Here is a 57671-nt window from a genome sequence, read left to right on the forward strand (position 1 = left end):
GGAATAACTCCGCTCGACTTGCATGTATTAGGCACGCCGCCAGCGTTCGTCCTGAGCCAGGATCAAACTCTCCATAATGGTGTTTGACTTGCTCAAAAACATTTTATTGCTTTAGTAATGAAGCCGAAGCTTCATAACTGGCAGTTTCGCTCGTTGTTCAGTTTTCAAAGAACAATCATTTGTCTTTCGTGTCGGCCGTATGTTTCAGCGGCGACTTAGATAATATATCACAGACGCCTATAGCATTGCAAGTACTTTTTTGAATTAAATTCGTTTTTTATTGCAAACGAATATCTACCTATACATTTTTGTTCATTACCCTTTATTTTATTCATCTAACGTAACAAATAAAAACGAGCCTAACACTGCAGTTAATGAGATGTAAACATCCAACATCCATTAGCAGCAGCAAGGCCCGTATGTTTTGATTCTTTATTTTGATTCTTTATTTCAGTACTTCCTTAATATGAAGCTGCCGTTCGACAGTCAGGTTAACAATGACGCCGCCAATCGACACCCACGGTCTCGTCGGATGCTTGGCATCCGAGAATACAATTTCGCCGATCCGCCCATCGCTAAGCTTCACGACTGTGCCATTATGAAATTGCGTCACCTTATTCACAAAGACCGTCACATAAGCCGGGTCAAGCTTGCCGAATGCATCCTCCTGGATTTGCTCCAACACGAGGTAAGGTGATGCTGCCTTTCGGTAGGCTTTGTTAAGCGTCATTGCATGGAAGATGTCCGCTATACTGACTATTTTGGCATAGGGATGAATTTTAGTCGAATCAATGCCTAGGGGATATCCCGACCCGTCCACCTTCTCATGATGCTGTAAAGCGGCCAGCTTAGCGCCTTCATTAAGTGCTGCGACGTTTTTGAGCAACTGATAGCCTAGTACCGTATGGCGCTTCATCTCTTCCTTTTCTTCGCCCGTTAGCGGGTTAGGCTTGGTCAAGATCTCCTTATCGATACGAATGTTGCCAATATCGTGAAGCAAGCCCCCAAGTGCGATCTGCATCCAATCCTTCTGCGGGAAACCCGTCCACTGCGCAATCAGGTATGAAGTCATAGCCGACGTAATGCTATTATGAAGCAAATAATCACGCTCGTTGAATTGACGAGGCATGAAGGTTAATATTTTGTAGCTTTGAACATGCAGCAGAAGCTTCTCGAGCTGAGACCGTATATCCATGATGGGTAAGCCTTCACCCGTTACATACGATTCAAACACTTTTCTCAATAACGTCAGCAGCTTCTCATACTCATTCTGAAGGGGAGAAGACTCTGCCTGTTCCGTTCGCTCCGCTCGAGGCTCTTCTTGCACTTCCTCTTTCGCCTTCGACGTGACCGTTCCGTTATCTACAGCAACCGACGTTACGAGAAATGCCTGCAAAATCTCAAGTTCCTTCGGCGTAATGATTTTGCCCTTCTGGAACAAAACTCCGCCTAGCGGGGTGAGGACATCTTCTCCGATTTTATCTCCCAGCTTTAACTGGGATACATTTACCGCTGCCATCCATTGTCCCCTCCCCAATGCTTATACTGCATTTGCATGTTATAACCATTTATTCTACTGGTGTCTCGCCGATCTCGTCTTCGCCTTCTTCAAGCGCATCACTCTCTTCGCTGCGAGCGACACGCGTTACGGTTGCCACCGTATCGTCATCGCGCGTATTAATAAGCTTGACGCCCTGCGTATTACGGCCCATCGTCGAGATGCCTTCCATGCTCGTACGGATCAGCGTTCCAAGAGCTGTCATAATCATAAGATCCTCATCGTTCTCAACGACTTTGAGCGATACGATCGGTCCGTTCTTATCGGTTACGTTAAGCGTCTTGATGCCTTTGCCGCCACGGTTCTGACTCCGATAATCGCCAACAGGCGTACGCTTGCCATAACCTTTCGAGGTTACGATCAGTATATCCTTCTCTGGAACGATTACGTCCATATCGATAACGGTATCGTCATCATCGATCTGAATCCCTTTCACGCCCGTTGCGGAACGTCCCATCGAACGGACATCCTGCTCGGAGAAGCGAATGGACATCCCTTGGGCTGTACCCATGATGATCTCCTGATTGCCGTCAGTCAGCTTCACGCCGATCAAATCATCATCCTCGCGAAGCGAGATCGCGATCAAGCCAACGCGGCGGATGTTAATGTAATCGTCGAGCGGCGTTTTCTTAACGACACCCTGTCTAGTGGCGAAGAACAGATAACGATCCGGATCGAAATCTTGAACAGGGATAACGGCGTTAACCGTCTCGCCTTGTTCGATCTGTATCAAGTTAATAATCGGCGTTCCGCGAGCAGTACGGCTGAGATCCGGAATTTCATAAGCCTTAAGCTTATAAACCTTTCCTTTGTTCGTGAAGAACAGCAAGTAATGATGCGTGTTCGAGACGAACAGATGCTCAACGAAGTCATGTTCCTTCGTATCCATGCCGACTACGCCCTTGCCGCCGCGCTTCTGACTGCGATAAGTCGTTACAGGCAGACGTTTAATATAGCCTGTATGGGTAATCGAGATAATGACATCCTCGCGAGGAATTAGGTCCTCGTCCAATATTTCATCATCGCTTGCCGTAATCTCGGTGCGGCGCTCATCGCCGAATCGTTCCTTCACCTCTGCAAGCTCCGTGCTAATAATGTCAAGTACGAGCTGTTCATCGGCAAGAATCGCTTTGAACTCTGCAATCTTGCGCAGCAGCTCCGCGTATTCCGCTTCGATCTTCTCGCGTTCCAAGCCTGTCAGACGCTGCAAACGCATGTCCAGAATTGCTTGTGCTTGCTCTAAGCTAAGAGCGAAGCGCGAGATCAATCCTTCGCGAGCTTCGTCAGTCGTGCGCGAGCTGCGGATCAAGGCAATAACTTCGTCAAGATGGTCCAGCGCAATGCGCAATCCTTCCAAAATATGTGCGCGTGCCTCAGCCTTCTTCAGTTCGAATTCCGTACGACGACGAATGACCTCGATCTGATGCTGGAGGTAGTGATAGAGCATTTCGCGTATATTAAGGGTGCGCGGTTCTCCATTAACGAGCGCCAGCATATTGATACCGAAGTTCGTCTGCAATTGCGTCTGCTTGTATAGATTGTTCAGTACGACGCTTGGATTAACATCGCGGCGCAATTCGATTACTACACGCATGCCGTTACGATCTGACTCGTCGCGAAGATCGGTAATGCCCTCGATCTTCTTCTCGCGGACAAGCTCGGCGATCTTCTCTACAAGTCGCGCTTTAATGACTTGATACGGAAGCTCATGCACGATAATGCGTGCCTTGTTGCCATTTTCTTCAATCGTAGCCCGAGCGCGCATCGTTACCGAGCCGCGGCCCGTCAGATAAGCCTGGCGAATGCCTTGGTAGCCCATCACGAATCCTGCTGTCGGGAAGTCCGGGCCCTTAATATATTCCATCAACTCGACTGGCGTAATATCCGGATTGCGAATCAATGCTTGCACGCCATCGATGACCTCATTCAAGTTATGAGGCGGGATGTTCGTAGCCATGCCAACAGCAATACCGGTAACGCCGTTAACGAGAAGGTTAGGGTAACGAGCAGGCAATACGACAGGCTCTTTCTCTTCACCGTCATAGTTAGGCGCGAAATCAATCGTTTCTTTGTTAATGTCACGCAGCAGCTCCATCGCAATCTTAGACAGTCTTGCCTCGGTATAACGCATCGCTGCCGCAAAATCGCCGTCAATCGAACCGAAGTTGCCGTGTCCGTCAACGAGCATATAACGCATGGAGAAATCTTGTGCCATCCTTACCATCGACTCATATACGGCAGAATCGCCGTGTGGATGATACTTGCCGATAACTTCGCCTACGATTCTGGCCGATTTCTTATGCGGCTTATCCGGGGACATGCCAAGTTCCGACATCGCGTACAAAATACGGCGATGCACCGGCTTCAATCCGTCCCTTACATCGGGAAGCGCACGGCTAACGATGATGCTCATCGCATAATCCATGAATGAATCCCGCATCTCCGTACCGATATCCCGATCCTTGACTGATAATCGTTGTTCTTCCGCCATGATTTACCTCCCTGACGTCATCTATAGCTAGTCCTAATCAACATAACCATTATATTACTTTCACAAATAGAGGGCTGCTAAACCCTATTGGCGCAAATAGAGGGCTAATACCTAGCAGGCTAATGCCATGGATTGAATCCGTCCTCTTAGCGAGCACGAAAATTCCATTCTATTTATTCGGAAAATAGGTGAATTGCCGCTCTCCAGATGCTAAAAACCGCCATAAAATAAACAGACCCAAACTTCATTATACCACTCATTCCAAAGTCTGTCTCCTGCCTCATTGGAAACGGAGAAGCGAATTTACAATCGTCCAACTTCCTCTCCATCGCGTGGAGATCATCGATATCATCTTGTAACAAAATAACCGATTCTGTGAAAGGAGATGCGGACGTTGACCATTCAGCGCGTTAACAGCAAATGGGCCAAAACGCTCGTCTTGCTCAAATCCGACTACTTGCGCCAATATATCCCGCTTACGAAGCTGTTCAGCCGCGAAACCGTCTTCCAAATGCTTAACGAATACGGCATGATCTATGTAAAGCCGATTAACGGCACGTTCGGCAAAGGCGTCATTCGCGTCGAACGGACGATTGCCTCGAACCGCAGCTATAAGTACCAGCAAGGCACGGACATCCATTACTACGCAAGTTTCGGTGATCTCTACAACATGCTGCTGCGCCAGAAGAAGAACCGTAAATACATTGTGCAAAAGGGCATTCATCTGCTCCGTCACCAAAAACGACGCTTCGATATTCGTGTCATGGTTCAAAAAAACTTACACGGCGAGTGGGAAGCGACGGGCATTATCGGACGTCTCGCCCATCCAGCCAAAATCGTTACCAATTATCATAGCGGAGGGACTCCGCTCCCTATCGATACGCTAATGTCCGACCATGCCAGCTCGCATGAATTAGCCATCTACAAAAATAGACTTCAGAAGCTAAGCATTACGATAGCCAGCCAGTTAGCCGCCGCCTACCCGAATTTGAAGGAAATCGGCGTCGATATCGCCATAGACCATAAGCTCCATCCTTGGATTCTGGAGGTCAATACGAGGCCCGATCTTCAAATCTTCCGCAAGCTCTCCGACCAGAACGTGTTTCATAAAATGTACCGCTATGCAATTGCCTATGGTCGCTATAAACGCTAAATAAAAGAAATAAGCAGCCTCCTCGCGGATGGCTGCTTATTCTAAATGCCTGCCAGTCAAATCCGGAATACCAGAAATGCTAGAAGTCTAAGTTCTTCACGTATTTTGCATATTTCTGGATGAAGTCGCGGCGCGGTTCTACATTATCGCCCATCAGGGTATCGAAAACAATATCCGCTTCCATCGCGTCGTCGATCGTTACCTGAAGCATCGTACGGCTCTCGGGATCCATCGTCGTCTCCCAAAGCTGGGTAGCGTTCATCTCTCCCAAACCTTTATAACGCTGGACGTTAACCTTTACGCCTTCACCGAATTCGGCGATGATTTGATCGCGTTCCTTCTCGGTTTGCGCGTAACGAATGACTTTATTCCGCTCAACCTTGAACAGCGGCGGCTGCGCGATGTAGATATAGCCGGCCTCGATAATCTCACGCATATAGCGATAGAAGAACGTCAGCATCAGCGTACGAATATGTGCGCCGTCGACATCGGCGTCGGTCATAATAATGATTTTGTGATAACGAGCTTTCGTCAAATCGAAGTCATCGCTAATCCCCGTACCGAGCGCCGTAATAATAGCCCGAATCTCGGCATTGCCGAGAATCCGATCGAGACGCGCCTTCTCCACGTTCAGGATCTTGCCGCGCAGCGGCAGGATAGCCTGGAAGTGGCGATCTCGGCCTTGCTTAGCGGATCCGCCGGCGGAGTCGCCTTCGACGATGTACAGTTCGCTGATCGAAGCGTCCTTGGATGAACAGTCGGCTAGCTTGCCCGGCAGGGAGCCAACCTCGAGTGCGCTCTTACGACGAGTAAGCTCACGGGCTTTGCGCGCTGCTTCACGCGCACGCGCTGCTTGCAGCCCTTTCTCGACAATCTTGCGCGACACGGAGGGGTTCTCTTCAAGGAACTCTTGCAGCTTCTCGGCGAAGAAAGACTCAACGATACCGCGAACTTCACTGTTGCCAAGCTTCGTCTTTGTCTGTCCTTCGAATTGCGGCTCCGGAATTTTTACCGAAATAATCGCAGTCAGGCCTTCCCGTACGTCATCGCCCGAGAAGTTCGAGTCATTGTCCTTGATCAAGTTCGTCTTTCGCGCGTAATCGTTAATAATACGAGTCAAAGCGCTCTTAAAGCCGGATTCATGCGTGCCGCCCTCATGCGTGTTGATGTTATTGGCGAACGAATAAATATTTTCAGCGTAGCTGTCGTTGTACTGCAGTGCCACTTCAACCTGTATATAATCCTTCGAGCCCTCCACGTAAATCGGTTTCTCGTGAAGCACCTCGCGGTTGCGGTTCAAATATTCAACAAACTCGATAATGCCGCCGTCATTCTTGAACGTATTGGATACGCCCGTACGCTCGTCGGTCAATACGATTTGAATGCCTTTGTTCAAGAAAGCCAGCTCGCGAATACGCGACTGCAGTATCTCGTAATCATAGACGGTCGTCTCCGTGAAGATCTCCGGATCCGGTGTGAACGTCACCTTCGTACCCGTCTCTTCCGTCTCCCCGACGATCTTGACGTCATATTGCGGAGCTCCCTTGCGGTACTCCTGCTGATACACATTGCCGTGAAGTTTAACTTGAACGACTACGAGCTCTGATAATGCATTTACGACCGATACGCCTACGCCGTGCAAGCCGCCGGATACTTTATAGCCTTCGCCGCCAAACTTGCCGCCCGCATGCAATACAGTCATAACAACTTCGAGCGTCGATTTCTTCAGCTTTGCGTTCTCCCCGACGGGAATACCGCGGCCGTTATCTATAACGGTGATGCTATTATTCTCGTGAACGATAACTTCGATTCTGTCACAGTAGCCTGCAAGCGCCTCATCGATACTATTATCGACAACTTCCCAGACAAGATGATGAAGACCTTTGCTGCTTGTAGAGCCAATATACATCCCCGGACGTTTGCGTACTGCCTCTAAGCCCTCCAGGACCTGTATCTGACTCTCGTCATACGTATGTTGTTCCAAAGACATGCAAATTCACTGCTCCTCTCAACTGCTCTTCCTGATCGCCTTACCCGTTCGCCGCAAAATGATGTGCTCGTTTCTTCAACGTAGAGGATGATATAGGCGAATAATAAATTTTCTGCTTCGTCACGACGATTGACTTCGGATCTTCCTCGCCAATCGTTTCGACATCCTTCCGTTTGCGTGCTCCCGCAACGAATTGCTTGGACAACTTGGAGGATTGCTCGATCGAAATATCAAAAATGGCTACCAGTTCCGCAGCCCGGATAATTTTCTCGCCGCCCAAATGGATATACATAACGTCCACCTCTCCTCTAATAGCGCCTTATCTCGTCACTCGGCCCTCTTGCACATGGTAGATGCCGGCATCTTGAAGCTTGGATACATTCACGCTTTCAAGTCCGGTCGTCGTTATAAACGTTTGCACTTTACTCTGAAACGTTTCGATGAGCTGCGTCTGCCGATTTTGGTCGAGCTCGGATAAGACGTCATCCAGAAGCAATAGCGGATATTCACCGATCTCCTCGTTAATGAGCTCGATCTCTGCCAATTTTAAAGATAAGGCCGTCGTTCGCTGCTGTCCTTGCGAGCCATAGGTTTGCGCTTCCTTGCCGTTAATGAAAAACGTCAAATCGTCGCGATGCGGCCCCGCCAAAGTCACGCCTCTGCGAATCTCCTGATCTTTCACCTGTGTTAACTTTATCATAAATTGATCAAATAAAACAGATTCATCTTGCAGCGCGTCGGTATCGAAGGAGGGGCAATATTCGATCGTGAGCTGCTCTGCGCCGCCTGTAATGCCTGAATGGATTTGCTCGGCGAACACTTGCAATTTATGTATAAAGTGTTTCCTTTTTTTCATTATTTTAACACCATGCTCCGCAAGCTGCATATTCCATACATCAAGCATCGTCTGATTAACGCTGCCAGGGCCTGCCGTCTTCAAGTAGTTATTGCGCTGCTGAAGCACTTTGCCGTATTGCTGAAGCGTATGCAAATAACCGGGCTGCACTTGTCCGATTTCCATGTCCAGAAACCGTCTTCGTACCCCCGGCGTACCTTTTACAATTTCAAGATCTTCAGGCGCGAACATAACGACATTCACCGAACCGATGAAGTCGCTTAGCTTGCGCTGCTCCAGCCCGTTGATCCTTGCTTTCTTTCCCTGCTGCGAGAAAGCGAGATCGAGCTTCACCGAGCCGTAGCGCTTGTCCACCTCGCAGCTTAGGCGAGCGGAATCGGCTTCCCAGCCGATCAGCTCCTTGTCCTTCGACGTGCGATGCGATTTGGACAGCGCCAATACGAATATCGCTTCCAGCAAATTCGTCTTGCCTTGGGCGTTAGGCCCGAGAAATATATTTACTTTATTCGGCGTTTGCAGGTCAAGCTGACCGTAATTGCGATAATTTTGCAGTTGTATGCTCGTTAGAAACACGCTTCGCCCTCCCGGTCCGTTGATGCATTAGCTTCTAACAACCGTGAAGACGCCGCATCCTTCCACTTCTACGCGATCGCCGGCATAAAGTTTCCTGCCGCGTCTATTGTCGGCTTCGCCATTAATGTGAACGGCCGTTTCCTGCAGGAAAAACTTCGCTTGTCCACCTGTGGATATACAATCCGCCAGCTTCAGAAACTGTCCAAGCGCGATATATTCGGTCTGAATGGAGATTTCCTTCACCCTAATGTCTCATTCCCTTCTTCGAAATGGTTTCTCTTCTAGCCGGTCGTACGATACGGCAAAATCACGTACATGCTGTACTCATGGTCAAGCGGACGAATAATGATCGGGCTCATCGCGCCCGTGAAGCCGATGAACAATTGCTCGCTGTCGATAACTTTCAGAACATCAAGCATATATTTGGAGTTGAATGCGATCCGCAGCGGCTCGCCATTGAATTGCTTCGCCTCAAGCTGCTCCGTTACGCGGCCGAGCTCGGTTGAGCTGGACGATATTTCGATGCTGCCATCCTCAAGGGTCATCAAACGAACGATGTTCGTTTTTTCTTCCCGGGACATCAAGTAGGCTCGGTCAATCGCGTCCATCACATTTTTTGTATCCAGAACGAGTTCTGTTTTGAATACATGCGGAATAATTTTAGAAGTGTCGGGATATGTCCCGTCCAATATACGCGAATAGAACAGCACGTTGCCAATCTTGAACAGCACTTGATTGTCGGCGACAACGATATCGACGAGCGTATTCTGCTCGGGAACCAGCTTCGACAGCTCAATAAGCGTTTTGGCAGAAATAACGATATTGCTGAATCGGTATTCCGGATTGGTATCGACTTTTGCTGTACGGCTTGCGAGACGATGGCGGTCGGTTGCGACGAACTTAAGCTCGCCCTCAAGCAAATTCCATAATACGCCCGTCAAAATCGGCGTTTGCTCGCTTGTCGATGCCGCAAGCACGGATTGGCGAATCATCGCTTTTAACAGATCGCCCGGCATTTGGAACACTTCGTTTTGTTCGATAGAAGGCAGTACCGGGAATTCTTCCGGATCAAGTCCGACCATTTGAATTTCGGTAGCGCCCGAACGGATGATCGTTTGGTAATGAGCGCTAACCTCGATACTGACTTGGTCCGAAGGAAGCTTCTTAACGATTTCCACAAAAAATTTGGCAGGCAGCACGACGTTGCCCGGTTTATCCACATGTGCAATAACGAATTGATCTCTTTCAACAGGTATGAAGCTTTGGATGGAAATATCGGTGTCGCTTGCTGTCAGCGTTACGCCTTGATGCGTAACTTCAATCTTGATACCGCCGAGAATCGGAATAGTCGGGCGCGAAGACGCTGCTTTGGCAACCTGTTGGATAGCGTCGTTCAATTCATTTTTTGAGATCGTTAATTTCATGGTTACACTCCTAGCGTTCATATAGATTGAGCGTTGCGAAAAATGCGTTTGACCTGTTTTCAAAAGGCGGCGTTAGCCGTCTATATTTGATGATGTTTATTAAAGATTTTTAGTAGACGTAGTAGTAGGGGCACTGAATATGTGGATAACCCTGCGGAAACCCGATAAAGCAAGCCTATCCACATGTGCATAGCGTGTGCATAGGCTTGCTTGGTTGTTCACATATGATTTTTGATCTTTTCGGCTAAATTCTGAATGATCTTCGTCAGGTCCTGATCTACCTTAAGCTGCTGCGTAATTTTCTCATGCGCATGGATGACCGTCGTATGATCGCGTCCGCCGAATGCTTCGCCAATCTTCGGCAAGGAGTAGTCGGTGAGCTCACGGGACAGGTACATCGCAATTTGGCGCGGATAGGCGATGGCTTTCGTCCGCTTACGGGCCTTGAATTCCTCCAGGCGCAGTCCATAAAACTCTCCGACCTTCTGCTGGATGTCCTGAATCGTTATCATTCGCGGCCGGCTCGACGGGATAATATCCTTAAGGGCCTCGGCTGCCAGATGAGACGTTATGTCGGCGTTGATTAAGGACGAATAGGCGACTACGCGGATAAGCGCCCCTTCAAGTTCCCGGATATTCGTATCGATCTGGTTAGCGATATAGACCATGGCTTCGTTCGGGATATCGAGATTTTCGGCTTTCGCCTTCTTGCGAAGAATGGCGATTCGGGTTTCCAAATCCGGCGGCTGAATGTCCGTAATAAGTCCCCATTCGAACCGTGAACGCAGCCTCTCCTCCAAGGTCGGAATTTCCTTAGGCGGACGGTCACTTGAGATGACGATCTGCTTTCTTTCCTCATGCAGCGCGTTGAAGGTATGGAAGAACTCCTCTTGCGTCTGCTCCTTGCCCGCAAGAAATTGAATATCGTCGACGAGCAGTACGTCGATATTGCGGTACTTCGTACGGAAGCTCTCGCCCCGGTTGTCACGAATGGCGTTAATGAACTCGTTCGTGAACTTCTCGGAAGATATATAGAGTACTTTCGTATTCGGGTTATGGTCCATGATGTAGTGGCCGATCGCATGCATTAAGTGCGTCTTGCCAAGGCCGACGCCACCGTATAGGAACAACGGATTGTAGGCCTTGGCCGGCGCTTCGGCGACGGCGAGCGATGCCGCATGGGCGAAGCGGTTGTTGGCTCCGATTACAAATGTATCAAACGTATATTTTGGGTTAAGCATATGGCTATGCGTTTCTTCTTGCGCAGCCGGCGCGTGTACGGCCTTCGGCGGAAACGAAATGATCGGTTCTGCGCTTCGCTGCTCCTCTATTGCGAATCGAACGTCCACCTGCCTGCCCAAAAATTCAAACAGTGTCATTCTTATGAGCTTGGTATAACGATTCTCCAGCCATTCGACAGCAAAGGTTGTCGGGGCGGTTACTTCAAGCATGGAATCATCGACAAAAGAAGCCTTCGTCGCTTTGAACCAGGTGTCAAAGCTCGGTTTGCTTAATTTGGTCTGGATGATTGACAACACTTGCTGCCATAAATCATAGGTATGGCTGTCCACAGACTGTCACTCCTTATTCAACTAGCCTTGGGTAGGCACGGTTAAGCGAAACGTTGTCGAAAATCAGGGATTTATAACGAAAGCATCCACATTATGACGTAGATGAAGAAACTGAGTTATAAATAGGGGATGATTTTGTTCACAATGTTATCCACAGGTTGTTGATAAATATGAGGCTTCTACGATGTAATCCACATCAAAAACATAATTATCATAGCAAAAGATCCCTTATATTTCAACGAGTTCGCTGATTTTATCCACATTCTCAACTGCTTGTGCATAGAAGTTATCTACAACACTACATATTGTTTATATCTTGTTAAGATTTCGACAAAGTTCGTAACCATCCGCAAAAAACTGTGCACATGTTATTAATTTTTTAGAATGTGTCTCAATTCATACGCTTATCCACAATAAAAAATGGATCGGGGTTATTCCTGTATTTTGCAACGGGGAGGCACATTGACTTTTGACCGCTGGCATGGTTTAATTAAAAAGGTGTTTTTTGATACAGAGAAGCAGTTATAACCGACACATGGATATATGTAATATAGGAGGTGCAGAACGATGAGACCTACATTTAAACCGAATGTAAGCAAACGCAGCAAAGTGCACGGCTTCCGCAAACGTATGAGCTCGAAAAACGGACGTAAAGTTTTGGCAGCGCGTCGTCAAAGAGGAAGAAAAGTACTGAGCGCATAAGCAGAAGACCACGTCCGGTGGTCTTCTTTTTTTTGTTTTTACGCTTGAAATATAGGAGAGGATAAGGTTTTCTCTTATACGAACCCTATATTTATCACGAAACCCTTAGCCCTCTATTAGGAGGACTGAGTCGTTTCGTCTTTGGCTATACTTATTAGATGAAGGAAAGAACGGTGGCCATAAGTCGTGCATAGAAAGTTGCGTTTGCGTAACCGCGGAGATTTCAGCCGGATCTATAGAGGCGGCAAATCTTTCGCCAACGGACAATTTGTCGTATATTGGTCTAAGCAACCGGACGCGGATCCATTCCGCCTCGGTGTTTCGGCGAGCAAAAAAATCGGAAATGCGGTCATGCGCAACCGGATGCGGCGAATGGTGAAGGAGATCGTGCGTCATCAGGCCGACCGGATAGCGCCGAAGACGGATCTTATTCTTATTGTCCGAAAACCGGCGACAGCCATGAAGATGAAGGAAATGGAGAAATCGGTGCTTCATGTACTTAAGAAAGCTGGACTTCTGAAGAGCGTAGGCATGCCGCCCGATAAGCGGAATCGAGGGCTTTAAGAAAGCGCATGCACCAGGATGCTGCTTGTTTCTTTGTCCCATAAATTATGGTATAGTCAAGATTGACAAGCCAAGCCAAAAATAGCTGTCGTCGTCCTTTATTCGGCATTGGCTCAGCGCATAACAAAATATAAGCATATAGTTGAAACCCTTTTGCGAGAAAATCAGTATAAGGGGAGTTGACTATTTGTTCTTGTATTCAAAATTTTGCTTCAAAATATAGGAAAGTATAAAAATCATTCGTTATACTATGCCTATATTTCACCGCGAAACGCTGCTTAGCCGCCTGGCTTAAGCCGTTTACGCTTGGGCAATGGCTCTTAGAGAGGAGTTTTCATGTTGTTTCGGAATTCAAAACGCAAATGGCTTCTAGTGCTGGGGCTCGTCCTGGTAATGGGCGTGCTTGCAGGCTGCGGAGCTCCCGCGGACAATAAGATGGTAACGGAAGACCTTCTTGAAGGAAACTTCTGGGAAAGAAACGTTGTATATTACTTTGCACTGACGCTTGATCAGTTCGCCGAATGGTTTGGCGGTCATTACGGATTTGCCATTCTGCTTCTCACGATCATCGTGCGTACATTAATTTTGCCGCTGACGCTTAAGCAATATCGCAGTTCGAAGGCGATGCAGGCGATCCAGCCGCAGATGGCCGAGATCAAGAAGAAGTATAAGGACAACCCGCAAAAGCAACAAGAAGAGACGATGAAGCTGTTCCAGACCCACCAGGTCAATCCGATGGCGGGCTGCTTGCCCTTAATCGTTCAAATGCCGGTGTTCATCGCCTTGTACAATTCCATTTATTACAATAGTGCTATTGGCGAGGATAAGTTTTTGTGGTTCCAGTTGGGCACTAGCGCAAACGAAGGCGGATGGACGTATTATCTGCTTCCATTGCTCGCTGCAGCAACGACATTCGTTCAGTCGAAGATGATGCAGAAGCAACAAACGCAGACGATGCCGGGCATGGGCATGATGCTTACGATCTTCCCTGTATTAATCTTCGTTATGGCGATCAACTTCCCGTCGGCGCTTCCGCTGTACTGGGTATATAGCAATATCTATACAATCGTTCAAAACTACTTCCTGTACGTACGTTCATCTGACAAGGGTAAGGGGGCCCTCGCGAAATGAAGAAAATCGTTGCATCAGGAAAGACGATAGACGATGCTGTGCGTAATGGTTTGACACAATTGCAAGTGACTGAAGACCGCGTGAAGAAGGTTGTGCTTGAACAGCCCACCAAAGGGTTGTTCGGATTGTTTGGCGCAAAGGAAGCGAAAGTTGAGCTTGAATGGATTCCGGATGCGACGGAAGAAGCTGAGAAGTTTCTTTTGGAGGTTGCCGGAACGATGGGGCTGCAAGTGAGCATCGATCGCAAGCAAACGAGAGAAGGTACGAGGCTGGCCGTTGCGGGCAGCGGAGACCTTGGTATGCTGATTGGGCGTCGCGGACAAACGTTGGATGCGTTACAGTACTTGGTTAATATTGTGGCTAATCGTTATTCGGATAGTCATCTTCGGATCGTCCTTGATGCAGAGGATTTTCGCGAGCGCCGGCGCAAGACGCTGGAGGAATTGTCGGAGCGCCTTGCGGGCAGAGTCATTCGGACCAAGAAGGAAGTTGTCCTTGAGCCGATGTCGCCGCATGAACGCAAAGTCATTCATTCGCAATTGCAGAACCATCCACGGGTGAAGACCTATAGCAAGGGCGACGAGCCGAATCGGAGAGTCGTTATTTCGCTTAGGTAATTAAGGAGTGCAGGCAACAAATAGATAAGCGATACGGTATGCAGCAATGGCTCTTTATGGTCATTGCTGTTTTTCCATTTGAGAGGTGCTGACTGAGCAGTGATACATGATACGATTGCGGCTATCTCGACGGCAGTCGGAGAGGGCGGCATTGCGATAATACGAATAAGCGGGCCGGATGCGATAAGCGGAACGGCACGCATTTTTCAGTCCAAAACAAGTTTGAACGAAGCGCAGTCGCATACCGTGAACTATGGTCATATTATTGATCCGACTACGGGCGAGCAGGTGGAAGAGGTGCTCGTGACCGTTATGCGAGGACCTCGTTCCTTTACGGCGGAGGATGTTGTGGAGATCAATGCCCATGGCGGTGTTGTGGCGGTAAAGCAGGTGCTTGACGTTGTGCTGCAGCAAGAGGGTTTCCGGACGGCCGAGCCGGGCGAGTTCACGAAGCGGGCGTTCCTGAATGGACGCATCGATCTGATGCAGGCGGAAGCGGTAATCGATCTGATCCGCTCGAAGTCGGACCGTGCTTTCTCGGTAGCGAGGAAGCAGGCCGAAGGTGCGTTGTCGAAGCAGATTAAGGCGCTAAGGCAGACCGTGATTGAGCTTCTCGCGCATATTGAAGTCAATATCGATTACCCCGAGCATGACGTTGAGGATTTAACGAGCGCTTATATCCGGGAGCAGTGCGGCTCAGCGATCGAGGCGATCGGAAAGTTGTTAAAAACGGCAAACGAAGGCAAAATATTGCGAGAAGGCATTTTAACGGCTATCGTCGGACGACCGAATGTCGGGAAGTCTTCGCTTATGAACGTGCTGACGCAAGAGAACAAGGCGATCGTGACCGACATTCCAGGCACGACTCGAGATGTCATCGAACAATTCGTGACATTGAACGGCATACCTCTTCGACTGCTCGATACGGCTGGCATTCGAGATACGGAGGATGTCGTGGAGAAGATCGGCGTCGAGCGCTCGCGTTCTGCGCTGGCGGAAGCGGAGCTGATCTTGCTCGTTCTTAATTATAATGAGCCCTTGCAGCCGGGCGATCGTGAATTGTTGGAGCAATTAGCTGGTCGTTCTGTCATTGTTATCCTGAATAAGACTGACTTGCCGCATCAATTAGAAATTGAGGTGGTGGAGCAGTTCGTTCCGGCCAACTCGATCGTACGAATGTCGATGCTCGAGGAACGTGGTCTCGACAGATTGGAGCAGGCTATAAGCGATATGTTCTTCGAAGGCCAGCTTGAATCGAATGATCTGACATATGTTAGCAATGTTCGGCATATTTCTTTGCTGAAGCGTGCGAATCAATCGCTTGTCGATGCCATCGAAGCGTCGAATATGGGAATTCCGATAGATGTTATACAAATCGATGTTCGTTCGGCCTGGGAGTCGCTTGGCGAAATTCTTGGCGATGAGGTGGGCGATTCGTTAATCGATCAAATCTTTTCACAGTTCTGTTTAGGGAAGTAGGGATGAATAATGGGTTATGCAGCTGGTGAATTTGACGTTATCGTTATTGGAGCGGGGCATGCGGGCTGCGAGGCGGCGCTTGCCTCGGCACGGATGGGTAGCAATACGCTGCTATTAACGATCAACTTGGATATGGTGGCGTTTATGCCATGCAATCCGTCTATTGGCGGACCTGCCAAAGGGCATGTCGTCCGTGAGATTGACGCATTAGGCGGCGAGATGGGACGCAATATCGATAAAACGTTTATCCAAATGCGGATGCTGAATACGGGCAAAGGGCCGGCTGTACACGCGCTTCGTGCACAAGCGGACAAATTTTCGTACCAGCATACGATGAAGAAGACGATCGAAGAGACCGATAATTTGACGCTCAGACAAGGGATGGCTGAGGAGCTTATCGTCGAAGACGGCAAGATCGTCGGTATTGTTACGAAGACAGGCGCAGAGTATCGTGCACGCGCCGTTATTGTAACGACAGGCACGTATCTGCGCGGCAAAATCATTATGGGCGAGCTTATGTATGAAAGCGGCCCGAACAATCAGCAGCCTTCGGTAAGGCTGTCTGCGAGCCTGAAGGAGCATGGCTTCGAGCTTGTCCGCTTCAAGACAGGTACGCCGCCGCGCGTTCATAAGGATACGATTGATTTCTCGAAGACGGAGATCCAACCAGGCGACGAATCGCCGAAGTTTTTCTCCCATGAGACGGAGTCGTCGGATAACGAGCAATTGCCTTGCTGGCTTACGTACACGTCCGAAGCGACGCACAAGATTATCAACGATAACTTGCACCGTGCCCCGATGTTCTCGGGTGCGATAGAGGGGACAGGACCGCGTTATTGCCCATCCATTGAAGATAAAATTGTCCGGTTTGCCGACAAACCGAAACATCAGATTTTCCTTGAGCCGGAAGGCAAGCATACATCCGAATACTATGTGCAAGGGTTATCCACAAGTATGCCTGAGGATGTACAGCTCGGTATTTTACGATCAATTCCAGGATTAGAAAATGTTGAGATGATGCGTAACGGTTATGCGATCGAATACGATGCGGTTGTGCCAACGCAGCTATGGCCGTCCCTGGAGACAAAGGTCGTTGACGGGTTATTCACAGCTGGACAAATCAACGGAACGTCTGGCTACGAGGAAGCAGCCGGACAAGGCATTATTGCAGGGATCAATGCGGCACGCAAGGTGCAAGGCAAAGAGCCGGTTGTTATTGACCGTTCGCAAGGTTATATCGGCGTTATGATCGATGATCTTGTCACGAAGGGAACGAATGATCCTTATCGATTGCTGACGTCTCGTGCCGAATATCGTCTTCTGCTCCGTCACGATAATGCCGATCTGCGTCTTACGCCGATTGGTTATGAGATCGGGCTTATATCGGAAGAGCGTTACGCCAAGTTCCTTCGTAAAAAAGAATTGGTTGAGATCGAGATTGAACGGTTGAAGACGACGAAGGTGAAGCCGGATGATGTGAACGATATGCTGACGGCCGCCGGTTCGGCGCCAATGACGAACGGTGCGGATGCGTTGTCGCTCTTAAGGCGTCCTGAAATTACGTATGCGATGGTAGAAACGGTTGTTCCTTCCCCGGAATTAGGATTGACGGACGAGATGAAGGAACAAGTCGAGATTCAAATTAAATATGCCGGTTATATTGAGAAGCAGCTGCTTCAAGTAGAGCGTCTTAATAAGATGGAGAAGAAGCGCATTCCGGACGATATCGAATATAGCGAAGTTCATGGGCTTGCCTCCGAGGCGAAGCAGAAGCTTGCTGTCATTCGCCCATTGTCTATTGGGCAAGCATCGCGGATCGCTGGCGTGACGCCGGCGGATATTTCCATCTTGCTTGTATATCTAGAGCATTATAACCGTGTAACAGCGGCGAGAGGATAGTTAAGGTTATGGATCAAACGTTGGAGTGGTTTACTGCGCGTATGGAGGAGAGCGGAATAACGCTCTCTCCACTACAGCTTGAGCAGTTCGGGACATACTTTCGGTTGCTGGTGGAATGGAACGAGAAGATGAATTTGACGGGCATAACGGAAAGGGACGCCGTATACGAAAAGCACTTTTACGATTCGGCGTCCCTTTCTTTTTTTGTAGATATGGACAAGGTCAAGAGGCTAGCCGATATAGGCTCGGGAGCGGGTTTTCCTAGCATACCTCTTAAAATTTGTTTCCCGCACCTGAAAGTGACGATCGTCGATTCGTTAAATAAACGAATTCAATTCCTTAAATTTCTTGTGGAGCAATTAGGCGTTGAAGACGTCGATTGCGTACATGGGCGTGCAGAAGATATTGCAAAGCTACCCGAGCATCGGGATGGTTATGATTTAGTCACAGCGCGTGCGGTTGCAAGATTAAATGTACTGAACGAGTTTTGTTTGCCTTTCGTCCGTAAAAACGGTCTTTTCGCTGCTATGAAAGGCTCGCAATCGGAGGAAGAGGTTCGTGAGGCGGCATTCAGCTTGCGTGAGCTTAGAGCGAAAATTAAAGCTCAGCATCAGCTGCAGCTTCCGAATGAACAATCCGAACGGCATATTGTCATCATCGAGAAGCTCGATGCAACGCCGCGAAAATATCCTAGAAAAGCAGGTACGCCACTTAAACAACCGCTTATCGGGTAAGATTGAACGTGGAATGTTTCACGTGGAACATTCCAATCATCGTATTTTTTTGATCAATATTGATCTGTCTTTAGATACCGTTACTCCTGTAATCGCTCAACATGAACTTTTAGAACATTTATATGGGTTAGAACGGTTGTCAAGCAGGAGATATCTCTCACGAAGTAGAATTAAAGTGTTAAGGATGCAATGAACGTGACAAGAACTTGATCGCCTTGCGTGCGATGGTTCTAAGCGCTTAACATCGCAATAGGAGGAGCACGCTTCACTTATTGTTCAATATAAGACTTTATGTGTTTGTATTTAAAATTAAGCTTATATTACTCTGCGAAATGCTGCTTCATGCCGTTTAAAAGGCAGAATCAGCCATTTACGCTTCGAGCAGATTTCTGCTCGGCGAACGATTAAGCAGGAGCAACCTATCTTGCTGTTAGGCGAGTTTATTGAAAAAACCTTCATTCTATCTCTCTTGCACGTAAATCAATCACTATCCTATTTAATAGGAAGGTTTCGTTGTTCCTCGCGCGTGTCATGTTATGTTAATAATTGGCCGGAGTGGTGGGACGCGCTTGAAGCCCTCTAGTATAACGTTTATAATTATACTTTGCAGGCTATCAATCTATGAAGCTATGTTCTCCTATCTGTGATTGGTTTGGAAATGCATAGATGTAAGATTGATTGGAAGGTTTATCTCATGATCGGGTGGTAATTATCGATATGAAAGAACAATTTTCTCGTTTATTCGGCTTATCCGAGCAGCGCAACGCGCAAGAAGAGATTCGGCAAATTCCAATTCAGGATATCGATGCGAGTCCATTCCAGCCACGTACGATCTTCGATGACGATCGTATTGATGAGCTATGCCAGACCATCAAGACGCATGGCGTTATTCAGCCGATTGTCGTTCGTATGCGTAATGGCAGATATGAGATTATTGCCGGAGAGCGCCGCTGGCGTGCCGTAACGAAGCTAGGGTATGATACGATTCCCGGCATTGTTCGAGAATTCAACGATTCCCAGACGGCTTCTATTGCTTTGATCGAGAATTTGCAGCGTGAGGGTCTTACGGCGATTGAAGAAGCTATTGCTTATCAGAAACTTATTGAACTGCATGAATTAACGCAAGAGAGCTTAGCGCAGCGGCTTGGCAAGAGCCAGTCGACAATTGCCAACAAGCTAAGGTTGTTAGCGCTAAGCGATACGATCAAGCAAGCGTTAGTGGAACGAAAAATTACGGAACGCCATGCACGCGCGCTTCTTTCCTTGGATACAGAAGAGCTGCAGCATAAAGTTTTGGACGAAATATTGACCAAAGATTTGAATGTGAAGCAAACCGAGATTCGTATTGCTTTCTTGAAAGAAGCGACGAAGCTGAAGAAAGCTAAACGTGTATCTTTTACGAAAGATGTTCGTCTTGCTTTGAACACGATTCGTCAATCGATTGAAATGGTGTCAGGATCAGGGCTGCAAATTAAGACTAACGAAAAGGATCATGATGATCATTACGAAATCGTTATCCAAATTCCAAAAAGATAGCAATGATTGTTAACTATATTCGATATAAAATGGTACATATGGCTGCCGGATGCATTTCCATCTGGTAGGAATAAATCATGCACGATGCCGCCCTCGCCGAGGGCGGCGATGCCATTTGTAGCCGTATTTTTTACAATGAAGAGGCACAAGGTTTTTGCTTGTGTATGGTGTATTATAATAGTTTTGCATAAGAGGTGAGACAGTTTTGTCCAAAATAATAGCTATTGCCAATCAGAAGGGCGGTGTCGGTAAGACGACTACGTCCGTTAATCTCGCGGCTTGTCTAGCTTCCTTGGGGAGAAGAGTGCTACTCGTTGATATAGATCCCCAAGGGAACACGACGAGCGGGCTTGGCATCAACAAGGCGGATGTGGCCAATTGTATTTATGATGTGCTTATTAATGAAGTGCATCCTAAGGATGCTATGGTGGAAACGGGTGTCCCCGGGTTGAAGATCATTCCAGCGACGATCCAACTGGCAGGGGCGGAGATTGAATTAGTTCCTACAATATCCCGGGAGCTGCGACTCAAGAAGTCGTTGCATATGGTTAAGGATGAATTCGACTATATTCTCATTGATTGCCCGCCATCGCTTGGTATATTAACGATCAACTCCTTAACAGCGGCTGATTCGGTCCTTATCCCCATCCAATGTGAATATTATGCCCTTGAAGGACTTAGCCAGCTGTTGAATACAGTAAGACTCGTTCAGAAACATCTAAATACGACGCTTCAGATTGAAGGCGTTCTACTTACGATGCTCGATGCAAGAACGAACCTCGGCATTCAAGTCATCGAAGAGGTTAAAAAATATTTTCAGCAAAAAGTTTATCAAACCATCATTCCGCGCAACGTGCGTCTGAGCGAAGCTCCTTCTCACGGGCAAGCGATTATCACCTACGACCCACGATCCAAAGGCGCGGAAGTTTATCTTGAACTCGCGAAGGAAGTGATAACGTATGAGCAAGCGGCTAGGTAGAGGATTAGACGCACTAATACCATCGCTATCGGTCAATGACGATGATAAAGTCATTGATGTGGCGTTAAACCAACTACGCCCCAACCCTTATCAGCCTCGCAAAACATTTGATGAGGATTCGATTCGGGAATTAGCTGAATCCATTAAGCAGCATGGCGTTATTCAGCCGATCATCGTTCGCACCGTATTAAAGGGTTATGAAATCATAGCGGGGGAGAGACGTTTCCGTGCATCTCAGCTATGTGGCAACACTACGGTCCCTGCGGTCGTAAGAAGCTTCTCCGATCAGCAAGTGATGGAGATTGCCCTTATCGAGAATCTCCAGCGCGAGGACTTGAATGCGATCGAGACAGCTATCGCTTATCAAGCATTGATGGACAAGTTCAAATTAACCCAAGAAGAGCTATCCATGAAGGTAGGCAAGTCTCGTTCTCATATTGCGAATTTCGTTCGATTGTTAAGTCTCCCTGCAGAAATCAAAGATAATGTTTCACGTGGAACAATATCGATGGGTCATGCGAGAGCGTTAGTCGGTATTAAGGACGAAGTGATTCAGAGAGAGTTCGCCGATCGCATCATGAAACAAGAGTGGACCGTGCGCGAGTTGGAAGAAGCGATACAGAAGCTTGATGCGAAGCAACCGGAAAATAAAACGAAATCTAGCCAAAAGAAACGCGATCCGTATATCGATCATTTGGAAGAGTCGCTAAGAGACCGTTTTAAGACGACAGTGAAGATTAAGCAGCAGAAGGATAAAGGTAAAATCGAGCTGCAGTACTATAGCAAGCAGGATTTGGAACGACTGTTAGAGCTGCTTCAATATATGGCATAACAAGTGAAACTATGGCATACCCGAGTTGTAATCTTCGATTTGAAAGATTAAACTAAGGTATGCCATTGTTGTGCCATAATATGATTTCGGGTACGTATTTTATATAAGGAAGTGATCGTAGTGGGGAATGGCGAACAGCCGCTCATTTATTTGGACCACGCAGCTACTTCGTGGCCTAAGCCTCCGGAAGTAACGGATGCCGTTGTACAGGCGATGCTTCATGATGCTGCCAATCCCGGGAGAGGCAGTCATGCGATGGCTGTCAGAGCAAGTCGCGTATTGTTCGATACACGTAAACAGCTAGCCAAACTGTTCAATATAAAAAATCCTAATGACATCGCCTTCGCATCCAATACGACGATGGCGCTTAATATGGCGATTAAAGGATGGGTTAAGCCGGGCGATCATGTGATTACGACATCCGTTGAACATAATTCGGTTAGAAGACCGCTATATTACTTGGAGCAAACGATTGGCATTCAAGTGACGTATGTAGAAGGGGACGAACAAGGGAACATTAATATGGATGATGTGGCCGGGGCGATTCAGTCCAATACAACGTTAGTGGTAGCTAATCACAGCTCGAATTTGCTCGGCACGATTACTCCCATTGAAAAGATCGCTGAGTTAACGAAGAGCAAAGGCATAAAGCTGCTGGTAGATGCAGCGCAAAGCGCAGGTATTCTGCCAGTAGACGTTAGAGGAATGGGTATTGACCTGCTGGCATTCCCAGGACATAAAGGCTTACTTGGTCCACAGGGCACAGGAGGCTTATATATCGATCCGGAGGTCGATCTAGTTCCATTGCTGCATGGCGGCACTGGAAGCCAATCTGAGGCGCGTGAGCAGCCTCAGGTAAGGCCTGATAAGTATGAGGCAGGCACACAGAACACGCCTGGCCTAGCTGGGCTTAGAGCAGGCGTGCAGTATGTGTTGAATGAGACCGTACAGAACATCCATAATAAAGAATGGACGCTTGCTCAGCGTATGATGGAGGGGCTGACCACAGTCCCAGGATTGAAGCTGTTAGGTCCGAAGCTGGGTGAGCAACGTACCGGAATCGTCGCTTTTGTCGTTGATGGAATTGACCCGTCCGAGCTGTCATTCATTCTCGATCAGCATTACCGTATTGCGGTAAGGGCTGGCTTTCACTGTACGCCGCTTGCGCATGCATGCGCGGGCACGTCGGCTACAGGTGCAGTTAGAGCCAGTGTTGGATTGTTCACGACAGAAGAAGAAGTTGATGTATTAACTAATGCGATGAGAGAGATAACGAAAAACTACGGCTTGTAAGAATTAATCTGGGGGCGGAAGACACCATGGAAGACTGGACGACAAATCCGATGAATGCCGTAACGGCAGCAGTAGGCCTAATCGTTATTATTCTATTCATCTGGATCGCGTTGCTTGGCAGCAAATTGAAACGGTTAAGAAAGCAATACACAGACGTGATGGGGAATACGGGTATAACGAACTTCGAAGATGTGATTGTACAAATGAAGGAAGGGTTGAACGAGCAAGCACAAACGATTCAACGGTTGCAGACGCAACTCTCTGCAGTAGAGCAAGCGTTGTCGCAGCAGAAGGGTAGAGTTGGCGCACTCCGGTATAACGCTTTCGCTGAAAAAGGTAGCGACCTGAGCTTCTCCATTGCCATTGTAAACGAGAATAATGATGGAGCTGTACTATCGGGCATCCATAGCAGAGAAAATACGTACGTATACGCTAAGCCGATTGAGAAAGGCGAGTCCGCCTATCCGCTTACGCCTGAAGAACGCAAAGCGATTCAAACGGCAAAGTAACAAAAGATGATCGAGCATTCTTGGACTCCTATCACGCTTATAGATGCAAGTGGGAAGTGTAGTCGGAGGCGGCGGTTTGCTCGCGCGTATTGGCAGAAATATGAACGGAATTGGCGACAGCCGTAAATAGGCTAAGCGAAATGATATCGGCCATCTTCATGACGAGATGCAGGCGTGTGTTCTGCAGGACAAAATACTCCATGAAGCCGCCGACATTCACGATACCGGTAATATGCATATCGCCGACAGGAGGGAGGTCTTTATTCACTCCTGCGCCTGGCCGCACGGGACCTGCGCCAACTTGGATAGACCCAACGCTCGATACTTGACCGAGACAGGCGTCAATGCCGATGATGAAGGGCTTGTGGAATTTACGATTGATTTCAAGAAGAGTATCTTCCAGATTCATTGCATGTACGGGCTCTTCCAGCGTCCCGAAAAGGGCAAAGTGAGGGCTTCTGTATTTGGACAAGGAGGTTCCGATAAGCGGCCCTAGCGAATCGCCGGTCGAGCGGTCAGTGCCAACGCACACGATAACAATGGGACGCTTGCCAGCTTGCTCTTCAAGCATCGACGTTAGCCGGTTAACGAGAAGCCCGACTACGTTCGCGGTCGTGTGAGGAACCTTCAAAGGCGTTTCTTTCATAAATGGTAGCTTCATAGAATCCCTCCACTGATTGCCAATATGATACTAGTATATGGATGGGACAACCATTTTATACGTAGGATCACTTAGTAAAGTACGAACTCGAACGATGGAGGTGCGCATGTTAATCGCATTTGACTCCACGCAGCAGGCGCTTCGGGCGGAGATGCTGCTGGAATACGCTGACGTTGAAATTGATATTTGCCCAACACCGAAAGAGATAACGGCCGGCTGCGCGTTATCGATTCATTTTCCAGAAGAGGATATGAATACGGTAAAGGACGTTATCGAACAAGAACATGTAGAAATAAGAGGCATATTCAAGCCGGATTCGGTTGCAGGTTATGTCCAAATAGACATATAGATAGATGTTGATAAGGAAATAAAGGAAACGAAGGGAAAGATCCGATGTCCATACGGGAATTGTATACGAAAGGTGTAGACTGGGTGACGGACGAAAAACTATGGCAAGGCTTTGGTTCTGCGGTGCTTCGAATCATTCTCATTCTGCTTATATGCCGAATAGGAGTATGGATCATTCATAAGACGATTAACCGAGTCGTACTGGAGCGGGAGGCGAAGCGGCCATCAAGCCAAGGCAGGCGGATGACAACGGTCGGCAAGCTGATGAAAAATGTCGCCTCTTACGTTATTTATTTCATAGCGACGATGCTCGTTTTGTCCGAATTCGGTATCGATTTAGGACCATTGCTGGCAGGAGCAGGCGTGCTTGGCCTCGCGATCGGCTTCGGTGCCCAAAGCTTGGTAAAGGATATCATTACGGGTTTCTTCATTGTGCTTGAGGATCAATTCGCCGTTGGCGATGTGATTCAGACCGGGCAGTTCAAAGGCACGGTAGAAGTGATCGGGCTTCGAACGACCCGTATTCAAAGTTGGACGGGAGAGGTACATATTATTCCGAACGGAATGATTAACGAAGTCACGAATTTCTCCATCAATAATACCCTTGCCGTTGTCGATGTAACGGTCGCTTTCGAAGAGGACGTCGATCGCGCGCTTGAAGTCATTCGCAAGACGATGGCCGGTCTGCAGGATGAAAATTTGGTTAATGCGCCGGAGGTACTTGGCGTTCAGATGATTGCCGCATCGGGGGTTACGGTTCGCATCATTGCCGAATGCAAGCCGAATACGCATCCGGTGTTGGCACGCAAGCTGAACATTGAGCTTAAGAAGTCGCTCGATGAGAACGGGATCGAAATCCCTTATCCGAAAATGGTTACCTATCACCGGAATGAAAAGGGAGGCGTGAAGGATGGAGCGTAAGCAGTTTGAGCTCGGCGACATTGTCCAAATGAAGAAGCAGCATCCATGCGGATCCAATGAAATGGAAATTATACGCATGGGAATGGACATACGGATCAAGTGCGTGGGCTGCAAGCATAGCGTGCTCGTGCCAAGGGCGAAATTCGAGAAAAACATGAAAAAGGTGCTTAGATCGAAGGCGCAGGAAGAATAATATGAATTCAATAAAGTATTTTTTAAAATAGTTGTTGCATTAGCCTGTCTCATGTGTTAAGATAATTTTTGTCTCGAACGCGGAGAGGTACCCAAGAGGCCCAAGGGGGCTGACTCGAAATCAGCTAGGCGTGTCAAAGCGTGCGTGGGTTCGAATCCCACCTTCTCCGCCACTTATAACTAACAGTCAAACGGTTCGCACGCGAATCGTTTTTTTTGTGCCTTATTATAGATAAAAGAGAGGGTGCACCGTAAGATGAACGTGCCGAAGCTGCCTTTATCCGATGTTGAACGTAAGCGCCTCAGAGCGCTTAAGATCAAACTGGTACAGATCGCCGATTACAGCCCGGTGGAACTGGCAAGCAGTCTGGACATAACCGAAGACAGGGCGCGTCTGTTAAGCGCATTAGCGTTGTTCCAGCGTGTACCCTCAATTGGTCCTTCATTAGCGCAAAATCTCGTAGAGCTGGGCTTCCGTTCGTTAGAGGACATTCGGGATGGGGGAGAGAGCGGTGAAGAGCTTATCAACCGTCTGGAAAAGCTGCATGGCGTTTGGATGGACCCCTGCGTAGAAGACGTGATGAGGCTGGCCGTTCATCATGCGTACCATCCAGAAAGCGACAAGCAGTGGTGGGACTTTACTTCGGAACGCAAAGCTTATCGAAAGGAGCACGGTTATCCGGCGGATCGTCCTGCTAGAGCCTGGCATGTGATAATTAAGTAAATAAGCAAGAAGAGAGCTCTCGCGAGCTCTCTCCCTGGACGGTGTTTGATGGTTGAGTCGATCAATTCACACTACAAATTACAGAAAGCATGAGCAATCATTCGTCAATCGGTACAAATCAGCTGAAAGCTTCATTACCCTTTTGAGCACAGACATATATATCCGTTTGAACGGTGTACATATGCAAGCTCGAATGCGCGTGTGTTACAGACAGTAGTCTTTGGCACAACCCTCCGCTTCTAAACTGAGTGGACGAAATCCTCTAAAGGCCCTTTCACCAATCGGTTCAACGGAACCACACCTCTCTAATCACCGTCGATAATAATATGACCTGATTTCGGCCTAACTATTCATCGCTTTTACAAAAAATCAACGTCGTCCCATCCGTTTCCATCTGCGCTCATGGTTCGTCGTTTCGGGAAAACGATCCCCTTTGCTTAGCGTGACCTTCTTCGGATTCTGGATACCCATATGATACGAATTGTCCCCGTCCTCAATATAAACGCCATCATTAGGAGCTCTGTCGCCCGGTGAAAATAAAGTCCATTCGCCCATGCTGTTCGCCTCCAGCCTGTAGTAAGTTCATAAGACCAAGCACCGACATACGGCCGCTCGGAGCTTAGTATGAACCGTTAACGACCATCGCATAAGTAGAAGAATACGGCTGGCGACGCGTTCGTTCATAATATTGACGAATTTCAAATCATTGACATTGATAATGAGAATTGTTATCATCTTAAAGGTGGTGGACGTCACCGTAAGTGCGTCCACAAGAAATCATACTTAGGGGGAACTACCTTGGCATTACGAAATAAGAAATTCGTGCTCGTATTGATTAGTTTGATGGTAATGTCGTTATGGCTCGCGGCTTGCGGCGGCAGCGACAATAATAAGAATGCAGGAAACGCGGCAACGAACGCACCGGCAACAGAAGCTCCAGGTGCAACGGATGCGACAGAAGCAGGCGAAGAGAGAACGCTGGTGGACGGACTCGGCAACGAAGTGAAGATTCCTGCGAACCCGCAGCGCATTATCGCTTCTTACCTCGAGGATCATTTGGTTGCTCTAGGCGTTAAGCCCGTAGCGCAATGGCAAGTTCCGAACGGTGTTCAAGATTACCTGCAAGGCGATCTAGCCGGCGTGCCAACGCTGGCGCATGACCTTCCATTCGAAGCGGTAACCGCTTTGGAACCGGACCTTATTATCGTGGGCATGGCTTCAACAGTCGAAGGAAAATACGATCAATATAACAAAATAGCTCCAACATTCGTTCTTGGCGATGAGATCAATAACAACTGGCGCGAAGCTCTGCTCAAAGTGGGCGAAGTATTGGGCAAAGACGCGGAAGCCAAGAAAGCGCTGGAAACGTACGACGCGAAAGCAAAAGAAGCGAAAGAAAAAATCGCGGCAGCAGCACCAGGCGAATCCGCGGCAGCGATCTGGCTGGTAGGGAAAAACTTCTATATGGTAAGCGAAGACTTGTCTACAGGTTCGTTGCTTTATGGTGAACTCGGAATCCCAGTGCCGGAGGTCGTAAAAGAAATCTCCGCTACGGAAGGCGGCAATTGGAAGGCGATCTCGCTCGAGAAGCTGGCCGAGCTGGATGCCGACCACCTTTTCCTCATCAATAGCGACAAGGATTCGGGCTCAGAGGCGCTTAACGCTCCGATCTGGAAAGAGATCCCTGCGGTTAAGAGCGGCAACGTATACGAATATCCTAGCACGTCGAGCTGGCTGTATGGCGGAACAGTCGCCTTCTCCCAAGTGATCGACGACGTATTGGAAAGCATCGTGAAGTAATAGTTAAAGGCCGTACCTGCGCATCTAGCGAGGTACGGCCTTGTAATTTATTGCTGGCAAAGCGGCACTTGTCATGTTGAACTCAATTTGATATAGTATAGAGATGCGAGCCTATGGCTCGTTCCTTGCTCCATTTTATGGGGCCGTTAGTCCAAGAGGAGGTGAAACAATATGCGCAAATATGAAGTGATGTACATCATTCGTCCGGACGTTGAGCAAGAAGCTCTTCAAGCTCTCGTTGATAAATTCAATGGCATCATCTCCAACGGTGGAGAAGTCACGAAAACAGACGTGATCGGAAAACGCCGCCTTGCGTATGAGATCAATAAGCTTCGTGACGGTTACTTTGTACTGGTACATTTCAACGCAACGACTGAAGTTGTGAATGAACTTGACCGCGTCATGAAGATTTCGGATGAAGTTATCCGTACATTGATCGTCAGAGACGTAGCTTAGTCTTAGTCAACGCAAGCGATTGGGAGGTCGGAAACGATGTTGAACCGTGTTATACTGATTGGCAGATTGACGAGAGACCCCGAGCTACGCTATACGCCTGCGGGTGTTGCGGTAACGCAGTTTACGATAGCGGTCGACCGTCCGTTCACGAGCGGGCAAGGCGAGCGCGAAGCGGATTTCATTCCGGTCGTAACTTGGCGGCAGCTTGCCGAGACTTGCGCCAACTACTTGCGCAAAGGCCGCTTAACGGCGGTCGAAGGACGCATTCAAGTGCGGAATTACGAGAATAACGAAGGCAAACGCGTCTACGTGACGGAAGTTATCGCTGATAACGTACGGTTCTTGGAATCCAATAAAGAAGGCGGAGCGCGCGAAGAAGGCGGCAGCGGGTACAGTGCTTCCGGCGGCGGTACAAGCAATAGCGGCGGAGGCGGCTCATATGGCGGAGGCAACTCTTCCAATGGCGGCGGCAATCGTTCCGGTAATAACTCGAATAGCAACAGCCGTGATCCGTTCCAGGATGACGGACGCCCGATTGATATTTCGGAAGATGATTTGCCATTTTAATTTATTGCGAAACGGAGGATATGACTCATGGCTTTCAAGCAAAGAGATAACGGCGGAGACGAGCGTCCAGAACGTAAGTTCAGCGGACGTAAAGGCGGCCGTAACAAACGTCGTAAAGTATGTTTCTTCACTGTGAACAAAATTACTCACATTGACTATAAAGATACTGATTTGCTCAAGAAGTTTATCAGCGAGCGCGGCAAAATCTTGCCACGTCGTGTAACGGGTACAAGCGCGAAATACCAACGCTTGCTTACTGTTGCTGTTAAACGTTCGCGTCAAATCGCATTGCTTCCATACACGACTGAATAGTCGCCTGCGAAGCGAAGAAGAGCCTGCGGAGATTCATCTCCGCAGGCTTTTTCTTGTCTTTAAGCGAATCATCAATCATTATGGCGTTTGCAAAGAAACGATTTTTACATACTCTCTAGGGTTATAGCGCAATGTGGCGTCGTTTACGTCAATGTACGAAAAATCAATCGTTTTTACCGAAAAGGGAGAGGGCTTACTGTAGGTTAGTCTGTCGTGATCCCTGACATATTCATTCAGCTTTGCTCCAATTAAAAGGATGGAGAGAAAGATTATCGCGCAAATTATTATATTACGTATTGGCATAGTGATCACTCCTATGCAAGAAGTAATCCCCTATTCGCCGCTATTTCATTCCTCAACCCACAACCTGCCTTAACGAATTGTTTTGACAGAACAGCTGCAGGACTTATATAATGACAGAAGCGATTATACAACCGCATATAAGGATTTACCGGAGGAGCCTGTCATCAGCGGGCTCTTTTTGCGTTTTTTCATGTTTCATTCGTTTTTGATGTACATGAGGGTGTTTTGGGAAATGCTGTTGGGAGAATATTACGATGGGGAGGATCTGTAGTGACGTTACTGCATGTTGCCATTATTATTCCGTTTTTGTTCGCGGCTGCAAGCCCGATCTTTTATAAGCTGCTGAAAAGAGTGCATACGGGCTGGCTGGTACTGCCGGCGCCGATGGCGTTGTTTATTTATTTCTGTTCGCAAATTCCACCCGTTCGTGGCGGTGAGACCATAGAAGGGGCCGTACCCTGGATTCCGTCGCTCGGTATCGATTTTACCGTTTACTTAGACGGACTGGGACTATTGTTCGCTTTGCTCATATCAGGGATTGGATCGCTGGTTGTGTTGTATTCGATATTCTATCTGTCCAAGACGAAAGAAGCGGTCAATGTTTTCTATGTGTATTTGCTCTTGTTTATGGGCGCTATGCTGGGCGTCGTACTGTCAGACAACATGATCGTGCTGTACGCATTCTGGGAGCTGACGAGCATTTCTTCGTTCCTGCTTATCGCTTTCTGGCATTACCGCGAGAGATCCACATATGGAGCTATGAAATCGTTACTTATTACGGTTATAGGCGGATTAGCCATGCTTGCGGGCTTCATCTTGCTGTACCTCATAACCGGTACGTTCAGCCTGCGAGAAATAATCGGGTTAGATGTCAATCTGACACACGAATCGCTTTTCTTGCCTGCAATGCTGCTGATTCTGTTGGGCGCATTCACCAAATCGGCGCAGTTTCCATTTCATATTTGGCTGCCCGACGCTATGGAGGCGCCAACGCCTGTCAGCGCATATCTCCACTCGGCGACGATGGTCAAGGCCGGCATTTATTTGGTCGCTAGGTTCAGTCCGATCTTCGCGGGAGATAAGCTCTGGTTCTGGCTTGTATCCGCGTTCGGGATTATAACGCTGATCTACGGTTCGTTCCGGGCGATGAAGCAAACGGATCTGAAGTCGCTGCTTGCATTCTCGACGATTAGTCAGCTCGGACTTATTATGACGCTGCTCGGACTTGGATCGGCCTCGGCCTTCTTCTCGGGCGGGGCCGATTCACTCTTCTATACAAAGGCTACAATGGCAGCTATTTTTCACCTGATCAATCATGCCGTATTTAAAGGGGCTTTGTTCATGGTCGCGGGCATCGTCGATCACGAGACGGGGACCCGTGATATTCGCAAACTCGGAGGCCTTATGGCCGTTATGCCGATTACGTTCTCGATCGCATTGATCGGCACGTTCTCGATGGCAGGCCTACCGCCGTTCAACGGCTTTTTGAGCAAAGAGATGTTTTTTACGGCGGTATTGAACATAACGGAGCTAAATCTGTTCAACATGCAAACCGTTGGCGCTCTATTCCCAATCGTCGCGTGGGTTGCAAGCATCTTTACCTACGTCTATAGCATGCTTCTGCTATTCCGGACGTTTACGGGCAAAGCGCAATTCGAGAAGCTTGACAAGAAGCCGCATGAGGCGCCGATCGGCATGCTGATTCCTCCGGTCGTACTGGCCTCACTGGCAGTCATATTCGGATTATTTCCGAACCTGCTGTCCTACTCGCTCATCGAGCCGGCAATGGCGGCTATTCATCCGAGTCTGCTGCATGAAGGAGATACGTTTCTCGTCAAAATCGAGCTATGGCACGGTTGGACGCCAGAGCTGTTCATGACGGCAGGCGTCGTTCTCTTGGGAACGGTCCTCTACAAGCTGCGTCCTCGAATCAAGGTGGCAACTGAACCGTTGTTCACTTTCGTGTCGCTTAATAAAACATATGACGCTGCGCTTAGAGTAAGCGATATTGGCGCAAGCCGATTGACGAGCCGTTATATGACAGGCTCGATTCGCCATTACTTGATTTATATTTTTCTATTTCTGATAGTGACCGTATCGGCAACGATGATGTTCGTCTCCGATATACGGTTCGACTTTAGCGGGCATGCACCGACGACGGTGTACGAGATAATGCTTATTATCGGGCTTGTCGTGTCGGCTCTTGCGATTCCTTTCACGACCTCGCGATTGATGGCGATTATATTGACGGGAACGACGGGTTATATGGTGACCATGTTATTCGTTATCTTCCGCGCGCCGGATCTGGCATTGACGCAAATGATCGTGGAGACGGTATCGGTTGCCTTGTTCCTGCTCTGTTTCTACCATCTGCCGAAGCTGAAGAAGGAGAAAATCCCTCTCAAGCTCAAGCTTCCGAATTTGCTCATCGCTTTGGCGGTCGGGACCGTGATGACGATAGTTGCCTTAAGCGCGAGCAGCGGGCGTTCCTTCGAAACGATTGCCGATTATTTTGTTGAATACAGTTATGAGCTAGCCGGCGGTAAAAATATCGTAAATGTCATTCTCGTCGACTTCCGCGGCTTTGATACGTTATTGGAAATCACGGTGCTCGGTATTGCCTCGTATGGCATTTATGGGCTCATAAAGCTGAATCTAAAGGGTGAGGAAGGCCCTGATGTCTTTGGTACTAAACATCAAAGCAATCTTATCTATGATCAGCCTAGAAGCAATGACGTCATTCTTAAAACAATCTCGAAGATCGCGATCTTTATTATTTTGACATTCTCCGTTTATTTGTTTCTAGCCGGCCATAACCATCCGGGCGGCGGCTTTATCGGGGGCTTGATGACCGCATCGGCGATCGTCTTGCTGGCCATGTCGCAAGGAATCAAGGCAGCGCAGACGATTATTCCGATTGATTTCCGCAAGCTCACCGGTATCGGACTCACGGTCGCCTTACTGACCGGAATCGGCTCTTTTGTATTCGGCGCACCGTTCTTCAGCCATTCTTTCGGCTATTTCCAGCTGCCGCTGCTCGGGGAGACCGAGCTTGCCACGGCGATGCTGTTCGACCTTGGCGTATACCTGACCGTCGTCGGTATCACGATGACGATTATATTGACGATTGGGAGGGATAAGTAACGTGGAACTCTATATGTCGCTTGCAATCGGCGTGCTGTTTACAGTCGGGGTCTATTTATTGCTCTCCAAGAGCCTGCTTCGCATATTGCTGGGCACTTCGCTGATGACGCACGGCGTTCATCTTCTTCTCCTGACGATGTCGCGACTGAAGACCGGAGCGGCGCCGCTGCTCGGAGAGAAAGCGGAATCCTATATCGATCCGATCCCGCAAGCGCTTATTTTAACGTCGATTGTTATAAGCTTTGGCGTTACGTCATTTTTTATCGTACTGGCGTATAAGGCTTACCAAAAGCTGGGGACCGACGATATGGAGCAGTTAAGGGGGGACGGAGATGAATAATTTGCTTGTCATGCCGCTGTTGATTCCGCTATGCACGGCAGTCCTGCTGCTTTTCCTCAAACGAAACATCGTGCTGCAGCGGAGTCTAAGCCTGATCGGACTGCTGTTACATGCCGCGACTTCATTCATGATCGTCTATCAAGTGCATAATGAGGGAATACAGACGCTTCATATGGGCGGATGGGCACCACCGTATGGCATCGTATTTGTAGCCGACTCTCTTGCTTCGCTGCTTGTGGCCGCAACTTCGATTGCAGGCTTCTTCTGCTTAATCTATTCGTTTCAGTCGATAGGCGAGGAGCGGGAGCGCTTTTATTATTATCCGCTGTTTCAATTTTTGCTGGTCGGCGTCAGCGGCTCTTTCTTAACCGGCGACTTATTCAACCTGTTTGTCTGCTTCGAAGTGATGCTCATCTCTTCCTATGCGCTCATCGTGCTAGGGGGGACGAAACGCCAGCTGCGCGAGACGCTGAAATACATGCTGATTAATATATTGTCTTCTACGCTATTCGTTGCGACAGTCGCTTATTTATACGGCGTGACCGGCACCTTGAATATGGCGCACTTGTCCATAAGGATTGCTGAAATGCAGCAGGGCGGCATATTGAACGCCATTGCTGTGTTATTGATGATCGTATTCGCAATGAAGGCGGGGTTGTTCCTGTTCTTCTGGCTGCCTGGATCCTACAGCGCGCCGCCGGCAGCGGTTGCTGCCTTGTTCGGGGCGCTGCTGACCAAGGTCGGCGTCTATGCGCTGATTCGGAGCTTTACGCTCCTCTTTTACCATGAACCGTCGATCTCGCAGGGGCTGATCGGTTGGATGGCAGGTGCTACGATCGTGTTAGGCTCAATAGGAGCGATCGCATTTTCCGATGTAAGACGGATCTTGAATTACAACGTCATTATAAGCGTAGGTTTTATTGCATACGGCCTATCGGCAGCCACAAGGGCAGGATGGGACGGTGCCGTATTTTATTTGATCCATGACATGACGGCCAAAGCGTTGCTGTTCATACTAGGAGGTATTATTGTCCAATTGGCAGGAACCAGCAACCTGAAAGAAATGGGCGGAATGATCAGGCGCTACCCGCTGGTCGGGTGGATGTTCTTCGTCGTTTCGCTGGCTGTAGCGGGCATCCCTCCGCTTAGCGGCTTCGCGGGCAAGCTGCTTATATTGCAAGGGGGGCTGGAAGCAAAACAATATGTGCTTGCGGCGTTATCGCTGCTATCGAGCATCGTCGTTCTCTGTTCATTGCTTCGCATCTTTATCGCCGCTTTCTGGGGCGAGGAGAAGCCTTGTCCGGAAGGCGCCGGCGAGCGGTCGATCGTTGCCCGCAGCGCGGTAGCGGCGGCAGGGGGGCTGCTCGTTCTGATCGTAGCGATGGGTCTTGGGTCAGAATGGGTATACGGCTTGGTGGAGCAAGCGGGCCATACGCTGTATACGCCATCCCAATATATTGAGTCGGTATTAAAGGAGCAGTGAAGAGATGGCTGTACAGCTATTGTTAAACCTTGTCATATCCGTTGTCTGGATGTTTCTTAACGATAATTGGACGGCATCGGGTTTTATCGTTGGTTTTCTGATCGGAGCAATCACCATCGGCTTAATGCGCCGTTTCTGGCCGCAGCCCTACTACTTGATTCGATTATGGGCAGTTGTTAAACTGCTTGCCTTGTTCATGAAGGAGCTGATCGTGTCCAGCTACGCTGTTCTTGTGCATATCGTTCGTCCGAAGCTGACGATTCGCCCAGGCATCTTCGCGTATAAGACGGAGCTGAAGTCAGACTGGGAAGTTACGGTGCTCTCATGCTTAATCTGCCTGACGCCGGGGACGCTGACAATGGATGTATCCCGCGATGGCGGTACGCTGTATGTTCATGCCATGGATATAGACGATGTCGAAGAGCTATCGAGGCAAATCAAAGGGAGCTTCGAGAAAGCGATCATGGAGGTGACCAGATCATGCTAGAGATGATGTTATATGTGGCCTTGAGTTTATTAGGGCTGGCTATTCTAGGTTGTATGTATCGCTTGCTAGCCGGGCCGTCTATTCCGGACCGTGTCGCCGCCTTGGATACGATCGGCATTATGCTGGTGTCCATGATTGCGATCCTATGCATGCTGCTTCGGACAACCGCCTATATCGACATTATATTGGTTATTGGTATATTGACCTTTATCGGCACGACAGCCTTTGCCAAATATATTGAAAGAGGTGTTGTACTTGAATCTGGAGACGATAAGCAAGATCGGTGAGCTGGTGATTGGCGCGGCAATCGTGCTTGGGGCGATCGTATGCTTGCTCAGCGCCTTCGGAATCGTGAGACTGCCGGACGTATACCTCAGATCGCATGCGGCTACCAAAAGCGCTACGCTCGGCGTATTTATCATTTTACTTGCCGTATTCTTGTATTTTATGTTTTATTTGGAGCATACGAGCGCAAAGCTGCTGCTCGGTATTGTATTTGTGTTTCTGACGTCGCCGTTAGCGGGACATTTGAACAGCAGGGCCGCATACCGTTCGGGCGTGTCGCTCTGGAAGGGCAGTGTGCGGGATGAGATGAAGACTGCGCTGAAGAAGGAAAGAGAAGCGGAAGCGGAGCAATAGGAGAGGGGAAAGTATAAGATGGAGCAAGTGATTGCGTATTGCGAGCGAAAGCCGGGCGCGACCGGAGAGTATCCGTTCGGCCCGGAGTCGCTGGTTATGAAGGTTGGAGGGAAAATGTTCGCTTTGTTCGGGGACGATTCGATCTCCTTGAAGTGTGACCCGATTATCGCGCAAAACCTCCGGGAGCAGCATGAGGCTGTAAAGCCTGGCTATCACCTGAACAAGAAGCATTGGAACACGGTCTCGCTAGGATCGTCCTTGTCCGAGGAAGAGCTGCATGCGATGATCGATCATTCCTACGAGTTAGTAGTCGCCGGTCTGACCAAAGCGATGCGAGCACAGTTGGGTGCGGTCTAGAAGCGGTTAAGCTGTTTCTCGCAGAAGTCGCCTACGACTGGCAGCTTGTAGATTCTGCCTTGCAGCGCAAGCACCATAAGGCCAATCCAGAGCACGAAGGTGGCCAGCGGCAGCAGAATGCCGAGCAGCCATCCGATGATCGGGATAAAGCCAAGCACGATGTTAATGATCAAGATTGACGCAAAGATGACCGTGGATTGCATGGCATGCATCCGAACATAACGGCTTTGTTTCTCAATGATCAAGAAGATAATGCCCGTAATGAAACCGGCTAAGTAGCAAAGCAGCGCGGCAACCTTGGGATCAAGGCCGGTTGATGATTTGTCGGGATTGATGGACGGATGTTGCATAATTATTTTCACCCTTTCTTATTCACATATGTATGCAATGATTGTATTCGATGCCGAGGGACAATAGACCTCCTAAGCCAAGCCAACAATTTATTCGTTTTCTCTACCTTTTTCCACAATTGGCACTAATCCTTTGTAAAAGTTTTGTAACCTGTTGTTATAATAGATCGTCTAGAATGTTAGATGAGCGAAAGTAATAACAGAACGAATGGGAGTAGTCTGCTATGAAGAGGAAATATAAATGGTTGTATGCGATGGCTGCCGCACTGGTAATCGCCGCAGTCGCCGGTTATTTCAATCGCGGCGCGCTTGCCGCGCTCGGATTCGATTGGCTCGTTGCCGGACAGGTAGAGAAGCAGCTAGAGAAAACCTATAAACCGGTTATCGGACGCGAGCCGATGCCTGTAAGCTTCACGGCGGAGGAGCGGGATCCATTCTCGGTGCTGCTGCTGGGCGTCGATCAACGGGATAATGAGATCGGACGCTCGGATACGATGATCTACACGGTCGTACGTCCGTCTGACGGCAATCTGTTGATGGTCTCGATCCCCCGCGATACGTATACGGAAATCGTCGGCAAGGACACAGAGGACAAGATCACTCACGCGTATGCGTTCGGCGGAGCGGGAATGGCGATGGATACGGTGGAGAACTTGTTCGATGCCCCGATCCAATACTATGCCTCGATCAACTTCGAAGGCTTCCGCGAGGCCATTGACGCGCTCGGAGGCATCTCGCTTCCGATTGAAGAGGACATCGTGAATAAGGACCCGAATCATGAGAAGTTCACGATCAAGGGCGGACAGAGCAGCTATAACGGCCAAGATGCGCTGTACTACGTTCGCTACCGCGAGGATGCGGGCGGCGACATAAGCCGGACGGAGCGTCAACAGACGTTCCTGAACGCGTTGATGGATAAGGCGTCGGGCATGAATCAATGGACGAAGATTCCGGAGTTGATCGACATTATGGGCAACAACTTCGAGACGGATATGCGACCCGACCAAATGCTCGACCTGGCCCAGTCGCTGCTGCTCTCCAAGGAGCGCCATATTTATAGTCATTCGCTTACGGGCGAAGGCAGACGGCTCGTCGGCGGAGGGGCTTGGTATTATTTTGCCGATGAAGAGGACTTGTCAAACGTGAAGGTTATGATAGACAATTGGTTGGATGCAGACACGAAGGCAGAAGCGCTATTATTGCCCGAGAAATATAGGGTCCAGCAGGAAAAAGAGGTACAATCGCTCTCCAGCGAGAATAAAGAAATAGAAGAGCAGGCGACGCGGCAATAAGGCCGGGTGTTAAGCAAGATCCGTCTGTCACTTTCTTAATGGCGGTAACGGCTATAGCGGTTGTGCCAGATAGAGCTTACGGAACGGAGTTGTTTTCTGATATGAATATTGCGTTTTTTTTGCTCCCGAAGCAGGAGGTCGTGACGGTTACGGTCGATGCGACGCTCAGGCAGACGCTGGAGCGGATGGAGTATCATCGTTATACGGCGGTGCCGATCATTGACGACGACGGCGGTTATGTCGGTACGGTGACGGAGGGCGATCTGCTATGGTTCATGAAGAGCCGGCAAGAGCTAAACTTCGACCAGACGAACAAGATCAGTCTTTCGGAAGTGCCGCTGAGGTTGAATAACCGTTCGGTTCGAATCGACGCCAATATGAACGACCTCATTTCACTGGCGAAGGCGCAGAACTTTGTCCCTGTCGTTGACGATATGAACCGGTTCATCGGCATTGTGCGCAGGAGCGAAATTATCGATTATTGCGAAAAGCTTATTTTTGAACAAGGCGAAACGGCTGACGCCGCCCTCGGTCGGCGCAGTGCGTTTCATTCCGGAGAAATATAAGCATAAGTATAAGGTGAAACTTATAAATTGTTATATTTCGAAATAATGTGATGCAGGACTAATGCAGATTTATATACCACTGGATAGAGGCGGAATTCATCATCGGATTTCGCCTCTTTTTCTATCATCGGTTTCCAATCTGCACCAAATCTGTTATACGTGATATGTTTTGCTTTTGTGCTATAATGAGTTGTAAATGTTTCGTTGATATTAGATTACATGCGCAAGAGGTGAACGGTTTGAAAACCGGCTTGAAACCAGTGCTATGGAGCTTCGTGGCACTCTTATTACTACTGTCCATCGCTGTACCGTTACTCAATGTTCTATTGATCATGTTCATGATGGTGCCTTTCGTCGTGTTATATGCGATTCTGCCGAGGACATCGTTCGCCATCCATCTAATTGTGCCTTTCGCGCTGGCGACATGGCTGATCGGTCTGCCGGTATTAATTGTCGGTTTGTTCTTCGTTCTCCCTTCGATCGCGATGGGGATGATGTACAAGATGAAGTCAAGGGCGTCAAGCGTGATCCGTACCGTGTCGATTGTCGTGCTGGCCCAGTTGATGCTTCTGCTGCTCATATCGGAGACAATGCTGGATACGTCCATTATCGGCGAGATGAGTTCGATGATCCGTTCCACCGTCACCGACCTTACAACGCAAGGGCTGCTGCCGGAAGAATGGAATTCCGATACGACGGAGATCATGATCCGCACGATCGTGAATGCGATTCCGCTTACGTTCATGCTGACTTCCGTGTTGTATGCCATTATCACGCACTATTTGGCTCGCCGTATCGTGAACCGCAGCGGACTTGAGGTTCCGGCATTCCCGAAAGCGAAGGATTGGCGCCTGCCGCGGATGCTTGTTTTTCTTTACTTGCTTGCCTATGTCATGCAGATGTTTACATCGGCTGCAAGCGAGTCATACATTGCTGTGGCGCTGACGAATCTTGTTCCGTTGCTCGGTTATGTATTTTCGATTCAGACAATCGGATTTTTCTTCTATCTCGCTTACCACAGGAAATGGAATGGGGCCGTACCGATTCTAATTGCGATTCCGGTACTTCTATTTCCGCCACTTTGTCTCATTGGTTTGCTCGATACCGCCTTTCCGATCCGGAAGTCGTTTGTCAAATCATAACACGGGAGCGAAGTAGAAATGCCGAAGTTTTTGGTTACGCGGTGGCATGGGATGCACCAGGTATGGTCATTCGTTTTGATGGTTCTTATGACGCTCGCCCTCTCGTGGTACGAGTGGTTGCTGGGATTGATTGGATTGCTCTTTACGGGGTCTGTTCTCGTCTATACGATATTGGCGGAACGGGCCTTCCGCAGAGACCTGGAGTCTTATCTGGGAACGTTGTCTTACCGAGTGAAGAAGGCGAGCAATGATGTAATTAGCGAGCTCCCATTCGGTATTATTATTTACAATGAAGATAGGGCAGTAGAATGGCATAATCCGTATATCACGCAGATCGTGGGCAAAGAATCGGTGATCGGCTGTCCGTTGACGGAGCTGTTCCCGACGCTGCAGCAAGCAAAGGAACGGGAGGGCTCGATCGAGGCTACCGTTGGCTCGCAAGTATTTGAGCTCATATTCAAGCCGAAGGAACGTATTCTCTATGTGAAGAACATTACGGAACGGTGGCAGCTGGGCAAACGATACGACGAGGAGAAGCTGGCGCTTGGCGTCGTCATGATCGATAATCTCGAAGAGGTTACGACGGGAATGGACGATCACCAGCGCGGCACGCTGCTATCGAAGGTAACGACCGAGATTACGGAATGGTCGCAGAAATATCATATTTACTTGAAGCGTTTGACGTCGGATCGGTTCCTGCTTATTACGGATCAGAAGACCCTTAAAGTACTGGAGCAATCCCGGTTCATTATATTGGACGAGGTTCGCGAGATGACGGGCGAGCAGAAAATTCCGATTACGCTCAGCATCGGGTTCGCCGCTGGCGCGGAGCATATTATCGAGCTCGGCCAGTGGGCTCACACGAGTCTGGATATTGCGCTAGGACGCGGCGGCGATCAGGCGTCGGTCAAGGTCGGCGCTCGCCAATCGTTCTATGGCGGCAAGACGAACGCGGTCGAGAAGCGTACGCGCGTTAGGGCGCGCGTCGTAGCTCACGCACTGCGCGACTTGATGAAGGAAAGCCATAATGTCGTCATTATGGGCCACAAGATGCCGGATATGGACGCGATCGGAGCGGCAATCGGCGTGATGAAGGCCGCTCAGCTGTTCGGCAAGGAAGCCTATATCGTACTGGAAGGCGTCAATCCTGCCATCGACAAAATGATGGAGCTGATTCGCGAAGACGAGCGGCTGGCGAAGCGGTTCGTTACGCCGGAGCAAGCGGCGTCGCTCATCGTGCCGAATACGCTGGCGGTTGTCGTCGACACCCATAAGGCGTCGATGGTGAAGGAGCCGAAGCTGTTGACGCAAACCGATCGGATCGTTGTTGTCGATCATCATCGCCGCAGCGAGGAATTCATATCGAATGCGATTCTTGTCTATATGGAGCCTTATGCCTCGTCTACTTGCGAGCTTGTCACAGAGCTGCTTCAGTATATCCATGAGCGTGTCGTGCTTGATATTAGGGAATCGACGGCACTGCTTGCCGGCATAACGGTCGATACGAAGAGCTTCTCGCTTCGTACCGGCGCGCGTACGTTCGAGGCGGCTTCGTTCTTGCGCCGCAATGGCGCGGATTCGATGATGATTCAGCGGATGCTGAAGGAAGACCTCGAGGAATACGTGCGCAAGGCCGAGATTATTAAGCATGCCGAGGTACTATATGAGCATGTTGCCATTGCGGTGACGGAGAGCGGACGCAAGTATTCGCAGTTGCTGATTGCGCAGACGGCCGATACGCTGCTTAATATGACCGATATATTGGCATCGTTCGTCATTGGCGAGCGTGCAGACGGCTTAATCGGCATTAGCGCGAGATCGCTAGGCCATATGAACGTACAGGTTGTCATGGAGAGAATGGGCGGCGGCGGACATTTAACGAATGCAGCCGCGCAGCTTGAAGGCACGGTTGGCGAGGTCGCCGACAAGCTGAAGCAAGTATTGAAAGAAATCGATGCGGAAGAGGGGTTATTCGAATGAAAGTGATCTTATTGAAAGATGTGAAGGGACAAGGGAAGAAGGGCGACGTGAAGGAGCTCTCCGAAGGTTATGTGCGCAACTTCCTGCTGCCGCAGGGACTCGCGAAGCTGGCTTCCGACGGCAACTTGAAGACGCTGGAGGTTCAGAACGCTTCGGAGCAGAAGCGCAAGGAGAAAGAGAAGGAAGACGCCGAGGCGCTCGCAAAGAAGCTTAGCGAGATGACCGTAGTCGTGAAGACGAAGGCGGGAGAAGGCGGCCGGTTGTTCGGCGCCATTACGAGCAAACAAATTGCCGAGGCTCTTGCAGAGTTAGGCGTTAAGATCGATAAACGAAAAATCGAGCTTGAAGATCCGATTCGTACGCTTGGCGTAACGCAAGTTCCGGTCAAGCTTCATCCGCAAGTAAAAGCGAAGCTAAATGTCCAAGCTGCGGAGGAATAGGCAACACCTTAAAGGAAGCGAGGGTAAGTGATGGAAGAAGAGCTGAGATTTGATCGGATTCCGCCGCAAAACGTGGAGGCCGAGCAAGCTGTAATCGGCGCCGTGCTTCTGCAAGCCGAAGCGCTTATTACCGCGATGGAGCGCGTGCGAAGCGAGGATTTCTACAGCGGTCCCCATCGGCTTATTTACGAGGCGATGATCGAGCTGGGCGAGAACAATCAGCCGATTGACCTTGTCACGCTAACCGCGCATCTGCAGAATAAGCAAGTACTTGAGGAAATAGGCGGCGTCAGCTACTTGGCGAAGCTGGCCAATTCGGTACCGACGGCTGCCAATGTCGACTATTATGCTCAGATCGTAGAAGAGAAATCGATGCTTCGTCGTCTAATACGAACGGCGACGAATATTGTTTCCGATGGCTACGCAAACTCTGAGGATATAGGCGTATTGTTAAGCGACGCCGAGAAGCAAATTCTTGAAATCTCGAACCGACGCTCCAGCGGCGGATTTATCTCGATCCGCGACGTACTGATGGAGGTATTCGAGAAGGTCGAGCACTTATATATGAATAAGGGTGGAACGTCCGGCATTCCGTCCGGTTTCGTTGACCTGGACAAGATGACGTCCGGCTTCCAGCGAAGCGATCTGATCATTGTAGCGGCCCGTCCTTCGGTCGGAAAGACGGCGTTCGCGCTGAATATTGCGCAGAACGTCGGCGTTCGGGCAAGAGAGACGGTAGCCATATTCAGTCTGGAGATGTCGGCGGCACAGCTCGTGCAACGTATGATCTGCGCCGAGTCAAACGTCGATGCGGGTCGAATGCGAACCGGCCATCTCGAGGGAGACGACTGGGAGAAGCTGACGATGGCGATCGGCGCCTTGTCGGAAGCGCAAATCTTCATCGATGATACGCCCGGCATTACAGTAGCGGAAATCCGCGCCAAGTGCCGCCGATTGAAGAAGGAGAAAGGGCTTGGCATGATTCTGATCGACTACTTGCAGCTCATTCAAGGCCGTGGCAAAGCGGGCGAGAACAGGCAGCAGGAAGTATCGGAAATATCGCGTACGCTTAAGCATATCGCGCGCGAGCTGGAAGTGCCGGTTATCGCGCTGTCGCAGCTCAGCCGCGGCGTCGAGCAGCGGCAGGACAAGCGTCCGATGATGTCCGACCTTAGGGAATCGGGTTCGATCGAGCAGGATGCCGACATCGTATCGTTCTTATACCGTGACGATTATTACGACAAAGAGTCGGAGAAGAAAAACATTATCGAGATTATTATCGCAAAGCAGCGTAACGGACCGGTAGGCACGGTCGAGCTGGTGTTTCTAAAAAACTACAATAAATTCGTAAGTATAGACAGAGCACATCAGGATCCGTCGCAGGCTTCGTAAATATCCGAACAATTGCATGGGTAGCTGTGCAATTGTTCGTTTTTTGTTTGACTTATTGTTAATGGACTGCTACACTAATAATGCTGTCTTTTGACTTATATCGACTGTCTGCTTATGGGCATACTAGTTGGGTATAGGCGGTAGGACGGTAATTTTCGGTGTTCATAAACGCCGGACGGGGGTATGATTATGTCTACGGTTGTTGTTGTCGGTACGCAGTGGGGAGACGAAGGAAAAGGCAAAATCACTGATTATTTGGCAGAGGGAGCCGACGTCGTCGCCCGTTACCAAGGTGGTAACAATGCCGGGCACACCATTCTCATCGATAACAAAAAATATAAGCTGACGATGATTCCGTCGGGTATATTCAATAACAATAAAATTTGCGTCATCGGGAACGGGATGGTCATTAATCCCGAAGCGCTGATCGACGAAATTAACTATATTCATGACAATGGTTTCTCGACCGAAAATCTTAAAATCAGCGATCGCGCGCATGTCATTATGCCGTATCATCTTGTATTGGACGGCCTTGAAGAGGACCGCAAGGGCGATAACAAGATCGGTACGACGCGCAAAGGCATCGGCCCTTGCTATATGGACAAAGCTGCCCGTAACGGCATTCGGATCTCCGATCTGATGGATGCGGAAGAATTCGAAACGCGCGTGCGAGCCGTTATCGTGGAAAAGAATCATCTGATCCAGCAAGTATACGGCGGAGAGCCGCTTGATGCGGACAAAATCGTCTCCGATTACCTCGGATTCGCCGAGGTGCTTCGTCCTTACGTAACGGATACGTCCGTTATCTTGAACGATGCGATCGACGGAGGAAGCAAAGTGTTGTTCGAGGGCGCGCAAGGCGTCATGCTCGATATCGACCAAGGTACGTATCCGTTCGTTACGTCTTCCAACCCTTCGGCCGGAGGCGTATGTATCGGCTCGGGCGTAGGACCTTCGAAGATTCAACAAGTGATCGGCGTTGCCAAAGCGTACACGACTCGCGTCGGCGACGGTCCGTTCCCAACGGAGCAGGATAACGAAATCGGCCAATTGATCCGCGACAAAGGCCATGAATATGGCACGGTTACGGGCCGTCCTCGCCGTGTCGGCTGGTTCGACAGCGTTGTTGTCCGCCATGCGCGTCGCGTTAGCGGCATAACGGGTCTGTCGCTCAACTCGCTCGACGTGCTGAGCGGACTTGAAACGGTGAAGATTTGTACCGCGTACAAATACCGCGGCGAATTGATCGAGCACTATCCGGCAAGCCTCAAGATGCTGTCCGAGTGCGAAGCGGTATACGAGGAATATCCAGGCTGGTCCGAGGATATCACGAACGCGAAGACGCTTGACGACTTGCCTTCGAACACGCGCAACTACTTGAACCGCGTATCCGAGCTGACGGGCATTCCGATTGCCATCTTCTCGGTAGGCAGAAATCGCGAACAAACGAACATTGTACGTCCGATCTACGAAAAATAATTGGTTTTTACGCAAATAAGAGTTGCCCGTGCATGTTAGGGCAGCTCTTTTTTTAATTCCAATTTTTGATCCTCTTTAGGAATGCCTCTCTTTATAGTTGACCATAATGGTAGATAACAGAGTGCGGGCCAGAAGGGATTGAAGAGAGATGATGAAAAAAATAGGGTGGCTGGGCAAGCTCGTCGCGGCGGGGCTGATCTTAAGCTTCCTATCGATATGGACGACCGGCTACATTGTTACGAGTTACGTAGATACGTTGCTGAAGCAATACAACCTGCCGCTTGAAGTGCCGCCAATGGCGATGTCGGGCGTATGGGGCAAGCTGTGGGGCAGCGATCCTCCGATTGCCACGGATGCGGCAGAGGGCGGGAGCGGGCAGGATAAGCCGGACACCTTGCCGGATACGACCGCGTCGAGCGGCAACGGCGAGCAGGATGAGCCGCCGGCATCGGAGGATGCTTTTGGCGAAATCGAGAATCCTCCGCTTACCGATATCGGCATCGGAGGCGGGACGGAAGCGGGCGGAACGCCATCGCAGCCGGACACGGAAAGCGGTGAAATCGACGGTACGGAGACGGCCGTGACGACCGACGATTTGACAGAAGTGAAGGAGCAAATGACAGATGCCGACAAGGATACGTTATTCGGTCTGCTCATGAGCAAAGTCCCGCAGGAATCGATGCAATTGATCTCCGGATATGTAGAAGATGGTCTAACGGAACAAGAGCTGACAAGCGTTCAACAGATTATGGCACAGCATCTCGACAAAGCGGAATACGAGCAGATGATGAATATTCTAAAAAAATATTAATCTTCTTAACAGTTTGTAAAGGTTGCCCCGTTTGTTAGGCATATGTTAAAGTAATAGGCGAGTGATCCGACAGGATAATTCGCTTTTTTTGTTTGATCAAGAAAAAAAAGTAGCTTTATCGCGAAAAGGAGACCATCATGACCGTTTTCAGGGACAAGGGTCGAATGCAGAAGGTTTGGGATAAGACGACCCAGTACTTTAGGCCTGCACGATCAGAACACTTGAATGGCAAGAAGCAGCAACAGCCCGCCAGCGTTCAGACAACTTCGCCGTTTTGGCGCAAGAAGCCGTTTGCAATCGCAGTCGGGTCGTTAGTACTCCTCACTGTAGCCGGATTTAGCGGAAGCCAATACGTGAAAGCAAACACTGTCCAATTTTACAATGTATATATGAACGGTACCGCCATTGGTACGGTAGATCAGCCTGAGGCAGTCGAACAGCTCATACAGCAGGAAACAGCGGAAATACAGAAAGCGAATCCAGACATTACGATGGTTCTGGATACCGGCACGATTACATACGCCAGTGAAAGCGCATTTAAAGCAGTCGCGGAGACCGAGGCAACGCTCAATAAGCTTGAAGGCATGTTCACAGCGCATGCAGAAGGCGTCGAAGTGAAGGTCAACGGCAAAGTAATCGGAATCGTGAAGGATCAGCAAACGGCAGACGATATTCTGCTCCGCGTGCAGAGCAAGTTCGCACCGGAACTGGCCGCATCGATCAAGAAGAAAAATGAAGTATCCGTGTTGAGCTACAATTCGGAATCGGTGCAGCAAGAGGCAGCCACTAAGACGAAGGCTCCTTCCAAGAACCCAGGCCGGGAAGTAACCGGCGTCGGATTCGTAGAGGACGTAGCGGTTGACGAAGTGGATATCGCGCCTGATGACATTATGCAGGCTGAGGATGTATACAAGCTGCTCGTGCAAGGAAGCGTGAAGCCGACCAAGTATACGGTTCAAGAAGGCGACTGCATTGGCTGTATCGCGCAGAAGTTCGATATTTCGCCGCAAGTGATTTATGAGAACAACGCATGGATCAAGGATGACAAGCTTACGATCGGCGATGTGCTTGATCTGACCGTGCTGCAGCCCGAGCTTACCGTTACAACGACGGAAAACTTGGTAGAGATCGAACAGATTGCGCCGGCAGTCGAGATCCAGAAAAACGCAAGCATGCGTGTCGGCGAATCGAAAGTCATCAAGGAAGGCGTTGCGGGCTCGAAGCGCTTGACCTATAAGATCGTGAAGCGGAACGGCTACGTCGTTAGCGAAGAGCTGCTCTCGAAGGAAGTAATCAAGGAAGCGGTAGCGTCGATCGTCATGAAGGGCACGAAGGTTGTGCTTGGCGAAGGTTCGGGCAACTTCGCAATGCCGGTTACGGGCAGCAAATTGACCAGCAAGTTCGGCCCGCGTTGGGGTCGCATGCACACAGGCGTCGACTTTACGGGCAACAAATCGATCCTTGCATCCGATGCAGGCGTTGTCGAGTTTCTTGGCAGCAAGTCGGGTACGGGCAAAACGATTATCATTAACCACAAGAACGGCTACAAGACGTTATACGGACATTTGAACTCTTACAGCGTCGAGGAAGGCGATATTGTCGAGAAGGGCCAGAAGATCGGCGTTATGGGCAACACGGGCAATTCCACAGGCGTTCATCTCCACTTCGAGATCATCAAGAACGGCACGAAGGTTAATCCGTTAGGGTACTTATAATTATTTCATATAGAGATAAAGGGGCGTTGGCTTCGCTGTTGCACACGGCGGGGTTGACGTCCTTTATTTGTGTGGCAGCAGCACTAAAACTAATTTCTATGTCTACCGTAAGCCAGCCAATGGCACATGGAACGCTGTCGCTCGTCCTTGATTCAAGATGGTAGATGTTTTCATGAATGAGGGAAGTTTCATTGTGAACTGGGAGCGGGTGTATGTTAGAATATAAGGTATTACAAGGACAAGCGACGGGCGGTGTAGCGATGCACGGTAAAATATTAGTGGTCGACGACGAACAGCCGATTGCAGATATAATCAAGTTTAATTTGGAGAAGGAAGGCCATCAGGTCATCTGCGCATTCGACGGCGGCGAAGCGGTCCGGCTGGCGTTCGAGGAGAAGCCTGACTTGATCCTGCTTGATCTGATGCTGCCGGTGAAGGATGGCATGGATGTGTGCCGCGAGGTGCGCACGAAGCTGCAGATGCCGATCATTATGCTGACGGCCAAGGATACGGAGATCGACAAAGTGCTAGGATTAGAGCTTGGCGCCGACGATTACGTAACGAAGCCGTTCAGCACCAGGGAGCTGCTTGCCCGCGTGAAAGCGCAATTGCGCCGGCACAATAAGAATGGGGCGGCAGGTTACGGCACGGGAGAAGCGGGAGCCGGGGGACAGCATGTCGATCAGAATAATGCGCCGGAACAGGAGAAGCAGGGACTTAAGCTGTTCAATCTGTTCATTGATACGGATATGTATGTCGTCTATAAGGACAATACGCCTCTGGATCTGACCCACCGCGAATATGAGCTTGTTTACTATATGGCCCGCAACAGCGGCAAGGTGATGACGAGGGAACATCTGCTGCAAGCGGTATGGGGCTTCGAATATTTCGGCGACGTTCGGACGGTCGACGTGACCATTCGTCGCCTGCGCGAGAAGATCGAGGATGATCCCAGCCGTCCGGAATATATTTTGACGCGGCGCGGACTGGGTTATGTGATGCGCAATCCGAAGTCCGGCGGATTTGGTTACGGATGAAGGGGAAATCCTTTTTTCGCACCATTCAAGTGAAGCTCGTCATCATTTATTTGCTGCTTATTCTCGTCGCGATGCAGTTGATCGGCGTTTATTTCATCAGCACGGTCAAAAACTCGCTGATCGAGAGCTTCACGAACAACTTGAAGGAGCAGGCCGACATGTTATCCAAGCTAGCCGCGCCTAGCTTGTCGCCGAAGCTGGAGGCGGATAGCGACAGCTCGGAGAATACGACCGAGACGCTTAGTCTCGTCGTGCGCAATCTTTTCAGCATTAGCGGCGCCGAGGTTCAGGTGCTGGATTCGAACGGCAAGATCGTCGCGACGTCGCAGCAGATGCATCAGTCCGATATCGGCAAGAAGAACAATGAGCTGGCCGTAAGCCGCGCCTTGCAGAACATTAGGGATAATGAAGAAGAAATCATAGATGAAGACAATATGCACAAGAAGATGATCGCACAGCCTGTCGTACTGAACGAGAGGGTTGTTGGCGCGGTCTATATTGTCGCTTCGATGAACGATCTGTATGACACGGTGAACCGGGTTAACCAGATTTTTTTCTCGGGGACGTTAATTGCTCTGGGACTTACGGGCGTACTCGGCGTTCTGCTGGCGCATACGATCACGAGTCCGATTCAAGGTCTGACCAAGCAGGCAGAGGCCGTAGCCGAAGGAAAATTCGACTTGCAGGTGCCGGTGCTTGGGGATGACGAGATCGGCAGGCTGAGCATGGCGTTCAATGATATGACGATCCGGCTCAAGGACGCTTTGTCGGTGAACGAGGAAGAGAACGAGAAGCTCGCATCGATTCTATCGAATATGAGCGACGGCGTCGTCGCTGCGGATGAGCACGGCAAAATCATCGTATGGAATCGTCGCGCGCTTGAGCTGCTTGACGTACGTTCTTGCGAGGGTTACGAGCTGTCGCAGTTGCTGGGGCTCTCCGAGCAGAAGCTGCAAGAGCTGCAGCAAGGCCGCGGGCAGACGCTATTGCTTGAGCCCGGGCTGGATGAGGAGCATGACGGCGATGCGGAAGGAGATGTGCTGCGCGTAACGTTCACGCCGATCCATCGCCGGGACAAGGGCATTACGGGCACGATTGCCGTCTTGCAGGACGTAACGGAGCAAGAGAAGCTGGAGCATTCGCGCCGCCAATTCGTCGCGAACGTCTCGCATGAGCTGCGGACGCCGTTGACGACGATCAAGAGTTACGCGGAGGCGCTTAATGACGGCGCGCTCGAGGAGCGCGAGCTGTCCGAGCGGTTCGTTGGCGTGATTAGCAACGAGACGGAGCGGATGATTCGGCTCGTCACCGATCTGCTGCATCTGTCGCGGCTTGATTCCAACCAAGCGCCGCTTAGACGGCGGCAGACGAATGTGCATGATATGCTCGATGAGGTGGCGGACCGCTTCTCGTTCCAGCTGCGGCAGAAGTCGATCAAGGCAACGGTCCGCGTGGACTCCGGCCTGCAGGATGCATGGCTGGACCGCGATCAGATCGACCAGGTGCTCGATAACTTAATATCGAATGCGATTAAGTATACGCTCGATGGGGGCAAGATCGAGCTGACGGCCAAGAAGCAGCAAAACCCGGCGACGATTGCGATCAGCGTCAAGGATACGGGCATCGGCATTCCGAAGAAGGATTTGAGCCGTATTTTTGACCGTTTCTATCGGGTGGATAAGGCTCGTTCGCGGAATATGGGCGGTACAGGTCTTGGTCTATCGATTGCCCGGGAAATCGTGAAGGCGCATGGCGGGTCGATTGCGCTTGATTCCGAGCTAAACGAAGGAACGACGGTTACGTTCACGCTTCCGCTGCTGCAGGAAGGGGGCGAGATTGCGTGATAGAGAAATTCAAAACGGGGGCGCTTATTGCGCTTGTTGCAATCAGCCTTATACAAAGCTATTTGCTTGCTTACAGCATGCCTGGCCTTAATGCGACCGTTCGCAGAGACCAAAATTATGCGAACGCCGAGCCAATGGGGCGTGAAATGAGCGTGGAGAGCGTTATCTTTCCAGAGCAGCTTATCGTTCATTTGGGCGACAACAAGCATACCGTTATTTTGCCGGGGACGCAGTTCTACGAAATGATTTTGAACCAGCGGATCAAGGGGCGGGAGTTCAAGGGTTTCCAGCGCAATCCGGCCAACATGCTCAATTGGGATGAGGTGCGGAAGAACGATATCGGCATCGAGCTGCGCTTCGATAGCGGCGTTCCTGTCGAGCTACTGCAAAAGCTGCTCAAGCTGGAGGGAGATCTGCTTTTCCTGAACGAAACGATCAATCGGATCTGGATCTTCAAGACGACGGGCACGGAAGAGGTACGCACGTTCTTCTTCAGCAATGACGGGCTAATGGTGTACGAATCGGTACGCGCAGACTTAACGGTGCGCGACGTCCAGGACTATGTGGGCTTTGGCCAATATCAGCCGACGTATACGATGACGGCCGACGGCTTGTATTATCCCGACAATCCGATCGTCGGGACGGAGATTGTGTTCCCTTACGAGACGTATTCGCCGGATCTCATGCAGCGCAACCTGTTCTTCGATCCAAGCACGACGAGAACATGGGAGGATCGCAGCGGCTCGCAGATTTATACGGACGGCAAACGCGGCTTGCAGGTTGAACAGAACGGGACTTGGATCAACTATACAGACCCTGCCGCTCCGCAAAACAACGAAAATGTGCTTAGCGACAACGTGTTCGCATCGGTAGACTTCATTAATGAGCATGGGGGTTGGGATGGCATACACCGCTTCGTCAATCCTGGTCTGGAAAGCAAAGGGAAGCTGGTGCTGTTCCAGCAATATATAGAGCATTACCCGGTCGTCGAATCAGCTCCGTTCCACTTCGGCTACATGAGATTGTCGCTCCAGCAGGGCGTCGTCACCGAATATGCGCGCTCGCTCATTACGCTCGGCGTGAAAGCCGAGAGCAGGAAGGAACGCTGGCTGCCGGGCGGCGAGCCGCTTCGCAAGAAGCTGCAGTCGTTAAAGCGCCGCAGCGAGGTCATCGCGCTGTTCCCAGCTCTGCAGGCGCTGCCGAGCGAAGAGAAGAAGATGCGCTTCACGCCGGTATGGGCGGTGCGGCTGCAGGATGGCACGGAGCAAGTGCTGGAGGACGCTTACCCTCACGGGTATGAGCCGCCGCAGCAGGAAGAGCCGGTGAACGAAGGCAACGCGGCTAATCGCGGCAATGCCGGTCTTGGCGGCAGTACGGGGGAAGACGCCGGCGGCAGTCAGACCGGTTCGCTAAACTCGGTTAGTCAGGCAGGGCTGACAACGAATACAGCGTCTGCAGGCGTCGAGCCGTCGCCCCTATCCGGCGATGGCATCGATCAGTTGCTGGCGGGATTGAAAAATTAGCGATAACGCGAAGCGGTTTGGGAGGCGATGGCGAGTGGATTGGGGTAGAGCGAAGAGCGTGCTTATTTTCTCGTTCCTGTTGCTTAATCTATTGCTTGGGTATCAGCTGTGGCTCGATATTCGGGAGCAGAGGAACGTGAACGTGAATTCCGCGGAGCTGCCGCAGGACAAAGTGCTGCTCATGCAGCAGAAGGGCATATCGCTGAGAGACAATCTGCATCTGCCGCTGGAAACCCCGGAGCTTCGCGACATTACGTATTTGCTGCATTCGGACAGCAGGAAAAACGCAGAGCCGATTATGCTGGAGACGCCAGTCGACAGCCGTATTATTTTCACGCAATCGGAACTGGTGAAGACGCTCGGGAACATCATTCCCGAGCTCAATCAATACGTCTACGACTCGCTCGTCAGCGATGCCGGCGTGTCCGTCTTCCATCGCATGACGGAGGGGCGGCCGATGTTCGATGTGAAGCTGGAGCTGCACCATAGCTTTCAGAAAATAACGGGTTACCAACAGGATCGGATCGAAATTCTAAGCACGGGCGAGGCGAAGCAGGTGCTGCCTGCAGCCAAGGTCATTACCAGCCTAATCGAAACCTACTTGCCGAACGGCTCGGTCATCACCGATATTCAGCTTGGCTATCACGGTCAAATCTTCGACTCCGAGAGACAGGTATCGACGCCATCGTGGCGGGTCATGCTGGAGGACGGTCAAATCTACTACGTTCATGCAATCAGCGGGGAAGTAGCGACGGACGAAGAGCAGGTGGAAACGGCTGGACTCAGGTAGGCTATTGGTAGTGGATACGACGGGGAAACCAGACAATTAGCGGGAGAAATCTCTGTTAATTTTTAGTATATTGCAAAAGTAGACAGGATATTGGTTGAATAGAGAGAATGATAGATTGAGTACGCATGGGCAGAAGGGATAGGACGGGGCGTTATGGGATTACGATTCACGGTATTGGCAAGCGGATCTACGGGGAACGCAACAATCGTGCAGGGCAGCGAGAAGACGGTGCTCGTCGACGCGGGTCTTAGCATGAAGAAGCTGGAGGAGGTCATGCGGGAGCAAGGAATAGCCGGCCATCATCTGGACGCGCTGTTCGTTACGCATGAGCATTCCGACCATATAAAAGGATTAGGCGCTTTCGCACGCAAATACGAGCTTCCGATCTATGCGAACGAAGCAACCTGGGGCGCGCTTGAGCGTCATGTAGGCAACATCGCACCGGAGAAGCGCGTCTATATAGAGACGGGAGAGACGGTTGATTTTGGCCCGATGAAGGTACAGTCTTATCCGATCTCGCATGATGCGGCCGAGCCGGTCGGCTATACGTTCGAAGAGCATGGCGAGAAGCTGAGTCTCGCCACGGACCTTGGTTATATGAGCGAGAAGGTGAAGCGCCATATCATCGACTCCGACGTGCTGGTGCTCGAATCGAACCACGACACGGAAATGCTGCGCATGGGTCGTTATCCTTGGAATATTAAGCGCCGCATCCTTAGCGATATCGGACATTTATCGAACGTAGCCGCAGGCGAGGCGCTTTGCGAGCTGATGACGGATCGAACGAAACGCGTCTATTTGGCTCATCTCAGCCTTGACCATAATGTGATGGACTTAGCGAAGCTGACGGTGAATACAATATTGGAGGATCACGGAATATTTTATAAGAAAGAAGAGCATCCGCTGCGCGAGACGCATCACGACAGACCTACGCCATGGGATGAAGTGAGGCGGAAATAAGCGATTCCATCTGGGCATCAAGCTCTTCTTGCTTGGCGCTTAGCTCTTCTCTTGTCAGGAGGCCCTTCTCTATGAACAGCTCTAGCATAGCGCTTAGGGCGAGGACGGTACGGTAATGATCATCCTTCAGATCCGCGAGTTTGGCGACGAGCTGAACTTGCTCCCAGGAAGCGGGGGATTTGGATTTCATAACGGCTTCTCTCCTTCATTCATATCGTTTCGATCATGCACGGCGCGGGTATTAAAAGTCATATAGCAAAAAAGGTAGAAATGAATGGTACATTTTTGTGAATCTATTATTATTTTAGTCAATTCTTCCGAAAACATTCCTAGATTGAAAAAATAGTCTTGATGTCGGTAGACATTGAGAGGGAGCGATAGCGATGGGCTTATTCGACGACGATTTCTACTCGACAAAGGTTTCTCGGCGCGCGCGTGCAAGCAAGCAAGAGGACTTTGCGTTTCCTTATAAAAGCGGTGGCCGAAAATGGTCGAATGTGAGGGTTGCCTTCGTATCCTCCTTCACCAGCGCCATTGCCGCGACGCTCCTGTTCGGAGCTTTCTTCGGCGGCGGCGCGGATAGCGGCGGCGGCCGCACCGCTACGGCAACGGCAGGCGTCGTCCAGACGATGGACGCGTCCGAACGCGCGATTCAAGCTTCGGCTAAAGTAAGGCCGGCCGTGGTCAGTATCGTTAACGAACAAATGTATTCGCTCGGCGGCGAGGCATTGGAGGAAGGCAGCGAAGGCAAAGGTACGCTGCGCGAAGCCGGTGTCGGTTCGGGCGTTATTATATCGAAGAACGACGGCAAGGCGATTATTGTGACGAATCATCACGTGATCGAGAATGCGGTATCCGTGAAGGTTATTCTAATGAACGGCGAGAAGCGCGAGGCTCGCGTCATAGGCAAAGATCAGATTACCGATCTGGCGGTGCTGGAGATTGATGAGAAGGGTATCGATGTCGTTGCGGAGATTGGCGATTCATCGGCGCTTCGCGCGGCCGAATTCGTCATTGCGATCGGCAATCCGCTCGGGCTGGGCGAATCGTTGTCGCAAGGCATCGTCAGCCGGACGCATCAGATCATACCGGTGTCGCTGAACCAGGATGGCGTGTACGACTGGGAGCAAGAGGTCATTCAGATCGATGCATCCATTAACCAAGGCAATAGCGGCGGTCCGTTGATCGATATGAACGGCCGTGTCGTAGGCATCAACAGCATGAAGATTGCCGACCTTGGCGTTGAAGGCATCGGCTTCGCTATTCCGATCAACAACGCAATGCCGGTTATAGAAAGCTTGTTGAAGGATGGCTTCGTGCCGCGTCCATATCTCGGCGTGTATACGATAGACTTGGAGCAGTATTGGGAGCAGCAAAATATGGCCGAGGCGTTCGAGGGCGAAATGTCCGAGGACGAGGATGGCGGCGATGAGCCGAAGGCGGACGCGAAGGATGAGGCTTCCGCCGAAGATGGCGGTAAGGAGCTAGGACTGCCTGACGAGGTGTATGACGGCGTCATCGTGCTCGAGGCGGTAGGCCCGGCCATGGATGCCGGCCTTGCGTTCAACGATGTCATCGTGAAGCTGGATCGCCAGTCGATCGGCAGCACGATGGAGCTCCGCAAATACTTGTACGGCCAGAAAAAAATCGGCGACGAGATCGAGGTTACGTTCTACCGCGAAGGCGAGCTGAAGACGACGAAGTTTACGCTGGGCGTAAAGGATGAAGAGGAATAAGCGTAGCGGCAGGGCATGCTAAGCTTGCTTCGGCAACTGTAGGGATAAATGAGAGTGCAGGATGCGAACGGGAAGCCGTTTGTATCCTGTTTTTTTGTAAATGGAATGTTCTAATGCAATCGTAAACTTCACAGCATACGACATTTTCTGCTATGCTGGAGATAACGAAGAAAACAAAATTATCAACTAGGGATAGGAAGCGAGCAGATTATGTATTGTGTATGCAAGGCACATATCGAGAACGCGTTGGATAGATTCGTGGATGAGTATGAGGATGCGCCGGACGTGGTGGATTTGAAGGAGACGCAGTTCGCGGACTGGGATCCGCCGCGCAAGTGCGATCTGTGCGAAGAAGCAGCCACCTTCCTGGTGGTGTAGCGGGTACATATCCAGGCTGTCGGCAAGGGAAAGGGAACACTGTATCTAATCCTCAATCCTTTTCGAGCAGCTTTTGTATGATTTGACGTTGGTAATCGGCGAACGCTTCGGACGAGTTCCATCCGCGTTCGGACATTAGGGTTTGATAGCGAAGCTTCTTGGCGGACAACTGGCCTTGAAGCTTTTTGCGTTCGGTATCGTTCTGGCAGGCGGAGATGAGATCGCCCAGCGTGATCATTTCTTTGCGCAGCTGCATTTCCTCGGGAAGCATTCCCGCATTCTTCAGCAGCTTGTAGCCGACCCGAAGCTCCTCGGGTACGCTGTCCATGTCGTCCAGGGGAAGCGGCTTTCCGGCGCCCGGCAGATTGTCGAATTCTCCTTTGCGAATGGCCTCGCGTATTTTCTCCTCAGCTAGCATGCGTAGAAAATCCATCTCATATCAACTCCTTGCTCATTAGTTTATCACAAAGCGGAGCTAACTAAAGATGGGCACTTAGGGAAATTAGCAGGACGTTGTTTGGTCCGGGGCTTGCTTCACATACCGGGTTATTTTCTGCTATGCTGGGAGCAACTAGGAAAAGGATGTGTAGCACAACTTATGCATATACAGATAGCGGCCGTTGGCAAGCTGAAAGAGAAATATTTGGTGCTCGGCATAGCGGAATATGCCAAGCGGCTCGGGCCTTACGTGAAGCTTACGCTCACGGAAGTGCCCGACGAGAAGGCGCCGGAGACGATGAGTCCGGCGGAGGAAGCGATTGTGCGCGACCGCGAGGGCGAGCGGCTTCTGGCGCAGCTGAAGCCGGATGCGCATGTCGTCGCGCTTGCCCTTGATGGCGAGCTGTGGTCGAGCGAGGATCTCGCGGCGCAGCTCGATAAGTTAGCCACATATGGGCGCAGCCACGTGGCTTTTGTCATTGGCGGGAGCAACGGTCTGGCTCCCGTCGTGCTTCAGCGCGCCCAGCAGAAGCTCAGCTTCGGGCGCATGACGCTGCCGCACCAGCTGATGCGGCTGGTGCTGGTCGAGCAGATTTATCGGGCGGTGAAGATCAATCGGGGGGAACCGTATCACAAGTAGGGCGAAATGCTGTAACAAGAGAACTTCCTCGAAGAAGTCAATCGAGGAGGTTTATGCAAGCAAACTTTGCGTCTCTTTGATAAAGGCAGCTATAGCAGGAGAGATTGTTTCCTGTGAACGTACTGCCAATCCTATGTTACGGGTAATAGGAGGTTTTAACGGTTTCACCACAATATTTGCTGGCATAACCGGCAGTATCATTGAAGGTACGATGGACACTCCAATGCCTGCCTCAACCATGGAGATAATGGTTGAATTCTCTGCAACCTCAAACTGCTTATTTAGGCTAAGCTCATTCTCTTGAAACGCCCTCATCACAAGTCGTTCACATCCAGATTTAAGCGAAAGAAACGGTTCGTGCACAAGCTGCTCGATAGAGATCACGTCATGCTTCCTGAGTGGATGAGTCGCTGGCAAGACTGCAACATAGGGATCGCTAACAAGCTGGATGATATCCAGTCCGTCACATGGATTGGCCAGAAACCCAAGGTCAACGGTCCCAGCTTTGATCCAAGCTTCAACCTCCGCATAGC

At 50.0% G+C, this 57671-nt stretch carries 59 protein-coding genes, 1 tRNA gene and 1 rRNA gene (1 of these 61 running past the window's edge); 46 read left to right on the forward strand and 15 right to left on the reverse strand.

All coding sequences use genetic code 11. The features are described 5' to 3' along the window. The 3 genes from J2T14_RS18080 to gyrA form a co-directional block, all read right to left on the reverse strand. A 16S ribosomal RNA gene (locus J2T14_RS18080) occupies positions 1–78 on the reverse strand; the annotation flags it as partial. 367 nt (positions 79–445) lie between these two features. Further along, entirely contained in the window at positions 446–1519 is a 1074-nt protein-coding gene (locus J2T14_RS18085; protein ID WP_307472973.1) for an HD-GYP domain-containing protein, read from the reverse strand. Positions 1520–1568: 49 nt separating this feature from the next. Further along, positions 1569–4049 (reverse strand): DNA gyrase subunit A, encoded by a 2481-nt coding sequence (gene gyrA / locus J2T14_RS18090; RefSeq protein WP_307204175.1) that lies wholly within the window; start codon positions 4047–4049, stop codon positions 1569–1571. A gap of 385 nt (positions 4050–4434) precedes the next feature. Between gyrA and J2T14_RS18095 the strand changes: the two genes are divergently transcribed. Beyond that, on the forward strand, positions 4435–5202 hold the full coding sequence (locus J2T14_RS18095; protein WP_307204177.1) for a YheC/YheD family protein: 768 nt from the start codon (positions 4435–4437) through the stop codon (positions 5200–5202). Between the two features lie 79 nt (positions 5203–5281). Here J2T14_RS18095 and gyrB read toward each other — a convergent pair whose 3' ends face one another. The 6 genes from gyrB to dnaA all read right to left on the reverse strand — a co-directional run bounded on the left by gyrB (position 5282) and on the right by dnaA (position 11616). Continuing rightward, positions 5282–7192, reverse strand: coding sequence for a DNA topoisomerase (ATP-hydrolyzing) subunit B (gyrB, locus tag J2T14_RS18100; RefSeq protein ID WP_307204179.1), 1911 nt, complete (start codon positions 7190–7192; stop codon positions 5282–5284). A gap of 40 nt (positions 7193–7232) precedes the next feature. After that, complete coding sequence (gene remB, locus J2T14_RS18105; protein ID WP_056637846.1) at positions 7233–7484, reverse strand: extracellular matrix regulator RemB; 252 nt, start codon at positions 7482–7484, stop codon at positions 7233–7235. Between the two features lie 27 nt (positions 7485–7511). After that, positions 7512–8621, reverse strand: coding sequence for a DNA replication/repair protein RecF (recF, locus tag J2T14_RS18110; protein WP_307472976.1), 1110 nt, complete (start codon positions 8619–8621; stop codon positions 7512–7514). Positions 8622–8648: 27 nt separating this feature from the next. After that, positions 8649–8864, reverse strand: a complete 216-nt coding sequence (gene yaaA, locus J2T14_RS18115; protein WP_307204184.1) for a S4 domain-containing protein YaaA — start codon at positions 8862–8864, stop codon at positions 8649–8651. 38 nt (positions 8865–8902) lie between these two features. Continuing rightward, positions 8903–10045 carry a DNA polymerase III subunit beta gene (dnaN, locus tag J2T14_RS18120; protein ID WP_307472978.1) on the reverse strand — a complete coding sequence of 381 codons (1143 nt, stop codon included), beginning with the start codon at positions 10043–10045 and terminating at the stop codon, positions 8903–8905. A gap of 218 nt (positions 10046–10263) precedes the next feature. Further along, positions 10264–11616 carry a chromosomal replication initiator protein DnaA gene (gene dnaA / locus J2T14_RS18125; protein WP_307204188.1) on the reverse strand — a complete coding sequence of 451 codons (1353 nt, stop codon included), beginning with the start codon at positions 11614–11616 and terminating at the stop codon, positions 10264–10266. A gap of 567 nt (positions 11617–12183) precedes the next feature. Here dnaA and rpmH point away from each other — a divergent pair. From rpmH to J2T14_RS18185, 12 genes are all read left to right on the forward strand, one after another. Continuing rightward, positions 12184–12318, forward strand: a complete 135-nt coding sequence (gene rpmH, locus J2T14_RS18130; RefSeq protein ID WP_307204190.1) for a 50S ribosomal protein L34 — start codon at positions 12184–12186, stop codon at positions 12316–12318. A gap of 186 nt (positions 12319–12504) precedes the next feature. Beyond that, positions 12505–12882 carry a ribonuclease P protein component gene (gene rnpA / locus J2T14_RS18135; RefSeq protein ID WP_307472980.1) on the forward strand — a complete coding sequence of 126 codons (378 nt, stop codon included), beginning with the start codon at positions 12505–12507 and terminating at the stop codon, positions 12880–12882. A 336-nt stretch (positions 12883–13218) separates the two neighbouring features. Further along, positions 13219–14013 (forward strand): YidC/Oxa1 family membrane protein insertase, encoded by a 795-nt coding sequence (locus J2T14_RS18140; protein ID WP_307204194.1) that lies wholly within the window; start codon positions 13219–13221, stop codon positions 14011–14013. Beyond that, complete coding sequence (gene jag, locus J2T14_RS18145; protein WP_307204196.1) at positions 14010–14630, forward strand: RNA-binding cell elongation regulator Jag/EloR; 621 nt, start codon at positions 14010–14012, stop codon at positions 14628–14630. Before J2T14_RS18140 ends, jag begins: the two co-directional genes overlap by 4 nt. A 99-nt stretch (positions 14631–14729) precedes the next feature. Continuing rightward, complete coding sequence (gene mnmE, locus J2T14_RS18150) at positions 14730–16109, forward strand: tRNA uridine-5-carboxymethylaminomethyl(34) synthesis GTPase MnmE (RefSeq protein WP_307472982.1); 1380 nt, start codon at positions 14730–14732, stop codon at positions 16107–16109. A gap of 9 nt (positions 16110–16118) precedes the next feature. Next, entirely contained in the window at positions 16119–18008 is a 1890-nt protein-coding gene (mnmG, locus tag J2T14_RS18155; protein WP_307472984.1) for a tRNA uridine-5-carboxymethylaminomethyl(34) synthesis enzyme MnmG, read from the forward strand. Between the two features lie 8 nt (positions 18009–18016). Next, positions 18017–18742: a 16S rRNA (guanine(527)-N(7))-methyltransferase RsmG gene (rsmG, locus tag J2T14_RS18160; RefSeq protein ID WP_373458171.1), complete on the forward strand. Its 726-nt coding sequence runs from the start codon at positions 18017–18019 to the stop codon at positions 18740–18742. 717 nt (positions 18743–19459) lie between these two features. After that, positions 19460–20278, forward strand: coding sequence for a nucleoid occlusion protein (gene noc, locus J2T14_RS18165; RefSeq protein WP_307472986.1), 819 nt, complete (start codon positions 19460–19462; stop codon positions 20276–20278). Positions 20279–20483: 205 nt separating this feature from the next. After that, complete coding sequence (locus tag J2T14_RS18170; protein WP_307204204.1) at positions 20484–21257, forward strand: ParA family protein; 774 nt, start codon at positions 20484–20486, stop codon at positions 21255–21257. Further along, positions 21238–22089: a ParB/RepB/Spo0J family partition protein gene (locus tag J2T14_RS18175; RefSeq protein WP_307472990.1), complete on the forward strand. Its 852-nt coding sequence runs from the start codon at positions 21238–21240 to the stop codon at positions 22087–22089. The genes J2T14_RS18170 and J2T14_RS18175 overlap by 20 nt, the downstream gene beginning before the upstream one ends. 120 nt (positions 22090–22209) lie before the next feature. Next, on the forward strand, positions 22210–23382 hold the full coding sequence (locus J2T14_RS18180) for an aminotransferase class V-fold PLP-dependent enzyme (RefSeq protein ID WP_307472992.1): 1173 nt from the start codon (positions 22210–22212) through the stop codon (positions 23380–23382). Between the two features lie 26 nt (positions 23383–23408). Further along, positions 23409–23891, forward strand: coding sequence for a DUF4446 family protein (locus tag J2T14_RS18185; protein ID WP_307204210.1), 483 nt, complete (start codon positions 23409–23411; stop codon positions 23889–23891). 37 nt (positions 23892–23928) lie between these two features. Here the strand turns inward: J2T14_RS18185 and yyaC are convergent, their stop codons facing one another. Then, entirely contained in the window at positions 23929–24552 is a 624-nt protein-coding gene (gene yyaC, locus J2T14_RS18190; protein WP_307472994.1) for a spore protease YyaC, read from the reverse strand. A gap of 106 nt (positions 24553–24658) precedes the next feature. Here yyaC and J2T14_RS18195 point away from each other — a divergent pair, with 106 nt between their 5' ends. The 5 genes from J2T14_RS18195 (at position 24659) to J2T14_RS18215 (ending at position 26737) form a co-directional block, all read left to right on the forward strand. After that, a complete protein-coding gene (locus J2T14_RS18195) occupies positions 24659–24901 on the forward strand; it encodes a DUF3343 domain-containing protein (RefSeq protein ID WP_373458172.1) in 243 nt (80 codons plus the stop codon). 44 nt (positions 24902–24945) lie between these two features. Next, positions 24946–25821, forward strand: coding sequence for a mechanosensitive ion channel family protein (locus J2T14_RS18200; protein WP_307472996.1), 876 nt, complete (start codon positions 24946–24948; stop codon positions 25819–25821). Next, positions 25811–26014 (forward strand): DUF951 domain-containing protein, encoded by a 204-nt coding sequence (locus J2T14_RS18205; RefSeq protein WP_307204218.1) that lies wholly within the window; start codon positions 25811–25813, stop codon positions 26012–26014. The genes J2T14_RS18200 and J2T14_RS18205 overlap by 11 nt, the downstream gene beginning before the upstream one ends. Before the next feature lie 81 nt (positions 26015–26095). Continuing rightward, positions 26096–26186, forward strand: a tRNA-Ser gene (locus tag J2T14_RS18210). 83 nt (positions 26187–26269) lie between these two features. Further along, positions 26270–26737 (forward strand): helix-hairpin-helix domain-containing protein, encoded by a 468-nt coding sequence (locus J2T14_RS18215; RefSeq protein ID WP_307472998.1) that lies wholly within the window; start codon positions 26270–26272, stop codon positions 26735–26737. Between the two features lie 369 nt (positions 26738–27106). Here J2T14_RS18215 and J2T14_RS18220 read toward each other — a convergent pair whose 3' ends face one another. Further along, positions 27107–27292 (reverse strand): YjzC family protein, encoded by a 186-nt coding sequence (locus J2T14_RS18220; RefSeq protein WP_307204222.1) that lies wholly within the window; start codon positions 27290–27292, stop codon positions 27107–27109. A 243-nt stretch (positions 27293–27535) separates the two neighbouring features. Here J2T14_RS18220 and J2T14_RS18225 point away from each other — a divergent pair, with 243 nt between their 5' ends. The 11 genes from J2T14_RS18225 (at position 27536) to J2T14_RS18275 (ending at position 36625) form a co-directional block, all read left to right on the forward strand. Then, positions 27536–28537, forward strand: a complete 1002-nt coding sequence (locus J2T14_RS18225; protein WP_307204224.1) for an ABC transporter substrate-binding protein — start codon at positions 27536–27538, stop codon at positions 28535–28537. A 171-nt stretch (positions 28538–28708) separates the two neighbouring features. Continuing rightward, on the forward strand, positions 28709–28993 hold the full coding sequence (gene rpsF / locus J2T14_RS18230) for a 30S ribosomal protein S6 (RefSeq protein WP_307204227.1): 285 nt from the start codon (positions 28709–28711) through the stop codon (positions 28991–28993). A gap of 36 nt (positions 28994–29029) precedes the next feature. Next, on the forward strand, positions 29030–29560 hold the full coding sequence (gene ssb / locus J2T14_RS18235; RefSeq protein ID WP_307204229.1) for a single-stranded DNA-binding protein: 531 nt from the start codon (positions 29030–29032) through the stop codon (positions 29558–29560). A 27-nt stretch (positions 29561–29587) separates the two neighbouring features. Beyond that, positions 29588–29872, forward strand: a complete 285-nt coding sequence (rpsR, locus tag J2T14_RS18240) for a 30S ribosomal protein S18 (RefSeq protein WP_307204231.1) — start codon at positions 29588–29590, stop codon at positions 29870–29872. 573 nt (positions 29873–30445) lie between these two features. Continuing rightward, positions 30446–33319, forward strand: coding sequence for a Na+/H+ antiporter subunit A (locus J2T14_RS18245; protein ID WP_307473000.1), 2874 nt, complete (start codon positions 30446–30448; stop codon positions 33317–33319). A 1-nt stretch (position 33320) separates the two neighbouring features. Beyond that, positions 33321–33659 carry a Na(+)/H(+) antiporter subunit C gene (locus J2T14_RS18250; protein ID WP_307204235.1) on the forward strand — a complete coding sequence of 113 codons (339 nt, stop codon included), beginning with the start codon at positions 33321–33323 and terminating at the stop codon, positions 33657–33659. Then, positions 33652–35142, forward strand: a complete 1491-nt coding sequence (locus tag J2T14_RS18255) for a Na+/H+ antiporter subunit D (protein ID WP_307473002.1) — start codon at positions 33652–33654, stop codon at positions 35140–35142. The genes J2T14_RS18250 and J2T14_RS18255 overlap by 8 nt, the downstream gene beginning before the upstream one ends. Before the next feature lie 4 nt (positions 35143–35146). Then, positions 35147–35629 carry a Na+/H+ antiporter subunit E gene (locus tag J2T14_RS18260; protein WP_307473004.1) on the forward strand — a complete coding sequence of 161 codons (483 nt, stop codon included), beginning with the start codon at positions 35147–35149 and terminating at the stop codon, positions 35627–35629. Then, complete coding sequence (locus J2T14_RS18265; RefSeq protein WP_307204241.1) at positions 35623–35916, forward strand: Na(+)/H(+) antiporter subunit F1; 294 nt, start codon at positions 35623–35625, stop codon at positions 35914–35916. The genes J2T14_RS18260 and J2T14_RS18265 overlap by 7 nt, the downstream gene beginning before the upstream one ends. Further along, complete coding sequence (gene mnhG / locus J2T14_RS18270; protein ID WP_307204243.1) at positions 35885–36268, forward strand: monovalent cation/H(+) antiporter subunit G; 384 nt, start codon at positions 35885–35887, stop codon at positions 36266–36268. The genes J2T14_RS18265 and mnhG overlap by 32 nt, the downstream gene beginning before the upstream one ends. A gap of 18 nt (positions 36269–36286) precedes the next feature. Beyond that, on the forward strand, positions 36287–36625 hold the full coding sequence (locus J2T14_RS18275; RefSeq protein WP_307473006.1) for an MmcQ/YjbR family DNA-binding protein: 339 nt from the start codon (positions 36287–36289) through the stop codon (positions 36623–36625). Here the strand turns inward: J2T14_RS18275 and J2T14_RS18280 are convergent. Next, positions 36622–36975: a DUF4870 domain-containing protein gene (locus J2T14_RS18280; RefSeq protein WP_307473008.1), complete on the reverse strand. Its 354-nt coding sequence runs from the start codon at positions 36973–36975 to the stop codon at positions 36622–36624. The two genes, J2T14_RS18275 and J2T14_RS18280, sit on opposite strands and share 4 nt — an antisense overlap. A gap of 224 nt (positions 36976–37199) precedes the next feature. Between J2T14_RS18280 and J2T14_RS18285 the strand changes: the two genes are divergently transcribed. The 14 genes from J2T14_RS18285 (at position 37200) to J2T14_RS18350 (ending at position 53946) form a co-directional block, all read left to right on the forward strand. Next, a complete protein-coding gene (locus J2T14_RS18285) occupies positions 37200–38267 on the forward strand; it encodes an LCP family protein (protein ID WP_307473010.1) in 1068 nt (355 codons plus the stop codon). Positions 38268–38368: 101 nt separating this feature from the next. Continuing rightward, positions 38369–38833 (forward strand): CBS domain-containing protein, encoded by a 465-nt coding sequence (locus tag J2T14_RS18290; RefSeq protein WP_307473012.1) that lies wholly within the window; start codon positions 38369–38371, stop codon positions 38831–38833. 239 nt (positions 38834–39072) lie between these two features. Continuing rightward, complete coding sequence (locus J2T14_RS18295) at positions 39073–39975, forward strand: DUF2232 domain-containing protein (protein ID WP_373458173.1); 903 nt, start codon at positions 39073–39075, stop codon at positions 39973–39975. Positions 39976–39993: 18 nt separating this feature from the next. Continuing rightward, the gene (locus J2T14_RS18300) at positions 39994–41955 is read left to right on the forward strand and encodes a DHH family phosphoesterase (protein ID WP_307473014.1); all 1962 of its coding nucleotides are present in this window, start codon (positions 39994–39996) and stop codon (positions 41953–41955) included. Further along, positions 41952–42395: a 50S ribosomal protein L9 gene (rplI, locus tag J2T14_RS18305; protein WP_307204257.1), complete on the forward strand. Its 444-nt coding sequence runs from the start codon at positions 41952–41954 to the stop codon at positions 42393–42395. The genes J2T14_RS18300 and rplI overlap by 4 nt, the downstream gene beginning before the upstream one ends. A gap of 30 nt (positions 42396–42425) precedes the next feature. Next, positions 42426–43787, forward strand: a complete 1362-nt coding sequence (dnaB, locus tag J2T14_RS18310) for a replicative DNA helicase (protein ID WP_307204259.1) — start codon at positions 42426–42428, stop codon at positions 43785–43787. 189 nt (positions 43788–43976) lie between these two features. Beyond that, a complete protein-coding gene (locus tag J2T14_RS18315; protein WP_307204261.1) occupies positions 43977–45266 on the forward strand; it encodes an adenylosuccinate synthase in 1290 nt (429 codons plus the stop codon). Positions 45267–45414: 148 nt separating this feature from the next. Beyond that, complete coding sequence (locus J2T14_RS18320) at positions 45415–46077, forward strand: hypothetical protein (protein ID WP_307473016.1); 663 nt, start codon at positions 45415–45417, stop codon at positions 46075–46077. A gap of 137 nt (positions 46078–46214) precedes the next feature. Beyond that, positions 46215–47792, forward strand: coding sequence for a M23 family metallopeptidase (locus J2T14_RS18325; RefSeq protein WP_307473018.1), 1578 nt, complete (start codon positions 46215–46217; stop codon positions 47790–47792). A 260-nt stretch (positions 47793–48052) separates the two neighbouring features. Further along, complete coding sequence (gene yycF, locus J2T14_RS18330) at positions 48053–48829, forward strand: response regulator YycF (protein ID WP_307204864.1); 777 nt, start codon at positions 48053–48055, stop codon at positions 48827–48829. Beyond that, positions 48826–50673, forward strand: a complete 1848-nt coding sequence (gene walK / locus J2T14_RS18335) for a cell wall metabolism sensor histidine kinase WalK (RefSeq protein WP_307473020.1) — start codon at positions 48826–48828, stop codon at positions 50671–50673. Before yycF ends, walK begins: the two co-directional genes overlap by 4 nt. After that, complete coding sequence (locus J2T14_RS18340) at positions 50670–52196, forward strand: YycH family regulatory protein (protein WP_307473022.1); 1527 nt, start codon at positions 50670–50672, stop codon at positions 52194–52196. Before walK ends, J2T14_RS18340 begins: the two co-directional genes overlap by 4 nt. Positions 52197–52230: 34 nt before the next feature. After that, a complete protein-coding gene (gene yycI / locus J2T14_RS18345; RefSeq protein WP_307204271.1) occupies positions 52231–52986 on the forward strand; it encodes a two-component system regulatory protein YycI in 756 nt (251 codons plus the stop codon). A 153-nt stretch (positions 52987–53139) separates the two neighbouring features. Beyond that, entirely contained in the window at positions 53140–53946 is an 807-nt protein-coding gene (locus J2T14_RS18350; RefSeq protein ID WP_307204273.1) for an MBL fold metallo-hydrolase, read from the forward strand. On the opposite strand, the gene J2T14_RS18355 is transcribed toward J2T14_RS18350, so the two are convergent. After that, positions 53915–54136 carry a hypothetical protein gene (locus tag J2T14_RS18355; protein ID WP_307204275.1) on the reverse strand — a complete coding sequence of 74 codons (222 nt, stop codon included), beginning with the start codon at positions 54134–54136 and terminating at the stop codon, positions 53915–53917. The genes J2T14_RS18350 and J2T14_RS18355 overlap by 32 nt on opposite strands. Before the next feature lie 193 nt (positions 54137–54329). On the opposite strand from J2T14_RS18355, the gene J2T14_RS18360 reads away from it, so the two are divergent. Next, positions 54330–55682, forward strand: coding sequence for a S1C family serine protease (locus tag J2T14_RS18360; RefSeq protein WP_307473024.1), 1353 nt, complete (start codon positions 54330–54332; stop codon positions 55680–55682). A 210-nt stretch (positions 55683–55892) separates the two neighbouring features. Beyond that, a complete protein-coding gene (locus J2T14_RS18365; RefSeq protein WP_307204279.1) occupies positions 55893–56060 on the forward strand; it encodes a CxxH/CxxC protein in 168 nt (55 codons plus the stop codon). A 52-nt stretch (positions 56061–56112) separates the two neighbouring features. Here J2T14_RS18365 and J2T14_RS18370 read toward each other — a convergent pair whose 3' ends face one another. Next, a complete protein-coding gene (locus J2T14_RS18370) occupies positions 56113–56493 on the reverse strand; it encodes a DnaJ family domain-containing protein (RefSeq protein ID WP_307473026.1) in 381 nt (126 codons plus the stop codon). A 165-nt stretch (positions 56494–56658) separates the two neighbouring features. Here J2T14_RS18370 and rlmH point away from each other — a divergent pair, with 165 nt between their 5' ends. Next, complete coding sequence (rlmH, locus tag J2T14_RS18375; RefSeq protein WP_307473028.1) at positions 56659–57138, forward strand: 23S rRNA (pseudouridine(1915)-N(3))-methyltransferase RlmH; 480 nt, start codon at positions 56659–56661, stop codon at positions 57136–57138. A 51-nt stretch (positions 57139–57189) separates the two neighbouring features. Here the strand turns inward: rlmH and J2T14_RS18380 are convergent, their stop codons facing one another. Beyond that, positions 57190–57671, reverse strand: the 3' portion of a protein-coding gene (locus J2T14_RS18380) for a LysR family transcriptional regulator (protein ID WP_307473030.1). It continues 382 nt past the right edge of the window; only the last 482 of its 864 coding nucleotides appear in the window; the start codon falls outside the window, past its right edge — the gene reads right to left on this strand; the stop codon is at positions 57190–57192.

The organism is Paenibacillus harenae, assembly GCF_030812415.1.
GTDB classification, from domain to species: domain Bacteria; phylum Bacillota; class Bacilli; order Paenibacillales; family Paenibacillaceae; genus Pristimantibacillus; species Pristimantibacillus harenae_A.

Bases quoted from the DNA above. Each gene is read 5' to 3' on its own strand.
- J2T14_RS18085 (WP_307472973.1), bottom strand. From the start codon at position 1,519: ATGGCAGCGGTAAATGTATCCCAGTTAAAGCTGGGAGATAAAATCGGA.
- gyrA (WP_307204175.1), bottom strand. From the start codon at position 4,049: ATGGCGGAAGAACAACGATTATCAGTCAAGGATCGGGATATCGGTACG.
- J2T14_RS18095 (WP_307204177.1), top strand. From the start codon at position 4,435: ATGCGGACGTTGACCATTCAGCGCGTTAACAGCAAATGGGCCAAAACG.
- gyrB (WP_307204179.1), bottom strand. From the start codon at position 7,192: ATGTCTTTGGAACAACATACGTATGACGAGAGTCAGATACAGGTCCTG.
- remB (WP_056637846.1), bottom strand. From the start codon at position 7,484: ATGTATATCCATTTGGGCGGCGAGAAAATTATCCGGGCTGCGGAACTG.
- dnaN (WP_307472978.1), bottom strand. From the start codon at position 10,045: ATGAAATTAACGATCTCAAAAAATGAATTGAACGACGCTATCCAACAG.
- rpmH (WP_307204190.1), top strand. From the start codon at position 12,184: ATGAGACCTACATTTAAACCGAATGTAAGCAAACGCAGCAAAGTGCAC.
- J2T14_RS18140 (WP_307204194.1), top strand. From the start codon at position 13,219: ATGTTGTTTCGGAATTCAAAACGCAAATGGCTTCTAGTGCTGGGGCTC.
- jag (WP_307204196.1), top strand. From the start codon at position 14,010: ATGAAGAAAATCGTTGCATCAGGAAAGACGATAGACGATGCTGTGCGT.
- mnmG (WP_307472984.1), top strand. From the start codon at position 16,119: ATGGGTTATGCAGCTGGTGAATTTGACGTTATCGTTATTGGAGCGGGG.
- rsmG (WP_373458171.1), top strand. From the start codon at position 18,017: ATGGATCAAACGTTGGAGTGGTTTACTGCGCGTATGGAGGAGAGCGGA.
- noc (WP_307472986.1), top strand. From the start codon at position 19,460: ATGAAAGAACAATTTTCTCGTTTATTCGGCTTATCCGAGCAGCGCAAC.
- J2T14_RS18175 (WP_307472990.1), top strand. From the start codon at position 21,238: ATGAGCAAGCGGCTAGGTAGAGGATTAGACGCACTAATACCATCGCTA.
- J2T14_RS18185 (WP_307204210.1), top strand. From the start codon at position 23,409: ATGGAAGACTGGACGACAAATCCGATGAATGCCGTAACGGCAGCAGTA.
- yyaC (WP_307472994.1), bottom strand. From the start codon at position 24,552: ATGAAGCTACCATTTATGAAAGAAACGCCTTTGAAGGTTCCTCACACG.
- J2T14_RS18195 (WP_373458172.1), top strand. From the start codon at position 24,659: ATGTTAATCGCATTTGACTCCACGCAGCAGGCGCTTCGGGCGGAGATG.
- J2T14_RS18200 (WP_307472996.1), top strand. From the start codon at position 24,946: ATGTCCATACGGGAATTGTATACGAAAGGTGTAGACTGGGTGACGGAC.
- J2T14_RS18205 (WP_307204218.1), top strand. From the start codon at position 25,811: ATGGAGCGTAAGCAGTTTGAGCTCGGCGACATTGTCCAAATGAAGAAG.
- J2T14_RS18215 (WP_307472998.1), top strand. From the start codon at position 26,270: ATGAACGTGCCGAAGCTGCCTTTATCCGATGTTGAACGTAAGCGCCTC.
- J2T14_RS18220 (WP_307204222.1), bottom strand. From the start codon at position 27,292: ATGGGCGAATGGACTTTATTTTCACCGGGCGACAGAGCTCCTAATGAT.
- rpsF (WP_307204227.1), top strand. From the start codon at position 28,709: ATGCGCAAATATGAAGTGATGTACATCATTCGTCCGGACGTTGAGCAA.
- ssb (WP_307204229.1), top strand. From the start codon at position 29,030: ATGTTGAACCGTGTTATACTGATTGGCAGATTGACGAGAGACCCCGAG.
- rpsR (WP_307204231.1), top strand. From the start codon at position 29,588: ATGGCTTTCAAGCAAAGAGATAACGGCGGAGACGAGCGTCCAGAACGT.
- J2T14_RS18255 (WP_307473002.1), top strand. From the start codon at position 33,652: ATGAATAATTTGCTTGTCATGCCGCTGTTGATTCCGCTATGCACGGCA.
- J2T14_RS18260 (WP_307473004.1), top strand. From the start codon at position 35,147: ATGGCTGTACAGCTATTGTTAAACCTTGTCATATCCGTTGTCTGGATG.
- J2T14_RS18265 (WP_307204241.1), top strand. From the start codon at position 35,623: ATGCTAGAGATGATGTTATATGTGGCCTTGAGTTTATTAGGGCTGGCT.
- J2T14_RS18275 (WP_307473006.1), top strand. From the start codon at position 36,287: ATGGAGCAAGTGATTGCGTATTGCGAGCGAAAGCCGGGCGCGACCGGA.
- J2T14_RS18280 (WP_307473008.1), bottom strand. From the start codon at position 36,975: ATGCAACATCCGTCCATCAATCCCGACAAATCATCAACCGGCCTTGAT.
- J2T14_RS18285 (WP_307473010.1), top strand. From the start codon at position 37,200: ATGAAGAGGAAATATAAATGGTTGTATGCGATGGCTGCCGCACTGGTA.
- J2T14_RS18290 (WP_307473012.1), top strand. From the start codon at position 38,369: ATGAATATTGCGTTTTTTTTGCTCCCGAAGCAGGAGGTCGTGACGGTT.
- J2T14_RS18300 (WP_307473014.1), top strand. From the start codon at position 39,994: ATGCCGAAGTTTTTGGTTACGCGGTGGCATGGGATGCACCAGGTATGG.
- rplI (WP_307204257.1), top strand. From the start codon at position 41,952: ATGAAAGTGATCTTATTGAAAGATGTGAAGGGACAAGGGAAGAAGGGC.
- dnaB (WP_307204259.1), top strand. From the start codon at position 42,426: ATGGAAGAAGAGCTGAGATTTGATCGGATTCCGCCGCAAAACGTGGAG.
- J2T14_RS18315 (WP_307204261.1), top strand. From the start codon at position 43,977: ATGTCTACGGTTGTTGTTGTCGGTACGCAGTGGGGAGACGAAGGAAAA.
- J2T14_RS18320 (WP_307473016.1), top strand. From the start codon at position 45,415: ATGATGAAAAAAATAGGGTGGCTGGGCAAGCTCGTCGCGGCGGGGCTG.
- J2T14_RS18325 (WP_307473018.1), top strand. From the start codon at position 46,215: ATGACCGTTTTCAGGGACAAGGGTCGAATGCAGAAGGTTTGGGATAAG.
- yycF (WP_307204864.1), top strand. From the start codon at position 48,053: ATGCACGGTAAAATATTAGTGGTCGACGACGAACAGCCGATTGCAGAT.
- walK (WP_307473020.1), top strand. From the start codon at position 48,826: ATGAAGGGGAAATCCTTTTTTCGCACCATTCAAGTGAAGCTCGTCATC.
- J2T14_RS18350 (WP_307204273.1), top strand. From the start codon at position 53,140: ATGGGATTACGATTCACGGTATTGGCAAGCGGATCTACGGGGAACGCA.
- J2T14_RS18355 (WP_307204275.1), bottom strand. From the start codon at position 54,136: ATGAAATCCAAATCCCCCGCTTCCTGGGAGCAAGTTCAGCTCGTCGCC.
- J2T14_RS18360 (WP_307473024.1), top strand. From the start codon at position 54,330: ATGGGCTTATTCGACGACGATTTCTACTCGACAAAGGTTTCTCGGCGC.
- J2T14_RS18365 (WP_307204279.1), top strand. From the start codon at position 55,893: ATGTATTGTGTATGCAAGGCACATATCGAGAACGCGTTGGATAGATTC.
- J2T14_RS18370 (WP_307473026.1), bottom strand. From the start codon at position 56,493: ATGGATTTTCTACGCATGCTAGCTGAGGAGAAAATACGCGAGGCCATT.
- rlmH (WP_307473028.1), top strand. From the start codon at position 56,659: ATGCATATACAGATAGCGGCCGTTGGCAAGCTGAAAGAGAAATATTTG.